The sequence below is a fragment of the Paenibacillus sp. S150 genome (assembly GCF_019352175.1).
Taxonomy (GTDB): Bacteria; Bacillota; Bacilli; order Paenibacillales; family Paenibacillaceae; genus Paenibacillus_AQ.
Genome location: NZ_JACBYI010000030.1, coordinates 1 through 57671, shown reverse-complemented (window position 1 = coordinate 57671; position 57671 = coordinate 1). Strand labels below are relative to the sequence as shown.

At 45.7% G+C, this 57671-nt stretch carries 45 protein-coding genes, 1 tRNA gene, 1 other RNA gene, 2 pseudogenes and 1 riboswitch (1 of these 50 running past the window's edge); of the genes and pseudogenes, 42 read left to right on the top strand and 7 right to left on the bottom strand.

The window, feature by feature from the left end:
• From hisIE to HYD27_RS22510, 15 genes and pseudogenes are all read left to right on the top strand, one after another.
• Window positions 1–300: the end of a bifunctional phosphoribosyl-AMP cyclohydrolase/phosphoribosyl-ATP diphosphatase HisIE gene (gene hisIE / locus HYD27_RS22580; protein WP_219218858.1), read on the top strand. It extends 426 nt beyond the left edge of the window; 300 of the gene's 726 nt are visible here — the last part of the coding sequence; its start codon lies beyond the left edge, outside the window; it ends in the stop codon at window positions 298–300.
• A gap of 15 nt (window positions 301–315) precedes the next feature.
• Entirely contained in the window at window positions 316–1143 is an 828-nt protein-coding gene (gene hisJ, locus HYD27_RS22575; protein ID WP_219218857.1) for a histidinol-phosphatase HisJ, read from the top strand.
• A gap of 23 nt (window positions 1144–1166) precedes the next feature.
• Window positions 1167–2117 (top strand): ribose-phosphate diphosphokinase, encoded by a 951-nt coding sequence (locus tag HYD27_RS22570; RefSeq protein WP_219218855.1) that lies wholly within the window; start codon window positions 1167–1169, stop codon window positions 2115–2117.
• Between the two features lie 270 nt (window positions 2118–2387).
• Window positions 2388–4121: a tetratricopeptide repeat protein gene (locus tag HYD27_RS22565; RefSeq protein WP_219218853.1), complete on the top strand. Its 1734-nt coding sequence runs from the start codon at window positions 2388–2390 to the stop codon at window positions 4119–4121.
• Window positions 4122–4140: 19 nt separating this feature from the next.
• Window positions 4141–5094 (top strand): thioredoxin-disulfide reductase, encoded by a 954-nt coding sequence (gene trxB, locus HYD27_RS22560; protein ID WP_219218852.1) that lies wholly within the window; start codon window positions 4141–4143, stop codon window positions 5092–5094.
• 75 nt (window positions 5095–5169) lie between these two features.
• Window positions 5170–5276, top strand: a riboswitch (TPP riboswitch).
• A 215-nt stretch (window positions 5277–5491) separates the two neighbouring features.
• Window positions 5492–7183: a phosphomethylpyrimidine synthase ThiC gene (gene thiC / locus HYD27_RS22555; RefSeq protein WP_219218851.1), complete on the top strand. Its 1692-nt coding sequence runs from the start codon at window positions 5492–5494 to the stop codon at window positions 7181–7183.
• Between the two features lie 289 nt (window positions 7184–7472).
• On the top strand, window positions 7473–8423 hold the full coding sequence (locus HYD27_RS22550) for an ROK family glucokinase (protein ID WP_219218850.1): 951 nt from the start codon (window positions 7473–7475) through the stop codon (window positions 8421–8423).
• 46 nt (window positions 8424–8469) lie between these two features.
• Entirely contained in the window at window positions 8470–9369 is a 900-nt protein-coding gene (gene rapZ / locus HYD27_RS22545; protein WP_219218849.1) for an RNase adapter RapZ, read from the top strand.
• Window positions 9370–9425: 56 nt separating this feature from the next.
• A complete protein-coding gene (locus tag HYD27_RS22540; RefSeq protein ID WP_219218893.1) occupies window positions 9426–10361 on the top strand; it encodes a gluconeogenesis factor YvcK family protein in 936 nt (311 codons plus the stop codon).
• A gap of 43 nt (window positions 10362–10404) precedes the next feature.
• On the top strand, window positions 10405–11334 hold the full coding sequence (whiA, locus tag HYD27_RS22535; RefSeq protein WP_219218848.1) for a DNA-binding protein WhiA: 930 nt from the start codon (window positions 10405–10407) through the stop codon (window positions 11332–11334).
• A gap of 97 nt (window positions 11335–11431) precedes the next feature.
• The gene (locus HYD27_RS22530; RefSeq protein WP_019914358.1) at window positions 11432–11701 is read left to right on the top strand and encodes an HPr family phosphocarrier protein; all 270 of its coding nucleotides are present in this window, start codon (window positions 11432–11434) and stop codon (window positions 11699–11701) included.
• Between the two features lie 158 nt (window positions 11702–11859).
• Window positions 11860–12078, top strand: a pseudogene (locus tag HYD27_RS22525) (GNAT family N-acetyltransferase); the annotation flags it as partial.
• Between the two features lie 107 nt (window positions 12079–12185).
• Window positions 12186–12941, top strand: a complete 756-nt coding sequence (locus HYD27_RS22520; RefSeq protein ID WP_219218846.1) for an SIMPL domain-containing protein — start codon at window positions 12186–12188, stop codon at window positions 12939–12941.
• A 293-nt stretch (window positions 12942–13234) separates the two neighbouring features.
• Window positions 13235–14329 carry a PdaC/SigV domain-containing protein gene (locus HYD27_RS22515; RefSeq protein ID WP_219218843.1) on the top strand — a complete coding sequence of 365 codons (1095 nt, stop codon included), beginning with the start codon at window positions 13235–13237 and terminating at the stop codon, window positions 14327–14329.
• Between the two features lie 132 nt (window positions 14330–14461).
• Window positions 14462–15100 carry a GDSL-type esterase/lipase family protein gene (locus tag HYD27_RS22510; RefSeq protein ID WP_219218842.1) on the top strand — a complete coding sequence of 213 codons (639 nt, stop codon included), beginning with the start codon at window positions 14462–14464 and terminating at the stop codon, window positions 15098–15100.
• An 84-nt stretch (window positions 15101–15184) separates the two neighbouring features.
• Here HYD27_RS22510 and clpP read toward each other — a convergent pair whose 3' ends face one another.
• Window positions 15185–15781 carry an ATP-dependent Clp endopeptidase proteolytic subunit ClpP gene (clpP, locus tag HYD27_RS22505; RefSeq protein ID WP_038584671.1) on the bottom strand — a complete coding sequence of 199 codons (597 nt, stop codon included), beginning with the start codon at window positions 15779–15781 and terminating at the stop codon, window positions 15185–15187.
• Window positions 15782–15975: 194 nt separating this feature from the next.
• Window positions 15976–16050, bottom strand: a tRNA-Arg gene (locus tag HYD27_RS22500).
• 393 nt (window positions 16051–16443) lie between these two features.
• Here HYD27_RS22500 and HYD27_RS22495 point away from each other — a divergent pair.
• The 14 genes from HYD27_RS22495 to radC all read left to right on the top strand — a co-directional run bounded on the left by HYD27_RS22495 (window position 16444) and on the right by radC (window position 34140).
• Window positions 16444–17496 (top strand): sugar-binding transcriptional regulator, encoded by a 1053-nt coding sequence (locus HYD27_RS22495; RefSeq protein ID WP_219218840.1) that lies wholly within the window; start codon window positions 16444–16446, stop codon window positions 17494–17496.
• Between the two features lie 116 nt (window positions 17497–17612).
• Window positions 17613–18623, top strand: coding sequence for a type I glyceraldehyde-3-phosphate dehydrogenase (gene gap, locus HYD27_RS22490; RefSeq protein ID WP_219218838.1), 1011 nt, complete (start codon window positions 17613–17615; stop codon window positions 18621–18623).
• A 112-nt stretch (window positions 18624–18735) separates the two neighbouring features.
• The gene (locus tag HYD27_RS22485) at window positions 18736–19917 is read left to right on the top strand and encodes a phosphoglycerate kinase (protein WP_219218837.1); all 1182 of its coding nucleotides are present in this window, start codon (window positions 18736–18738) and stop codon (window positions 19915–19917) included.
• 33 nt (window positions 19918–19950) lie between these two features.
• Window positions 19951–20706, top strand: a complete 756-nt coding sequence (gene tpiA / locus HYD27_RS22480; RefSeq protein WP_219218835.1) for a triose-phosphate isomerase — start codon at window positions 19951–19953, stop codon at window positions 20704–20706.
• Between the two features lie 2 nt (window positions 20707–20708).
• A complete protein-coding gene (gene gpmI, locus HYD27_RS22475; RefSeq protein ID WP_219218833.1) occupies window positions 20709–22253 on the top strand; it encodes a 2,3-bisphosphoglycerate-independent phosphoglycerate mutase in 1545 nt (514 codons plus the stop codon).
• Window positions 22254–22300: 47 nt separating this feature from the next.
• Window positions 22301–23587, top strand: a complete 1287-nt coding sequence (gene eno / locus HYD27_RS22470) for a phosphopyruvate hydratase (protein WP_020425583.1) — start codon at window positions 22301–22303, stop codon at window positions 23585–23587.
• A gap of 250 nt (window positions 23588–23837) precedes the next feature.
• Window positions 23838–24071, top strand: a complete 234-nt coding sequence (secG, locus tag HYD27_RS22465) for a preprotein translocase subunit SecG (RefSeq protein WP_219218831.1) — start codon at window positions 23838–23840, stop codon at window positions 24069–24071.
• A gap of 623 nt (window positions 24072–24694) precedes the next feature.
• Window positions 24695–27529, top strand: coding sequence for a ribonuclease R (rnr, locus tag HYD27_RS22460; protein WP_228745260.1), 2835 nt, complete (start codon window positions 24695–24697; stop codon window positions 27527–27529).
• A gap of 222 nt (window positions 27530–27751) precedes the next feature.
• A complete protein-coding gene (gene smpB, locus HYD27_RS22455; RefSeq protein ID WP_219218827.1) occupies window positions 27752–28231 on the top strand; it encodes an SsrA-binding protein SmpB in 480 nt (159 codons plus the stop codon).
• A 193-nt stretch (window positions 28232–28424) separates the two neighbouring features.
• Window positions 28425–28789: a transfer-messenger RNA gene (gene ssrA, locus HYD27_RS22450) on the top strand.
• Between the two features lie 414 nt (window positions 28790–29203).
• Complete coding sequence (locus HYD27_RS22445; protein ID WP_309242112.1) at window positions 29204–30952, top strand: trypsin-like peptidase domain-containing protein; 1749 nt, start codon at window positions 29204–29206, stop codon at window positions 30950–30952.
• 397 nt (window positions 30953–31349) lie between these two features.
• A complete protein-coding gene (locus tag HYD27_RS22440; RefSeq protein WP_219218826.1) occupies window positions 31350–32090 on the top strand; it encodes a DUF5986 family protein in 741 nt (246 codons plus the stop codon).
• Window positions 32091–32118: 28 nt separating this feature from the next.
• Window positions 32119–33279, top strand: a complete 1161-nt coding sequence (locus HYD27_RS22435; protein WP_219218824.1) for a helix-turn-helix domain-containing protein — start codon at window positions 32119–32121, stop codon at window positions 33277–33279.
• Window positions 33280–33522: 243 nt separating this feature from the next.
• Window positions 33523–34140, top strand: a complete 618-nt coding sequence (gene radC, locus HYD27_RS22430) for a RadC family protein (protein WP_219218822.1) — start codon at window positions 33523–33525, stop codon at window positions 34138–34140.
• Here the strand turns inward: radC and HYD27_RS22425 are convergent.
• Complete coding sequence (locus tag HYD27_RS22425; protein ID WP_219218819.1) at window positions 34137–34478, bottom strand: helix-turn-helix domain-containing protein; 342 nt, start codon at window positions 34476–34478, stop codon at window positions 34137–34139. The two genes, radC and HYD27_RS22425, sit on opposite strands and share 4 nt — an antisense overlap.
• A gap of 279 nt (window positions 34479–34757) precedes the next feature.
• Here HYD27_RS22425 and HYD27_RS22420 point away from each other — a divergent pair, with 279 nt between their 5' ends.
• The 9 genes from HYD27_RS22420 (at window position 34758) to HYD27_RS22380 (ending at window position 46896) form a co-directional block, all read left to right on the top strand.
• Window positions 34758–36032: a stalk domain-containing protein gene (locus tag HYD27_RS22420; RefSeq protein WP_219218817.1), complete on the top strand. Its 1275-nt coding sequence runs from the start codon at window positions 34758–34760 to the stop codon at window positions 36030–36032.
• Window positions 36033–36172: 140 nt separating this feature from the next.
• Window positions 36173–37615: a hypothetical protein gene (locus tag HYD27_RS22415; protein ID WP_219218814.1), complete on the top strand. Its 1443-nt coding sequence runs from the start codon at window positions 36173–36175 to the stop codon at window positions 37613–37615.
• Window positions 37616–37775: 160 nt separating this feature from the next.
• Window positions 37776–38348, top strand: a complete 573-nt coding sequence (locus tag HYD27_RS22410; RefSeq protein WP_219218812.1) for a hypothetical protein — start codon at window positions 37776–37778, stop codon at window positions 38346–38348.
• Entirely contained in the window at window positions 38335–39900 is a 1566-nt protein-coding gene (locus tag HYD27_RS22405) for a DNA primase family protein (protein ID WP_219218810.1), read from the top strand. The genes HYD27_RS22410 and HYD27_RS22405 overlap by 14 nt, the downstream gene beginning before the upstream one ends.
• Window positions 39901–40080: 180 nt before the next feature.
• On the top strand, window positions 40081–40275 hold the full coding sequence (locus HYD27_RS22400; protein WP_076113224.1) for a helix-turn-helix domain-containing protein: 195 nt from the start codon (window positions 40081–40083) through the stop codon (window positions 40273–40275).
• An 85-nt stretch (window positions 40276–40360) separates the two neighbouring features.
• Window positions 40361–41473: a site-specific integrase gene (locus HYD27_RS22395; RefSeq protein ID WP_219218808.1), complete on the top strand. Its 1113-nt coding sequence runs from the start codon at window positions 40361–40363 to the stop codon at window positions 41471–41473.
• Window positions 41474–41663: 190 nt separating this feature from the next.
• Entirely contained in the window at window positions 41664–42272 is a 609-nt protein-coding gene (locus tag HYD27_RS22390) for a recombinase family protein (protein ID WP_219218806.1), read from the top strand.
• Between the two features lie 620 nt (window positions 42273–42892).
• The gene (locus tag HYD27_RS22385; protein ID WP_219218804.1) at window positions 42893–45991 is read left to right on the top strand and encodes a sacsin N-terminal ATP-binding-like domain-containing protein; all 3099 of its coding nucleotides are present in this window, start codon (window positions 42893–42895) and stop codon (window positions 45989–45991) included.
• A complete protein-coding gene (locus HYD27_RS22380; protein WP_220101727.1) occupies window positions 45988–46896 on the top strand; it encodes an RNA-binding domain-containing protein in 909 nt (302 codons plus the stop codon). The genes HYD27_RS22385 and HYD27_RS22380 overlap by 4 nt, the downstream gene beginning before the upstream one ends.
• Before the next feature lie 449 nt (window positions 46897–47345).
• Here HYD27_RS22380 and HYD27_RS22375 read toward each other — a convergent pair whose 3' ends face one another.
• Together HYD27_RS22375 and HYD27_RS22370 are read right to left on the bottom strand one after the other, a co-directional pair.
• Window positions 47346–48440, bottom strand: a complete 1095-nt coding sequence (locus HYD27_RS22375) for a Fic family protein (protein WP_219218802.1) — start codon at window positions 48438–48440, stop codon at window positions 47346–47348.
• Window positions 48441–48761: 321 nt separating this feature from the next.
• The gene (locus HYD27_RS22370) at window positions 48762–51224 is read right to left on the bottom strand and encodes a TOTE conflict system archaeo-eukaryotic primase domain-containing protein (RefSeq protein ID WP_219218799.1); all 2463 of its coding nucleotides are present in this window, start codon (window positions 51222–51224) and stop codon (window positions 48762–48764) included.
• Window positions 51225–51315: 91 nt separating this feature from the next.
• Between HYD27_RS22370 and HYD27_RS22365 the strand changes: the two genes are divergently transcribed.
• A complete protein-coding gene (locus HYD27_RS22365; protein ID WP_219218797.1) occupies window positions 51316–51861 on the top strand; it encodes a DUF6155 family protein in 546 nt (181 codons plus the stop codon).
• 86 nt (window positions 51862–51947) lie between these two features.
• On the opposite strand, the gene HYD27_RS22360 is transcribed toward HYD27_RS22365, so the two are convergent.
• The gene (locus HYD27_RS22360) at window positions 51948–52346 is read right to left on the bottom strand and encodes a type II toxin-antitoxin system death-on-curing family toxin (protein WP_219218795.1); all 399 of its coding nucleotides are present in this window, start codon (window positions 52344–52346) and stop codon (window positions 51948–51950) included.
• Entirely contained in the window at window positions 52343–52588 is a 246-nt protein-coding gene (locus HYD27_RS22355; RefSeq protein ID WP_228745258.1) for an AbrB/MazE/SpoVT family DNA-binding domain-containing protein, read from the bottom strand. Before HYD27_RS22355 ends, HYD27_RS22360 begins: the two co-directional genes overlap by 4 nt.
• A 411-nt stretch (window positions 52589–52999) precedes the next feature.
• Between HYD27_RS22355 and HYD27_RS22350 the strand changes: the two genes are divergently transcribed.
• The 3 genes and pseudogenes from HYD27_RS22350 to HYD27_RS22340 form a co-directional block, all read left to right on the top strand.
• Window positions 53000–53929, top strand: coding sequence for an alpha/beta hydrolase (locus HYD27_RS22350; protein ID WP_219218791.1), 930 nt, complete (start codon window positions 53000–53002; stop codon window positions 53927–53929).
• Window positions 53930–54458: 529 nt separating this feature from the next.
• Window positions 54459–56564, top strand: a complete 2106-nt coding sequence (locus HYD27_RS22345) for a pectate lyase family protein (RefSeq protein WP_219218789.1) — start codon at window positions 54459–54461, stop codon at window positions 56562–56564.
• A 904-nt stretch (window positions 56565–57468) separates the two neighbouring features.
• A pseudogene (locus HYD27_RS22340) lies at window positions 57469–57671 on the top strand (group II intron reverse transcriptase/maturase); the annotation flags it as partial.

The window sequence follows — 57671 nt, the reverse complement described above, 5'->3', positions numbered from 1 at the left end:
GATCGTTTTGCTGTTCTGGGTGAGCTGGAGCGCGTTATTGCCGAGCGGGAGGCCGGGCGTCCGGAAGGCGCGTACACGACCTACCTGTTCGACAAGGGTGTCGACAAAATTCTCAAGAAGGTCGGGGAAGAGGCCTCTGAAACAATTATTGCCGCCAAAAATAAAGATAATGCCGAGCTGCGCCTTGAAGTCAGCGATCTGATCTATCACCTGCTGGTGCTGCTGCAGGAGCGCAAGCTTCCGCTGGATGAGATTATGGATGAGCTTAGCGTCCGCCATGAACGGCCGCGCCGCGATTAGAAGGGAGCCTTCAGCATGCATATTGATTACCATACCCACCATGAACGCTGTGGTCATGCGGTAGGAACCTTGGAAGAATATGTGCAGCGCGGAATTGAGCTGGGGCTTCAGCAGCTTGGATTGTCTGATCACCTGCCGCTTATCCATGTCGATCCGGATAGCTATTATCCGGAGATGGCCATGCCGCTGTCCGAGCTGCCCCGCTATGTGGAGGAATGCTTGAACCTGAAGGAGCGATACCGCGGAAGGATTGGGCTCCGGGTGGGTCTGGAGGCCGATTATATCGAAGGCTATGAGGAGCAGATCCGCGAGCTTTTGTCACCGTATCCGTGGGACTATCTGATCGGTTCGGTGCATTTTCTCGGGGAATGGGACATTACGGACTTTCGCCAGACTCACGGCTGGGAAGGCCGGGATGTGATGGAGGTCTACCGCCGGTATTATGATGCGGTGCGGAAGTCGGCGTTATCGGGATTATATGATATTATAGGACATATGGATGTGATCAAACGGTTTGGCTACGGTCCGCAGACACCGGAGGGCAAGGCCGAGGTGCGGGGAATGGAGCTGGATGCCCTGAAGGCAATAGCAGGCAGCGGCATAGCGATGGAACTCAATGCCTCCGGGCTTACTAAGCCCTGCGCGGAGATGTTTCCCTCGGAGCATGTGCTGCAGCAGGCGCTGGAGCTGGACATTCCGCTCACCCTGGGCTCGGACGCCCACGATCCAGTGAAGCTGGGAGACGGCTTGCAGGAAGCGCGCAGCTTGCTGTGGCGTACCGGCTTCCGCCAGCTGGCGGTGTTTGAGGGGCGTGTCCGCACATCCGTTCCGTTTGAACTATAAATTTTGATCCCCAGGAGGGTACTATGCATCATCATCAATTGCGGATTTTTTCCGGTTCGTCGAATCCGAAGCTGGCCGCAGATATTGCGGAGCGTCTGGGTGCCCCTCTGGGCCAGATTAAGCTGACCCGCTTCAAGAGCGGCGAGATTTATGTGCATTATGAAGAGAGCATCCGGAACTGTGACGTATTTTTGGTGCAATCCCTCGCGCATCCCATTAACGAACTGTTCGTAGAGCTGCTGGTCATGATTGATGCCGCCAAGCGCGCATCGGCCAGAACGGTTAATATTATTGTGCCTTATTACGGCTACGCCCGGCAGGAGCGTAAATCCGCACCGCGCGAGCCGATTTCGGCCAAGATGGTCGCCGATGTGCTTACGACAGCAGGTGCTACCCGTGTGATTACAATTGATCTGCACGCGGCGGCAATTCAAGGCTTTTTCAACATCCCGGTAGATCACCTGACGGCACTTGATCTGATCAGCGGATATCTGAAGGTGAAGGGCTTGACGGATCTGGTGGTTGTATCTCCCGACGCGGGACGTGCCTCCATGGCCGAGAAGCTGGCCAGCCGTCTGGATTCGCCGTTTGCCATTATGATTAAGGAACGTCCGGCCCACAACGAGTCGGTGATTACGCATGTTATTGGTGACGTGGGAGGACGGACACCCATCATTATTGAGGACCTGATTGATACGGGCACAACAATTGTGAATGTGGTGGAAGGCTTGAAGGAGCGGGGAGCCAAGAACAGCATCGTTTGCGCCACGCACGGGCTTTTCTCAGGGGATGCTCTGGGCCGCATGGATCACCCCAATATAGATGAAATTGTCGTTACCGATTCTATCGCGCTGCCGGACGATCATTCCAGCCGGTTCACTGTGCTCTCCGTAGCACCTATGCTGGCTGAAGCCACACGCATCATTATCGAAGGCGGTTCTATTGATAAGCTGTTCAGAGACGCGGGAATTTAATTCCTGTGTCTTTTCTTTTTTCAAAGGCAAGAAGAATAGGGCTGAACAATCGTGGGGGCTTGCACTTATGTCGTTTCAAGCTGTTCCTCAGGAAGAGTCACTTCCCGGCTTGAGAATCCCCCTGTCACATGTGGTATACTGTGTGGAGACAGCCCGGGACCATAAATGGAAACGGCGGCACTTAGGTGGGAGTCCGGGCAGGCGCTATGCTGCCGCTCTCCTATTTTTCGTGAGCATAAGGAAGCGTACAAAGGGAGGTGCCTTGCTTCCATGATTGAGAGAACTTCAGAGAAAGACGCCGAGAATGTCAACGTGATTCCCGTCACTCTGGATGCCAATTTTTTCTTTGAAAGAGCTGTACGGTCCTTGGACCGCTTTCAATATGATAAGGCATTGAAGAATTTTCGCAAAGCTGTTGAATATGAACCGGAAAATCCGGTGAATCATTGCAATATGGCGGGTATATTATCCGAGATGGGGAAATACGAAGCGTCCAACGGCATCTTGGCTCATGTTCTGGAAGAGATTGATCCTTCGATGACGGAATGCCACTTCTACATGGCTAATAACTACGCTAATATGGAAAGCTTTGAAGAGGCGGAACGCAGTCTTGTAACCTACCTGCAGGAGGATGAGGACGGTGAGTTCCTGGCAGAATCCGAGGAGCTGATGGAGCTGCTGCAATATGAGCTGAACCGTCCGGCTCCGCTGATTCGGATCCGCAGCCGGGAGGGTGTGGTTGAGCATGACCGGGCCCGGAGTCTGCTGGAGGCGGGGAAATTTCCGCAAGCGGTTAAGCTGCTTGAAGAAATTGTACGGAATATCCCGGACTTCCTGGCAGCTCATAACAATCTTGCTCTTGCCTATTTCTATATGGGCCGCTTCGCCAAAGCCAAGGAGTGTCTTAACGAAGCGCTGAGGCTGGATCCGGGCAACCTGCATGCATTGTGCAACATGGCTATTTTTTTGCAATATGCCGGCGATCAGGAGCAGCTTGCCGAATTGGTGCGCATGCTTGAAGCTACAGTGCCTTTTCACCAGGAGCACGTATTCAAAATGGCTACAACGATGGGGATTTTGGGCAAGCACAAGACGGCTTACGGCCATTTCCGCCGCCTGCTGAAGGATGAAGAGGTCGGCGGAGATGCAGGCCTGTACCATTACTGTGCGGCGGCGGCCAGCAACAGCGGGCTTCACACCGAGGCTGCACGCTGCTGGCAGCAGGCTGCAAGGCTGGACCCGGAATCGGCGGTGCCGAGATTTTTCCTGTCGCAGCTGCAGCTGGCGCAGGCAGAAGGCAGAGAGCTGCCTCTGGTGAGCTATAATTACCAGCTGCCTTTTCAGGAGCAGCTGAAGCAGTGGAAGGACAACACGGACAGCTTCACCCAGGAAGTGCGGAATAATCCGCTGCTGCGCGCTTCATTTTTCTGGGCGCTGCGCTACGGTGACTCCAGTACGAAGCTGCAAGTGACCGAGGCGCTCCGCTGGCTTGAGGACGATGAAATGTCCGAGGTGCTGCAGGGCAGTGTGGAGCAGGAGCCGCTGCAGGAGGCGGCGCTTCTCAGCCTGCAGCGGCTGATCGGCGGCATTCCGGAGGAGAGCGCAACCCAGAGGACGCTGCAGGAATCGGCGGTACCGGGCCATAAGGGGCCGCCGGAGTGGAAAGAGGACTGGCAGCGGATTATCGATCATACGGCAGCCGTGATGGACCGGAGATACGATGCGGCGCAGAAGAAGGCTGCCGAGCTTCTCTGGAAGCAGTTCATAGGCGGGCTCTATCCGGACGTTCCCTTGTTCCGGCATGCGGCGGGCTGGTGTGCGGCTCTTGAATATTTGACCGCCAAGCTGCATGGGCATCCGGTTACTTACCGTGAGGCTGCCCAGCGTTACGAGGTCTCCGTCTCCATGGTAAGCCGGTATGCGCGGCGCATTCATCAAGTATGCGGACTTCCGCAGGACGCGGCGGCAGCTGAAATTTTGCCGCCTTTTACGGAAAATATCTGACCTTAAGGAGGACTTACTAATGTACAAAACTATTGTAATTGGAACAGGCCCGGCAGGACTGACTGCTGCAATCTATTTGGCGCGTGCCAATCTCAGCCCCCTCGTCATTGAAGGCTTGCAGCCGGGAGGACAATTGACCACAACTACAGAGGTAGAGAACTTTCCTGGTTTTCCTGAAGGCATCCTGGGTCCGGATTTGATGGATAACATGCGCAAGCAGGCAGAGCGCTTCGGGGCTGAATTTAAGAATGGCTGGGTGGATGCTGTGGATTTCTCGCAGCGCCCCTTCAAAGTAACCGTGGATGGTCTTGGGGTGCTGGAAGCGGAGTCGGTCATTATATCGACCGGTGCCTCGGCCAGATACCTGGGCATACCGGGGGAGCAGGAGAATGTCGGACGCGGAGTCAGTACCTGCGCAACCTGCGACGGCTTCTTCTTCCGCGGCAAAAAGATTGTGGTGGTCGGCGGCGGCGACTCCGCGATGGAGGAAGCCAGCTTCCTGACGCGGTTTGCTTCCAGCGTAACCCTGGTCCACCGCCGCCCGGAGCTGCGTGCTTCGAAGATTATGCAGGACCGGGCGCGGGAGAACAGCAAGGTGGTCTGGGCATTGGACCGCACGCCGCTTGAAGTCACCGTCGGGGATGCCGGGGTGAAGGGGCTTACGGTCCGCAACAATGAAACGGGCCTTGAGGAGCTTGTGGAGGCAGACGGTGTGTTTGTCGCCATCGGCCACACGCCGAACACGGCGTTTCTGGGGGGCCAGATTACTACGGATGCCAATGGCTATATTGTGGTAAATCCGGGAACAACGGAAACCAACATTCCGGGCGTGTTCGCCTGTGGCGATGTGCAGGATACACGTTACCGCCAGGCGATTTCGGCTGCAGGAACGGGCTGCATGGCCGCCATGGACGCCGAGAAATTTCTGGAAGGCTCTATGGTTCATGACTGGAGCGAAACACTGGATAAGTAACAGCCGGGGCAAGCCGGCAAAATTTGCGGGTTGACAAAAAATACCTATCCAAGTAAATTGTATTTAATTAGATAAGATACCCACTAGGGGAGCCTGAATAGGCTGAGACGGGAAAATTGAATTTCCGGACCCTTGAACCTGATCTGGATCATACCAGCGTAGGAAAGTGGAGCCGGACCTTTTTGGGTACAGCCTTCTTTGGCTGTTCATTGATAAAGCCGCTCCAGGTGGAGCGGCTTTTTGAATTATAAGGATTTATATGCCCTGCGCTATATATGATCCTTCTAATTCTCGCTGAAACGGTGCCGTCCTTATGCAAGGACGGCCCGGCCGTTTCGGCCTGCTGCATGATATCTTATCTGCAAATTGCTCTTAGAGCAAAGAGGAGGAGATAAGAATGACAGAATCAGTGAAGAAGGAAGAGGTCGATCTTTCAGGATTCCCCGCAAGCCGCAAGGTGTATGTAGAGGGCTCGCGCCCGGATGTTCGGGTTCCAATGCGTGAGATCAGCCTCAGCAAGACCGGGGGCGTTGCCGGGGATGAGGAGAATGCACCGGTGCGTGTCTACGATACAAGCGGCATTTACACCGATGCCGCACAAGAGACGGACGTTCGAACAGGACTGCCGCCGCACCGCCTGTGCTGGATTGCGGAGCGCGGAGATTCGGAGGAATACACCGGAAGAGCCGTGCAGCCCGGGGATAACGGAATGGTCGGGGATGGATGGGCAGAAGCCTTTTCGGGCTTGCAGCGGCATCCCTTAAGAGCGCGCGAGGGCCGCAATGTTACACAGCTGCATTATGCGCGGCAAGGAATCATTACACCGGAAATGGAGTATATCGCGATCCGCGAGAACGCCAAGCCTGAATTTGTAAGGGATGAGGTGGCCGCCGGACGGGCTATTATCCCGGCCAATATTAATCACCCGGAGAGCGAGCCAATGATTATTGGCCGTAATTTCCTGGTCAAAATTAACGCGAACATCGGAAATTCCGCAGTGTCTTCTTCTATTGAAGAGGAAGTGGAGAAGATGAGATGGGCGACCCGCTGGGGGGCGGATACGATAATGGATCTCTCCACCGGCAAAAAAATTCATGCCACCCGCGAATGGATTATCCGCAATTCCCCGGTGCCGATCGGCACGGTGCCTATCTATCAGGCGCTGGAGAAGGTGGGCGGCATAGCCGAGCATCTGACCTGGGAGCTGTACCGCGACACGCTGATTGAGCAGGCGGAGCAGGGCGTGGATTACTTTACCATTCATGCCGGGGTGTTGAAGCGCTATATCCCGCTAACTGCAGGAAGAATGACGGGAATCGTCTCAAGGGGTGGCTCTATTATGGCCGCATGGTGCCTTGCCCATCAGCAGGAGAACTTTTTATATACGCATTTTGAAGACATCTGCGAGATTATGAAGACTTATGATGTGGCTTTCTCGCTGGGAGACGGACTTCGCCCGGGCTCCATTGCCGATGCCAATGACGAGGCTCAATTCGCTGAACTGGAGACGCTTGGGGAGCTGGCAGCCCTGGCCTGGAAGCATGACGTTCAAGTGATGGTGGAGGGTCCGGGACATGTGCCGATGCACAAGATCAAGGAAAACATGGACAGGCAGCTGGAAATTTGCCGGGAAGCCCCTTTTTATACACTGGGTCCGCTGACTACGGATATTGCCCCCGGTTATGACCATATTACTTCCGCGATTGGCGCGGCGATGATCGGCTGGTTCGGGACAGCGATGCTGTGTTACGTTACGCCCAAGGAGCACTTGGGTCTGCCTAACAAGAATGACGTGCGTGAAGGAGTGATCACCTACAAAATCGCCGCGCATGCCGCAGACCTGGCCAAAGGTCATCCGGGTGCGCAGGACAGGGACAACGCGCTGTCCAAGGCGCGGTTCGAGTTCCGCTGGCGTGACCAGTTTCATCTCTCCCTGGACCCGGAACGGGCGCTGGAATATCATGATGAGACCCTTCCTGCGGAAGGCGCCAAGCAAGCGCATTTCTGCTCTATGTGCGGCCCCAAATTCTGCAGCATGCGGATCTCGCACGATATCCGTAATTCCTACAGGCTGAGCAGAACACTGTAAATATAGTGTGAATTTCAATAGGCTGCTTCCTTTGCTGAAAAGGCGGGGAAGCAGCTTTTTTTCGTATCCGGGAATTTTAACTATATCCGTTACCTGTATCCTTATATCCTCCCGATACTTCTCGCAGAAACGGTACCGTCCTTTAAAAGGACAGCAAAGCCGTTTCTGCTTGATATGAAAAATCCCCATATGGCCGGGTGTGCCGCCTCTCCTTGACCGGAGGGATACCTTCTATTATAGTGGGTACGTAGGATTAACTATTTTAGCATAGAAAAAGGTGGCTTGTTACATGTCTGAAAGTATCTACGTTGGCGTGGATTTAGGTGGAACCACGATTAAGGTTGGAATCTGCAATGCCGAGGGGAACCTGCTGCACACCTATGAGGGACCTACGGGGACAGCAGATGGCGTCGATGCTGTCATCGATAATATCGAAAAGTATGTGCGTCAGATTGTGGAGGACTCCCCGTACTCTTGGGATCAGCTTGCCGGTGTAGGAGCGGGCCTGGCCGGGTTTACGAACATTCGTGAAGGAATCATCATCCTTGCGCCTAACATAGGTTTTAGAGATGTGCCGATCCGTTCCATTCTGGAAGGTCGTTTGAACAAGCCTGTCAAAATAGACAATGATGCCAACGTGGCTGCACTGGGAGAAGCCTGGAGCGGCGCGGGCCGTGGTGTGGAGAACTGTGTGTGCTACACGCTGGGCACCGGGGTCGGCGGCGGCATCATTATTAATGGCAAGGTGTACCAAGGCTTTGCCGGACTGGCCGGTGAGCTTGGACACATTTCCGTAGTGCCTGATCTGGAAGCTATTCAATGCGGCTGCGGCAATATGGGTTGTCTGGAAACCGTTTCCTCTGCCACGGGTATTATCCGCATGGCCAATGATGCTGTAAGCCGCGGCGACCGCACCTCGCTGTCCATGGTGGAGAAAATTGCCGCCAAAGAGGTATTTGATGCGGCCAAGGCCGGTGACGAAGCGGCTCTGCGTATCGTGAACCGTGCTGCGTTCTATTTGGGCAAATCCATGGCTGCTGTAGCAGCGGTGCTGAATCCCCAGGTGTTCATCGTTGGCGGTGGTGTATCCAAAGCCGGAGACATTCTGTTTGACGAGGTTCGCCGCGTGTTCGCCAAGCTGACTCCGGAGCCGCTTCAGACCGGTGTGACGATCGTGCCTGCCGAGCTTGGAAATGATGCGGGTATTATTGGTGCCGCGGGTCTTTTGCTGCGTTCTTAAGCGGCGGGAATTATTCATATACTATTTATAGGGAGGGGGCGCTTCGATGACCGAACTGGAACAATCACCGCCCGGTGGTGCCACCCTGATTATTATTACGGGCATGTCCGGTGCGGGCAAGACGATTGCTGTGCAGAGCCTGGAAGATCTTGGATTCTTCTGTGTGGATAATTTGCCGCCGGTGCTGATTCCCAAATTTGCCGAGCTGATTGAGCAGTCCAAAGGCAAAATCGCCAAAGTGGCGCTCGTTATCGATTTGCGCGGCAGGGAGTTTTTCACTGCTTTGTCGGAATCGCTATCCTATATCAAAGACGAGTCGACGATCGCTTTCGAAATTCTATTCCTGGACGCGACGGATTCTGTACTTGTACAGCGTTACAAGGAGAGCCGCCGGCATCATCCGCTGGCCCCCAAAGGCATGCCGCTTGATGGCATCCGTCTGGAGCGCAAGATGCTGGAGGAGCTGAAGAACTCAGCCACCTTGTGTTTGGATACCAGCAGCATGAAGCCGGTTCAGCTGAAGGAGAAGATTGTATCCCGCTTTTCCCATTTGGGCAAAAGCACACTTTCTGTCAATATTACTTCGTTTGGCTTCAAATACGGGATTCCGATCGACGCAGATCTTGTGTTTGATGTCCGTTTTTTGCCTAACCCGCATTATGTGGATCATCTGCGGCCAAAGACGGGCCAGGACACCGAGGTCTACGATTATGTAATGAAATGGCCGGAAACACAGACGTTTCTGACCAAGCTGCTGGATATGCTTCATTTTCTGATTCCGCAATACCGGAAGGAAGGCAAATCCCAGATTATTATCGGCATTGGCTGCACAGGCGGCAAGCACCGCTCCGTGGCGATAGCTGAGTATCTGGGCAAGATGCTGGGGGTTAGCGAGACGGAATTGGTAGCGGTCAGCCACCGGGATTCCGAGCGTGATCGGCATTAAGAGAGAAGGGGTCAATAGTGGCTGAAGAACAGGGACAGCGTCCTCGTATCGTCGTCATGGGCGGGGGTACGGGGTTGTCTGTTATGCTTCGCGGTTTGAAGGAAAAGCCGCTTGATATTACAGCTATAGTCACTGTAGCGGATGACGGGGGAAGCTCCGGCATTCTGCGCAGCGAACTGCAAATGCCGCCCCCCGGCGATATCCGCAATGTACTGACAGCGATGGCTGATGTAGAACCGCTCATGGCCCAGATCATGAGATACCGCTTCAGCAGCGGCGAGGGCCTGGCCGGTCACAGCCTCGGCAATCTGATCCTGGCGGCGCTTACGGATATTTCCGGTGATTTCGTCACTGCGGTCCAGGACCTCAGCCGGCTGTTTGCCGTACGCGGACGGGTGCTGCCTGCGGCCGGTGAGGCCGTGGTGCTGCATGCCGAAATGGCAGATGGAGCTATTATTACCGGGGAGTCCAAGATCCCCGAAGCGGGCGGTGTCATCAAACGTGTCTTTCTGGAGCCTGCGGATGTTGAACCGTTGCCCGAGGCGCTTGAGGCCATCCGCAATGCCGATGCCATCCTGTGCGGCCCGGGCAGTCTGTATACCAGTATCCTTCCCAATCTGCTCGTGCCCAAGCTGGCAGAGGCTGTAGTGGCTTCGGATGCGATCAAAATCTTTGTCTGCAATGTGATGACCCAGCCGGGTGAAACTGACAACTACACAGTCAGTGACCACCTGCAGGCGGTCTATGATCACATCGGATTGCATTTATTCGATTACGTAATCGTGAACGATGGCGAAATTCCCGAGCAGGTCCAGATCAAGTATGCGGAGAAGGGAGCCCGTCCGGTACAGCTTGACCGCGATGCAGTGGACGGCAACGGGTATAAGGTCATTGCCGACAAGCTGGTATTATTCAAGACCTATCTGAGGCATGATACAGATAAGCTCAGCCAGCATATTTACCAGCTGGTACAGGATTGGATTTCCAGATAAGTGTGTTTTTTATTCTGATTAGATCATGAAAGAGGTGAGCCCCTTGTCTTTTGCGGCCCTTACCAAAAAAGAGCTGACGATGGTGGAGAGCCAGCCTTGCTGCGAGAAAGCGGAGATGTCCGCGCTGATCCGGATGAACGGGTCGGTGCAGCTTTCAAGCAAAAAGGTAGTTCTCGACATTTCGACGGAGAACGCCGCGATTGCAAGGCGGGTATATTCTTTGCTTAAGAAATATTACCAGGTCCATATCGAGCTGCTCGTGCGTAAAAAAATGCGTTTGAAGAAGAATAACGTTTATATTGTGCGGATTCCTAACCGCGTCCAGGAGATTCTCAAGGATCTGCGGATTGTCTCCGAAGGCTTCATCTTCACCGATGGAATCGACCGGGAGATCGTCGGCAAGAACTGCTGCAAACGCGCATATCTGCGCGGGGCATTTATGGCTGGGGGATCGGTCAACAATCCGGAAGGATCTTCCTATCATCTGGAGATTGCTTCAATGTATGAGGAGCACTGTAAGGCGCTGGTGGATCTGGCTGGTGAATTTCACCTGAATGCCCGCTGCATTGAGCGCAAAAAGGGCTTCATTCTTTACATTAAGGAAGGCGAGAAAATTATCGAGTTCCTCAGTCTGATCGGTGCGCATCAAGCGCTGTTTAAGTTCGAGGATGTGCGGATTATGCGCGATATGCGCAATTCCGTGAACCGGATCGTCAACTGCGAAACGGCCAACCTCAACAAGACCATTAGTGCGGCAGTGCGGCAGATTGAGAACATCAAGCTGCTGCAGCGTGAGGTAGGCTTGGAAAGCCTGCCGGATAAGCTGCGCGAGGTCGCCGAGATCAGATTGGCCCACCCGGATATTAACCTTAAGGAAGTCGGCGAAATGCTGAAGGGTACTGTCAGTAAATCGGGGGTAAACCACCGCTTGCGCAAGATTGACGAGCTGGCGGACAAGGTCCGGGGCGGATGATTATTTTTTTTCTAGTGTGGTTGAGGTTATAATGATATAATATTATAAAATTAATGTGAAATTTTTGGGCAGATCTCAAATAGGGGGTAAGCGTTTCATGACAAAGCACCCGGTAGTAGTACGGTTGAAGACGGGGCTTCATGCTCGGCCGGCAGCATTGTTCGTGCAGGAAGCTAACAAATTCTCGTCGGAGATTTTCGTGGAAAAAGACGATAAAAAAGTGAACGCTAAAAGCATCATGGGTATTATGAGCCTGGCGATCAGTTCCGGCACGGAGATTTATATCAGCGCGGATGGCGCCGATGCGGATCAAGCTGTAACCGCTTTGACAAGTCTTGTCAGCAAAGAAGAGCTTGAGAACCAGTAATTGTTGCAAGGCTTTACTTTTAAATGGTAGACCAAAAAGCCCCCCGGGGCTTTTTTTAATTCCAGAAGCACAAGTGTATACTTACATACTTAAGGAGAATGAATATGATGAACAGCCAGGTGTTTCTCAAGGAACCATCGGCAGAGCTTCAGGGGCAGTCCGAGCGCAGAAAGGGCTATGCCAGGGAGCTGCTGAAGCAGGCTCTGGTGAAGGCCCGAGGTCTGGGAATCGACCTTGCGCTGGTCGTCTGTGATGCGGTGAATACGGCTTCGGAACGCACGATTCGCGGCAACGGAGGGCGGCAGATTGAAGATTTCGTTGAACCGGACGGGAATGTAATCCGGAGGTTCTGGATTGAAACCGGAAGCGGACAGTAGCCTTAAGCTGTACAAAAAATCTTCATGGCGGTTATGCAACTTTTGCCAAGCCGTTCCGTCTAGAGAGTACCAACAACAATTATAATGAATGAAAGGGGATGGCAAGCGTGAAGACATGGGGTAAAAGGCTCGGAGCGGTGCTGCTGGCGGGAAGCTTGATGATAGGGGGGATGGCTTTGAGCGGAGTGTTTCAAGGTCCTGAAAAGGCTTTCGCCGAGGATGTGCAGAGAAATGTCGTTAATGTGATAGGCAAAGGGGAGCTCGCGATTAAGCCGGATGTCGTTTATTTGTCTATCGGGGTCAATACTACGGCCGCCACAGCGGAAGAAGCACAGAAGACCAACGGAGCGAAGATTACGAAGCTGACCACATTGCTGAAGACGACCTGGGGCATTGCCGATAAAGACGTTCAGAGCACACAATTCAGTGTACAACCGAACTACAGCTATACTGAAAAAGATGGACAGCAGGTTAAAGGCTATATTGCCCAGCATACCCTGCAGGTAACCTACCGTGATCTGAGCAAGGTAGGCGCATTGCTGGATGCTGCATCTGCTGCGGGTGCCAACAACATCGGCAACGCACGGTTTGCGATCGAAGATCCCTCGGCTTTTGAAGCACAGGTTATTGAGAAAGCGATGGCCAACGCCGATGCCAAAGCAGGAGCTATTGCCAAGGCAGCCAAGCGCAGCCTGGGACAGGTCATTACTGTGACGCAGAATGATGACGGCAATAATCCGGTAGTGTATTTGGAGAATGCGGCTATGTCCAAAGCCATGGCAGATTCAGCCGGCGGAACCTCTGTTGAACCAGGTGAAGTGAAGGTCTCCACGCAGCTTAGCGTAATGTATGAGCTGAAATAATCAATGCCCCCAAGAGGCGCTTCTTCTGCTGGTTACAGCGGAGGGCAGTGCCTCTTTTTTATTTTTTTTCAGGGAGAATTGTTGGGAAATCTCTCATTTTGTTTAAAGAAATGTAATAAGCAGCCTTGAAAGGGTCCGCGATCTTTAAGAAATTGTAAAGGTCTCTGTAACAACCGCTGTTCCTGAATTCTCTATAATGGAAAGAGTGTAATGAGGGCGGCGGACAGGCTGTTTCTCAAGTATTCCGAATGAACATCAAGACTATCACCGTACCAGCGGAAGGAGAAATAACTATGAATTGCATCTCGAAGGAACAGGCACGTAAATGGGGAGTGGGCTTCATGACAGCAGGCTTGCTGCTGAGCGGGGGGCTTCTGCCTGCAGGGACAAATCAGGCGGCCGCGGCACAGGCGAAAGCCGATAATTCTCCGGTGGTGCTGAAGGTCAACGGGAAAATCATGCAGCAGACGGGTATGGTTCAGAACGGAAAAGTATGGGTCCCGGTTACCTTCATGCGCGATGCGCTTGGAATGCCCTTAACCTACGATAACGCCAATAAAACCTATACCCTTGGTAAAGGAACCTCAAAGGTTCGGCTGATGGTCTCCGATTACGGGATTTCGATTTCGGTCAACAATTTTTTTCTGAATGAATATGAGGCAAAAAATATCAATAACCGGATGTTCGTTCCGTTTGACCTGATCAGCGATTACCTGGGGTACAAGGGAGACTGGAGCGCGGCTACCGGCAGACTGAATGTCATAAGCAAACCGCAGAATGCGATTGCCATTAAGACGGAGAGCATTGTGGGGGACCGTGCGGATGCTCCGGTCAAGCTGGAATATCCGCAGTTCAGCGGACTGGCGAACGCCGAGGCGGAGCAATTGATCAATGACACAATCAAGCAGACGTTCACGAAGTTTGCGGCTGAGGCTGAGAAGGAAATATCGAATAAACCGGCAGACGACCGGCCGTATGAGTTCGACGGAGGTTATGTGATCACATACAATCAGGATGGCATTCTCAGTCTAATCACCAACCAATACAGCTACACTGGCGGCGCTCATGGCATGACTTACCGCAATGCGTTCACATTCTCTCTGAAGGACGGCAAACGCCTGTTAATCGGAGATTTGCTGAAGGCCAACCCGAATTACAAAAAAGAGCTGAATGCCAAGCTGTCCAAGCTGATTAAGGCTGAAGGCGGGTACCTGGGCGGCTTTGGCGGTCTTAACACAGAAAAGAACTATTATGTGAAGGACGGGAAATTGGCAGTCTTCTTCCAGCTCTATGAATACACAGCTTATGCTTCCGGCTTCCCAACGTACGAATTCACCTTTAAGGAATTGCTGCCCGACGGCAGCAGCCCGTTTGCAGCGCTGAAGTAACTAACTTCTTCTGAAAAGAGGAAGGAACAGCCGGCTCCGCTAATGCCGTGTATGGACACCTTTCCGTTGCCTGGGGCCTCTTCCGTTCATAAGCTAAAGGAGAAACCAGCTTATACGCGGGGAGGGAAGGATATGAGCTATCAGTACACAGCCATCGGCGATTCCTTAACGACCGGGTTCGGAGCTCTGCCGGGCAACGGATTTGTGCCGGTCTACCGCAGATTGGCTGAGGGGCGTCTGCGTGTGCCGATCGGCGCAGCGAACCTTGGCATTAATGGACTGACTACGGCTGCGCTGGAGCAGCGGCTGAGCAGAGACGCCATGTTCCGCCAAGCGATAAAGGATGCGGAGATCATTACATTGTCCATCGGCGGGAATGATCTGATCAAGGCGGCCAAAGCCGCTTCGCTTCGTCCGGGTGACCTGTCTCCTGCCCTGGAACGGGCGCTCAGTGAGTGTAAAAGAAACTTCGGTAATATTATGGGCTCGCTCCGCCAGCTGAAGAACGGCAGCCGTCAAGCCTACATTATCCGGATTGTTGGACTGTATAATCCCTATCCCCAGTTAACGGAAGCGTCAGACTGGGTACGTCAGTTCAATGGCTACGCTGCGGGCTACAGCAGCAGCGTATGCGGGTTTGCTTCCATCTATCAAGAATTTGCAGGCAATGAGCGTGGGCTGCTGTCACTGGACCATGTGCATCCAAGCGGGAGAGGCTACCGTGTAATCGCCGGAAAGCTGGATGCTTTGGGTTACGGGCGGCTTGGATGATACAAGGTTGCTTGCTGTACACACAACAAAAAGAGGCTGTTATAGACCATTGGTCTATAGCAGCCTCTTTCTGTAAAGCTTGTATTATACGCCTGCCGGAAGCGTCTTCTCGATAACCTTATCGACAATGCCATATTCAGCTGCATCGGCAGCGCTCATGAAGTAGTCGCGGTCCGTATCCTTCTCAATGCGCTCCAGCGGCTGGCCGGTGCGTTCGGAGAGAATGCGGTTCAGCTTGTCGCGCAGCTTCAGGATGCGGCGGGCGCGGATTTCAATATCCGTGGCCTGTCCTTGAGCACCGCCCAGCGGCTGGTGAATCATGATTTCACTGTTCGGCAGCGCAAAGCGTTTGCCTTTGGCGCCGGCGTTCAGCAGGAATGCTCCCATGGAAGCGGCCATGCCCACGCAGATGGTGGAAACATCCGGTTTAATGTACTGCATTGTATCAAATATAGCCATACCCGCTGTGATGGAACCGCCAGGGCTGTTCACATACAGGTGAATATCCTTCTCCGGATCCTCGGCAGCCAGGAACAGCATTTGGGCAATGATGGAATTGGCAACCACGTCATTAACCTCCGTTCCGAGGAAAATGATGCGGTCCTTCAGCAGGCGGGAATAGATGTCATAAGCGCGCTCACCGCGGTTGCTCTGTTCTACTACCATAGGAATATAACTCACGTGGAAAACCTCCTTGAATTGGTTCTTCGAATGTGTTCATTTTTTACTGTTACCGTATTAACCACATGATAAACAAATTCAAACAAAAAGTCAAAGAAAGTCAAACTTAGTTTATAAAAAAAGAGCCGGCAAGTGGCTCTTTGGTTAAATACTATAAATAACGGCTGCTAAATTATGTTCAAAAGTGAAAATAATGGCGCGCCCGCCAAGAATCGAACTTGGATCTCAGGCTTCGGAGGCCTACGTCATATCCATTGGACCACGGGCGCAACAGAAATTATTATATACTATTTATAGCTCAATTGCAATCTAATACTCATACTGTTTTCTTGATTTCTTTGCCCTGTTCTCATTTAGGGAATTCTAGCTGAAACGGACACTTGAAAGCTATTAGCAATGTTTAGGATGTACAAGCTTTTTTAATGGACGAAGGCGCCTTTACCGCTTGCCGGATTTTTAGGAGCGGATTGCGGGACTTTCAGCACTTTCCATGACGCAGCAGATGTATAAGATGAAAAGAGGTTGAGAATTATACTCTCGGAAGACTTGCACTTCGCGTAATATTTGGGTAGAATATGGGTGGGACTTAAAAAGTTAACCCGGGACGTTTTGAGACCATGAACAAGGGAATAAGAGGAAGACGAAGTTGCAGGAGTGAAAGCATGCGCAATTTATTAGAAATCCAAAAGCAGCTTCTGCCTGATCTCATGGAAACCCTTAAGAGACGTTACACGATTCTACATCAGATCATGCTGTCCGACATTATTGGGCGCAGAACGCTGGCCGCTTCGCTGGATATGACCGAGCGGGTGCTGCGCGCCGAGACGGATCTTCTGAAATCGCAAGGGCTCATTGAGATCGAGAGCGTAGGCATGCGCGTAAGCGATGCCGGGCGCAGACTGCTTGACCTGCTGGAGCCGATCGCCAAGAGCCTGTTCGGCCTGGATGAACTGGAAGAGAAAATTCGTACAACGTATGGTCTGAACAAAGTTATTGTTGTGCCCGGTGATTGCGAGACCTCGCCGTTCACGAAGCGTGAGCTGGGGCGCGCAGGCGCCAAAGCTTTGCTTGGTGTACTGCGTTCCGATGATACCATTGCCGTTACCGGCGGTTCAACGCTTGCTGAAATGGCTGATCAGCTCACACCGCCGTTGTCCCCTTCCTATAAGAACGCTTGGGTTGTTCCGGCGCGCGGAGGGCTGGGGGAGAGCATGGAGATTCAGGCCAACACTATTGCATCAAAGATGGCCAAACGGATCGGAGCCAATTACCGCCTGCTGCATGTACCTGATTTACTCAGTGAAGATGCTTACCAGTCGCTTGCGCTTGACGCAAACATTGGCGAGATCGTACAGATCATCCGCAGATCGCGCGTTATTGTGCACGGCATTGGCGATGCCATTGAAATGACCCGCCGCCGCAAGCTGGATGAGGCGACAGTCTCGGAAATCCAGGGAGAAGGAGCGGTTGCCGAATCGTTCGGCTATTATTTTAATGAAGAGGGCCAGGTTGTTCATACCATGCTGACGATGGGACTCCGCCTGGAGGATATTATCCGCACCGAAGTGGTTATCGGTATTGCCGGAGGCAGACGCAAGGCCAAAGCCATCCATGCCATGCTGCGGTTCGGGCAAGAGGATATACTTGTTACCGATGAGGCGGCGGCTGTCGAAATCGGCAAAGAAATCGACAATCAGCTCCAGACAGTCCTATAGATTCCACAATATAGGGAGCAAGCAAAGTTATTATGCATTATACTTAACATTGTTGTCTTGACAAGCTTAACGGCCTGTCTTGAATAAATAAAACGAAATCTAGGAGGAACTATTCAATGAGTGTAAAAGTTGGTATTAACGGTTTTGGACGTATTGGACGCCTTGCATTCCGCCGTATTCAAAATGTAGAAGGTATCGAAGTGGTAGCCATCAACGACTTGACTGACGCTAAGATGCTTGCTCATTTGCTTAAATATGATACAACCCAAGGTAAATTCCAAGGGGACGTTGAAGTACATGACGGCTTCTTCAAAGTGAACGGCAAAGAAGTTAAGGTTCTGGCGAACCGCAATCCGGAAGAACTGCCTTGGGGCGACCTCGGCGTTGACATCGTTCTGGAATGCACAGGCTTCTTCACAACTAAAGAAGCGGCTGAGAAGCACCTGAAAGGCGGAGCCAAAAAAGTAGTAATCTCCGCTCCGGCTACCGGCGACATGAAAACTGTTGTTTACAACGTTAACCATGACATCCTGGATGGTACTGAAACAGTAATTTCCGGCGCCTCTTGCACAACCAACTGTCTGGCTCCAATGGCAAAAGTTCTGAACGACAAGTTCGGAATCGTTGAAGGCCTGATGACTACAATCCACGCTTACACCGGCGACCAGAACACACTTGATGCTCCACACGCTAAAGGCGACTTCAGACGCGCCCGCGCTGCTGCCGAGAACATCATCCCTAACACTACCGGTGCTGCCAAGGCTATCGGCCTGGTAATTCCGGAACTGAAAGGCAAGCTCGACGGCGCGGCTCAACGTGTGCCTGTAGCTACCGGTTCCCTGACTGAGCTGGTTACTGTTCTTGAGAAGAACGTTACTGTTGAAGAACTGAACGCAGCTATGAAGGCTGCCTCCGATCCGGAAACTTACGGCTACACTGAAGATGAAATCGTATCTTCCGACATCAAGGGAATGACTTTCGGTTCCCTGTTCGATGCTACGCAGACCAAAGTACTGACTGTCGGCGACAAACAACTGGTTAAAACCGTTGCTTGGTACGACAATGAAATGTCCTACACTGCACAGCTTGTCCGCACTTTGGAACACTTCGCTAAGCTTGCTCAATAATATCGATTTCACATAAGCAGCATCTATAGAGCGGAAACAGAAGTTCCTTGTTTCCGCTCTTTCTAAATGGATTCGTGAATGACCAATTTTGGGTGTGGAGGAAATGTTAATCATGAACAAAAAAAGTGTCCGTGATGTAGAAGTAAAAGGCAAACGCGTATTTGTGCGTGTGGATTTCAACGTGCCAGTGGAAGACGGCAAGATCACCGATGATACCCGTATCCGCGAAACCCTTCCAACAATTAAATACCTGATTGAGAACGGTGCAAAGGTCATTCTGGCCAGTCACATGGGCCGTCCTAAAGGCCAATTCGTCGATTCCATGCGTTTAACAACAGCTGCTGTGCGTCTGTCCGAGCTGCTCGGCAAACCGGTAGCCAAAGCTGACGAAGCTGTCGGCGAAGCGGTAAAAGCACAAATTGCTGAACTGAACGACGGCGATGTGCTTGTGCTTGAGAATGTCCGTTTCTATCCGGGCGAAGAAAAGAACGATCCTGAGCTGGCTAAGCAGTTCGCCGAACTGGCTGACCTGTTCGTCAATGACGCGTTCGGCGCGGCTCACCGTGCACATGCTTCGACAGAGGGCATCGCCCATTTCCTGCCGGCGGTATCCGGTCTTCTGATGGAGAAGGAATTGTCCGTACTGGGCAAAGCTTTGTCGAACCCTGAGCGTCCTTTCACTGCCATCATCGGCGGTTCCAAGGTTAAGGACAAAATCGATGTTATCGATAACCTGCTGACTCTGGCTGACAATGTTCTGATCGGCGGCGGCCTTTCCTACACCTTCACCAAAGCTCAAGGCTTCGAAATCGGCGAATCCCTTGTAGACAACGACAAAATCGATGCTGCTCTTGGATTTATCGAGAAGGCCAAGGCACTCGGCAAAAACTTCCTGCTTCCGGTAGACGTTGTGATTGCCGACAAGTTCGGCGCAGATGCCAACACCAAGATTGTTGACGTGAACGAAATTCCTGCCGGCTGGCAAGGGCTTGATATCGGTCCTAAAACCCGTGAGCTTTATGCTGATATCATTAAAAACTCCAAGCTGGTAGTTTGGAACGGACCTATGGGCGTGTTCGAAATCGACATCTTTGCCGAAGGTACCAAGGCTGTAGCCCAGGCTTGTGCAACAACCGAAGGCTATACTGTAATCGGCGGCGGAGATTCCGCAGCTGCAGCAGAGAAATTCCACCTGGCTGACCAAATGGACCACATCTCCACCGGCGGCGGCGCATCACTCGAGTTCATGGAAGGCAAGGCTCTTCCTGGCGTAGAAGCACTGAACGACAAGTAAGACGTAGAAGGTAGAAGGAGGCAATCCATTACTATGAGCAGAACACCTATTATCGCGGGGAACTGGAAGATGTTCAAGACGGTTCCCGAAGCGGAAGGCTTTATCGCTGAAGTCAAAGGCCAGGCTGAAGTGGAAGGCGTAGAAACAGTAATCTGCGCACCGTTCACCAACCTGCCTGCACTGGTTGCAGCGGCAAAAGGCACCAGCATCAAGATTGGCGCACAGAACCTGCACTTTGAAGATAACGGAGCCTACACAGGCGAGATCAGCGGCGTAATGCTGAAGGACCTTGGCGTAGATTATGTGATCATCGGCCACTCCGAACGCCGTGCATATTTTGGCGAAACGGACGAAATCGTGAACAAGAAGATGCATGCGGCATTCCGCCACGGCATCACTCCAATTGTCTGTGTAGGCGAAAAACTTGAAGAGCGCGAAGCCGGCCAGACCAAGGACGTATGCAAAGTTCAAACCGAAGGCGCATTTGCCGGCCTTAGCGCTGAACAGGCTGCAAGTGTTGTTATCGCCTATGAGCCTATCTGGGCTATCGGCACAGGCAAGTCCTCTACTTCCCAGGATGCCAATGAAGTGATCGCCTACATCCGCAGCCTTGTAAAAGATCTGTACGATGAAGCGACCGCCGAAGCTGTGCGAATTCAATACGGCGGCAGCGTGAAGCCTGAGAATGTAACGGAGTACATGAGTCAAAGCGACATCGACGGCGCTCTTGTCGGCGGTGCCAGCCTGCAGCCTGCTTCCTTCGTTTCATTGGTTGAGGGGGCGAAGTAAGGATGTCAGCACCAAAACCCGTTGCTTTGATCATCATGGATGGTTTCGGTCTGCGCAATACGGCTGAAGGCAATGCTGTTGCCCAAGCCAACAAGCCGAACTATGACCGTTACCTGAAACAATATCCGAACACCACGCTTACCGCCTGCGGCGAAGCTGTGGGACTGCCGGAAGGCCAGATGGGCAACTCCGAAGTGGGTCACCTTAACATCGGCGCCGGCAGGATCGTATATCAGGACCTGACCCGTATCGACAAATCGATCCGTGACGGGGAATTCTTTGAGAACGAAACGCTGGTTGCTGCTGTAAGAAATGCAAAGTCAACCGGCAAAAAGCTTCACCTGTATGCGCTGGTATCCGACGGGGGGGTACATAGCCATATCAACCACCTGTTTGCTATGCTTGATCTCGCCAAGAAGGAAGATATGCACGAAGTGTATATCCATGCTTTCATGGATGGCCGCGATGTACCTCCTGACAGCGGACAGAAGTTCGTTCAGGAGCTGATCGCCAAGATTGAGGAAGTAGGCGTGGGCAAGATTGCTACGGTATCCGGACGCTATTTCGCGATGGACCGCGACAAACGGTGGGAACGTGTAGAGAAGGCTTACCGCGCTATGGTTTATGGCGAAGGCCCGCAGTATACCGATGCGCTGCTGGCGATCACAGGCTCTTACCAGAATTCTGTGTACGATGAGTTTGTTGAGCCTAGCGTCATTGTGGACAGCGAAGGCAAGCCGACAGCGACAGTAGAGAGCGGCGATTCCGTCGTATTCCTCAACTTCCGCCCGGACCGTGCCATTCAGCTGTCCCAGGTATTCACGAACTCGGATTTCCGCGGCTTCGACCGGGGGCCGCTGTTCCCGGAAAACCTGCATTTCGTATGCTTGACTACCTTCAGCGAGACGGTGCAAGGCTACGTGGCGTATTCGCCGAAGAACCTGGACAATACGCTGGGTGAAGTGCTTGTACAGCAGAACAAGAAGCAGCTTCGCATCGCGGAAACTGAAAAGTACCCGCACGTAACCTTCTTCTTCAGCGGCGGCCGCGATGAAGAGCTTCCCGGTGAAACCCGTATCCTGATCAACTCCCCAAAAGTGGCAACCTATGATCTTAAGCCTGAGATGAGCGCATACGAAGTGGCGGCGGCCTGCGTAGCGGAAATCGAAGCAGACAGACAGGATGCCATTATCCTGAACTTCGCGAACCCTGACATGGTAGGACACTCCGGCATGCTGGAGCCAACCATTAAGGCTGTAGAAGTTACGGATGAGTGTGTGGGCAAGGTTGTGGATGCAGTCGTAGCCAAAGGCGGCGTTGCGATCATCATTGCCGACCATGGCAATGCGGACATGGTGTTCGACGAGAACGGACGTCCGTTCACGGCGCATACCACCAACCCGGTTCCTTTCATTGTAACGACTGAGAATGTTGTACTGCGCGAAGCCGGTATTCTCGCAGATGTGGCACCGACCATTCTGGATCTGATGGGACTTCCGCAGCCTGCGGAAATGACCGGACAATCCATGATTGCCAGCCGCAAATAGGCAATACCCGCAAGACTATAACCCATGTTAAAAGGAGATTAACTTACATGACTATTATTTCTGATGTATATGCACGCGAAGTCCTTGATTCCCGCGGTAACCCAACGGTAGAGGTTGATGTTTATCTGGAATCCGGCGCAAAAGGCCGCGCTATCGTTCCTTCCGGCGCTTCCACCGGCGCTCATGAAGCTGTAGAGCTTCGTGACGAAGACAAGAACCGCTACCTGGGCAAAGGCGTTCTGAAAGCTGTTGAGAACGTAAATGAAATTATCGCTCCGGAAGTTATCGGTATGGACGCTCTTGACCAACTGGGCATCGACAAGCTGATGATTACTCTGGATGGCACGCACAACAAAGGCAAGCTTGGCGCTAATGCGATCCTGGCTGTGTCCATGGCTGTAGCCCGCGCTGCGGCAGCTGCACTGGATGTGCCTTTGTATGTATATCTGGGCGGATTCAACGCTAAGCAGCTTCCAGTTCCAATGATGAACATCGTCAACGGCGGCGCACATGCCGACAACAACGTTGACGTACAGGAGTTCATGGTTCTGCCGGTTGGCGCACCTAGCTTCAAAGAAGCTCTGCGTACAGGCGCTGAAATCTTCCATGCCCTGAAATCCGTACTTAAAGGCAAAGGCCTGAACACAGCAGTCGGCGATGAAGGCGGCTTCGCTCCTAACTTCACGTCCAACGAAGATGCGTTGTCCTCCATCATGGAAGCTATCGAAAAGGCCGGCTACAAACCGGGCGTTGACGTATTCCTGGGCATGGACGTTGCGAGCACCGAGTTCTTCAAAGACGGCAAATACCATCTGGAAGGCGAAGGCAAATCCTTCACTCCAGCTGAATTCGTTGACCTGCTTACTTCTTGGGCGGACAAATACCCAATCATCACCATCGAAGACGGCTGCTCCGAGGATGACTGGGAAGGCTGGAAGCTGCTTACCGAAAAATTGGGCAACAGAATCCAGCTCGTTGGCGACGATCTGTTCGTAACCAACACTGAGCGCCTGAACAAAGGGATCGAAGAAGGTATCGGTAACTCCATCCTGATCAAAGTTAACCAAATCGGTACTTTGACTGAAACCTTCGACGCCATCGAAATGGCAAAACGCGCAGGCTACACTGCAGTTATCTCCCACCGTTCCGGTGAATCCGAAGACAGCACAATCGCTGATATCGCCGTGGCTACCAATGCCGGCCAGATCAAAACAGGTGCCCCTTCCCGTACAGACCGTATCGCTAAATACAACCAATTGCTTCGCATCGAAGACGAACTGGGTGAATTGGCTCAATACAACGGCCTGAAATCCTTCTACAACCTCAAAAGATAAATTCTTTTGAGCTAAGCTTTCCTGGAGAGTCTGCCTTAATCGGCAGGCTCTTTTTTTTGCAGGAGCGCCGAAACCGCCGTGATTCTGTTACTTGGAGGCCATAGAAGAAGAAAATGCGCTATTTATTAAGGGAATACGACTGGAAGGTTGTATTCGTACTGGTGCTATGATAAAATTAAAATGCTGTTTATGAAACGTAAAACCCAAATTAGCATAGATAGTGATGCTTGGACGTAGGAGGTGGAAGTGAATGGATATCTTTTTAAAAGTAGTGCTCCTGATTTTTTCCGTAGGTCTGATTGCGGTCGTTCTTCTGCAAAAAGGAAAAAGCGCAGGTCTTTCCGGTGCCATCTCCGGCGGTGCTGAGCATCTCTTTGGTAAAACAAAAGCACGCGGTATGGAGCTCGTACTGCAGCGTGTAACGGTTGGACTGGCAGCCGGATTCTTCATTATGTCGATCGTGGTGGCCATTGTAATTGACTAATTGCTTGCAGCAAGCCTTTGCCTGTTCTGAATGGAATGGGGCAGGGGCTTTTTTTAAAGATAAGAAGTTTATATGTTTCACGCTTTAATTATCCTTCTCTTTCCCGCTGAAACGGATACCGTCCCTTAATGGCTGGCGAAACCGTTTCTACTTGGTGTTTAATAGGTTTCCGGGGTCCCCGCAAAGTACCTGGGTAAGCTTCGAAGCCCAGGCCTCACTTTGTGGGGTTATTTTTAAATCTAAGAATTTATATGCTTGGCATACTAAATGATCCTTCTGTTTCCCGCTGAAACACCCGGCCCTTATAAGGACGGCGTAGCCGTTTCTGCTTGAAATATATTTATATGTTTCACGCTATCCATTATCCTTCTATTTTTGGAGAAACGGATACCGCCTCTTTCAGAGGACGGCGAAGCTGTTTCTTCTTACTGTTAGAAGTAAATTTTGTGCTGCGTTAATCTTCGGTTGATCATTACAGGGATGCCGGGGATTGATTTCGTGTATACTAGGGTATGAGTATATAAAGGTAAAATTTACTGGAATACACACAGGCTAGTAGCAGGACAAGATATACATATATGCCAGCAGCATAACAAATGCTGCGGAGGGCCGAGGTGACGAAGTTGATAACACAGGAACAACTACTGGATTTCATGCGGGAGACCGCTTATAAGCCGCTCACTTATGACGAATTGGTGAGCCATTTCGCGATAGAGGACAGCGAATCGTTCACAGCCTTCGAGGAGCTGCTGCTCGCATTGGAGCAGGACGGAAGAATGATATTGACCCGCAATGCCCGCTACGGCGTGCCGGAGCGGATGGATATGGTGCGTGGACGTGTGCAGGCGCATGCCAAAGGATTTGCCTTTCTGATCCCCGATGACCGCGATCATCCCGATATCTATATCAATGCCAATGATCTGAAGGGTGCGATGAACGGCGATATCGTGCTGGTGCGCATTACCTCAAGAAGCCCGTCCGGAGGACGCATGGAAGGCGAGGTTGTGCGGATCGTCAAAAGAGGCGTGCTGCAGACTGTCGGCGTGTTTCAGAGTCTGGAGACGTATGGTTTTGTGCTGCCGGATGACAAGCGGATTAACCGGGATATCTTTATTCCGAAGCAGTCCTTCAAAGGTGCGGTCGACGGCGAGAAGGTCGTGGTCCGCATTGTGAATTACCCGGAAGGCCGGGCAGCGGCTGAAGGCGAAATCATTGAGATTCTTGGACATAAGGACGACCCGGGTGTGGACATTTTGTCGGTGATCCGCAAGCATCAGCTGCCGGAGGCTTTTCCCGCTGAAGTGATGAGCGAAGCGGAGCAGGCTCCGGATTCCATTACGGAGGAAGAGATCATCCAGCAGGGGCGCCGCGATCTGCGCGGGCTGAACATTGTCACAATTGACGGTGCAGATGCCAAGGACCTGGATGATGCGGTCAACGTGTCACGGCTGGAGAACGGCCATTATAAGCTGGGGGTGCACATCGCTGACGTTGGCTACTATGTGCGTGAAGGGTCCGAGCTGGATAAAGAAGCCTATGACCGCGGCTGCAGCGTATATCTGGTGGACCGGGTGATTCCGATGCTGCCGCACCGCCTGTCGAACGGCATATGCAGCTTGAACCCCAAGGTGGACCGGCTCACGATGTCCTGCGAGATGGAATTCGACGAGCAAATGAAGGTCGTGAAGCATGATGTGTTTACGAGCGTAATCCGCACCAAAGAGAGAATGACCTACTCCGATGTCCGCAAAATCGTTGAAGACGAAGATCCCGGGCTGCTGGAGCGCTACGCTCCGCTGATCGACGATTTCCGCCTGATGAAAGAGCTGGCGATGAAGCTGCGAGATGCGCGGATGCGGCGCGGGGCGGTGGATTTTGACTTCGAAGAGAGCAAGATTATTGTAGATGAGAACGGCAAGGCCATAGATATCGTGAAACGCGAGCGTTCCGTGGCCGAGCAGATTATCGAGGAGTTCATGCTGGCGGCGAATGAGACGGTGGCGGAGCATTTCCACTGGCTGAAGGTGCCTTTCCTGTACCGGATTCACGAAGATCCGGACCCGGAGAAGCTGCAGAATTTCATGGCCTTCGCGGCAAACTTTGGCTATCATGTCAAAGGCCGGGGCAACTCGGTGCATCCGCGTGCCCTGCAGGATCTGCTGGAGCAGATTCAAGGGACGAAGGAACAGACCGTCATCAGCACGATGATGCTCCGCTCCATGAAGCAGGCGAAGTATGATGCGGAGAGCACCGGCCACTTCGGGCTTGCAGCGGAATTCTATTCCCACTTCACCTCACCGATCCGCCGTTATCCCGACCTTGTCATTCACCGCGTTATGCGGGAGGTCATTGAGAATGGCGGGGCGCTGACGGAGAAGCGTCATGAATATCTTGCCAGCCGGATGCCGGAGATTGCCCAGCAGTCCTCGGAACGCGAGCGTGTGGCGGTAGAAGCGGAACGCGACACGGAGCAGCTGAAGAAGGCTGAGTTCATGCAGGACAAGGTAGGCGAGGAATTCGATGCCATGGTCAGCAGTGTCACCAGCTTCGGGATGTTCATCGAGCTGGAAAATACCGTTGAAGGCTTAATCCGCCTCAGCGCGCTGAGCGATGATTACTACCACTTCGACGAAGCCCACATGGCGCTCATCGGCGAGCGCACCTCGAAGGTGTTCCGCATTGGCGACGAGGTGAAGATCCGCGTCGCAAAGGTCAACATGGACGACCATACGATCGATTTCGAGCTGGTCGACATGAAGCCGCGTGCGGCGGGCGAGCACCGCAGCTTTGGCGGCCGCGGCGGCAAGGGCGGCCGTGCGGGCAGCGGCGGCTTCGCCAAGCCGCCCGGTGGCAGAGCCGGCGGCAAGGCCCGCGCCGGCGGTAAAGGCAAGCCCGGCAGCGCAGCAGCGGGCCGGGGCAAGGCCAAGCCCGGCGCGGTGGCACGCGCCGGGGAAGCGCCGCGCGCAGCGGAGGAGGCCGGCGGCGGTGCGCCGGCTGGCGGCCCTGGCAAGCGCGGGGGCGGCGGCCCGGCAGAGGCAGCGCGCCGGGCCTTCGCGGCCGTGAACCGCGGCGGGGCTGGTGCGCCGCGTGAGCGGGACCGCAGCGGCGGGCGTGGCCGCGGCGGAGAGGCCGGAGGCGGTGCCGGGGGGCGCGGCATCAGCTTCGGCTTCGGCTCCGGCAAGGGCGGCTACGGCGGCCCCGGCGGCGGAGCGGAGCAGGGCAGCGAGCTGCGCGGCGTAGACGCCAGCACGCGGTTCACCAGCCGTGAGGATCTCGGCAGCGGCGCAGCAGCCGAAGGCCGCAGTGACGGCGAAGGCAAGAGCGGCCGCCGCAAGAAGAACAACAAAGGCGGCGTCTTCATCGGCCCTTCCGTGACGCCAGGCAACGTAGAGACCTCTGAGAAGGTATCCGCCAAGCGCAGCGGCCGCCGCAAGAAGAAGAAAAAAACGCAAGAGTAAGCCAAAAGCGATAAGTGGCGCTGCTTCCTGTGTGAGGGAGCAGCGCTTTTTTCTCGGTTGGCATAGGGCAAGTACCGTCTGAGCTTCTTTATGAGAACGGTTTTGCCGATGTTCACCTCAGAGGATCATCCTTCCTTGCGCTGGCATGACCGCTTTTGATACAATATAGATCTGACGTTTGCCTCCGTTCAAACGGGAAATTCGAAGCAAGGAGTGACTTTCATGGGTAAAAAAGCAGACGGGAAAGTGCTCGCCCAGAACAAGAAAGCTTCCCATGATTATTTTATCGAGGACACTTATGAGGCTGGCTTGGTGCTGACCGGTACGGAAATCAAGTCGCTGCGTAATGGTCGCGCTAACATTGGCGATGCTTTTGCCACTATTCGGAACGGCGAAATTCATGTGCACAATATGCACATCAGCCCTTTTGAACAGGGGAACCGCAACAACCCGACAGACCCGACACGCACACGCAAGCTGCTCATGCATAAGGTGCAGATCAGCAAGCTGCTCGGTCTATCCAAGCAGGAAGGCTACTCGATTGTGCCGCTCAAGGTGTATGTGCGCAATGGCTATGCGAAGCTGCTTATCGGCCTCGGTAAAGGGAAGAAGCAATACGACAAACGCGATACCGCCGCCAAAAAAGACGCTCAACGCGACATTGCGCGTGCGCTGCGAGAGAAACAAAAAATCGCCAGATAAGCCGGTGGCCCGGCGCTTCCTGCCGTTCCAGATATATCCTTCAATTCCTTTAACCCGCGTGTTAAAGTGTTGATAAATGTGCTATACTGTGTAAGTAAGATTTTTGCTTCGTGGCAGTCCTCTTAGACAGAGGCTGTAGATGGGATCTCTCTTGCCGGAAGATCCGCTTGATCCGAAGCGCCCTTTTTAATGAGGGGCCGTTCTTGGATTCGACGGGGGTAGTTCGAGCATGAGCAGCGAGTAGTGGGGACGCGTCCGCTTCATCAACGCTAAAGCCTATTAAACGGCAAACAACAAAACAACTACGCTTTCGCAGCTTAATAACCTGTGTGCGTGCTTCTACCCTGCATCGCCCATGTGACAGGGATAGGGGCTAACAAGTAGTGGGATACGCTGTCTCATCTCCGCCTGCGGTGAGCTGAAGAAGACAATCAGGCTGACCCAACGTATAGCCGGTTACGGGGCGATACTCGGGTGACATCAAAACTGTAACTACACTCGTAGAAGCTTATGTGCCGTTATCTTCGGACAGGGGTTCGACTCCCCTCGGCTCCATCTAAAAAACCCGCTTAAATAGCGGGTTTTTTGCTGTTTATCAGCTAATTTGTAGACAGGACGTAGACACGCAATTATTAGGCTGTCAATTTTGGTCATTCTCATAGACCAAATGTCTACAAAATAGCTTTAAATCTATTGGATTTGTAATGGTTTTTTGTGATCAAAGAGGAAAGTGTTTTAGTTGTTTTTATTGTTTATCACATAGTATAATCAGTCTAGACAAGCAAGCGGTAATTGACTTTTTGGCGGTGAAATCGCTGCCTAAGACTTTAACGTATTGGGTATTCCGCGCATATTTTCCGGTTTAGGTTGTCCTGATCGGATTTTCGCGTCTAGTAGTAGATTTAGAACGGTAGAATAATATCTTGCTTGTCTATTTAAAAAAATAAGGAGTAGGTTGCTATATCTGGACATGTGAATGTTGAACTGAAGAGTTCACCTACTGATATAAGACTGAAATTTAGAAAATTAAACACTTTTGATGATATTGCGCATCTATTGGAAATTCCAGTCCAGTTTCTTTGGAAAATTTTAGTTAGAGATAAGCTCGTGAATTATAGGACGTTTAAACTTCGTAAGAAAAATGGTGATGAGAGAACTATTTATTCACCCCTTTCAAATTTAGCAATTCTACAGAAAAAACTTTCCTACATACTATCCTTAAACTTTACCCATCATGATAGGTCTCATGGATTTATTGAGAATCGTAGTATCGTCACTAATGCTTCAGAGCATTTACGTAAAAAATATGTTTTGAATCTGGATCTTGAGAACTTTTTTGAGAGTATTTCATTCCGTAGAATACGGCATATGTTTATATCCTATTATAAGTTCAATGATAAAGTAGCTAGTACCCTAGCTAATATTTGTTCTCATCCAGATGGATTTTTGCCTCAAGGAGCACCGACATCACCAGTGGTGTCTAATATTATTGCAAAGACATTAGATAAAGAATTGAAGAGAGTTGCCATCGGAGCAAAGTGGACTCAATATACTCGTTATGCTGATGATATTACTTTTTCAACAAGTAAAGAACAATTCCCGAAGGAAATTGCTACAATAAACGAATCTGGAATTATCACCTTGAATGAAAATATAATAAAGATTATTGAGAAGAATGGATTTAAAGTTAATGATAAAAAAACAAGGCTTCAAAATCACAAACAAAGTCAATCCGTTACAGGAATAACTGTTAATGAAAAACTAAATATTGATAGAAGATATATAAGGAGAATTCGATCAATCTTAAGTTGTATTGAGAAAAATATCAATAATCTTGATGAAGCCCACAAGATTTTTGAAATGAAATATCCTTTTCGGCAAAGAAAGAGAGGAAGTAATCCTGATATGTTTCTAATCTTGAGAGGTATGATCTCTCATGTTGGAAATGTCAAAGGAAAGCAAGATTCGGTTTACTGGAAGCTTGCGAATAGATTTAATAAAGTTACGCCTCATGAGCCGATAAAATTGCAATTATCTAGAAGAGAATTCCATGAGGATAACACATATGTAATTGACTCGGATTATACTGCAAAATATTATAATCACAATGAGAATATTTTTGATGAGGCGTTGTATGGCCAGGGAACAGGTTTTATTTTAAGAACCATAGGTCTCGTTACTAATGCTCACGTTATCGAGGGTATTATAGAAGGGCTTGAGCAAAAATTTATTTTCTCAAAAAAATACTATATAGAAGCATACAAATCTACACTGTATAGTTTTCCAGAAAATGCAAAAGTGCTTTGTTATGATATTGAAAAAGACATCGCGATCTTAAGCGTTGAAGGTTTAGAGATCCATGAAAAAGGATATATGTATAACGAATCTATAAAAGAGGAGCAACAAATTGAACTAGTAGGCTTCCCTGGCTACAGAAAAGGCCAAGACATAAAAATTCAAAAGGGATTTGTACAAGGAGTCAGAATGCATCTGAGTAAGGATGGAACCAAAAGATACAAGCGCCGTGAGATTTCTGCTACAATTTATGGCGGGAACAGCGGGGGCCCAATAGTAAATACGGACAATGAAGTGATTGGGCTTGCTGTTAAGGGAGCAACGATGAATGGTGTGTCACCGAATGAGATTGTACCTATTTCAGAAGTTATTGAATTAGCAAAAAAACATGGAATAATAAATGAACATGTTTCCATTAGCTTTTGAGATTTACTGACCTTTATAAAGGAGATATTTCTTACTTTGTTTGAAATGACTATTAGCCTGATCACTTAAAGGGATTGAGGTATATTGGGAATTGCTTTTTATATAATATTCTTTCCTCCTTGGAGATTGGCGTGTAAGAAGAGTCGGGCATTTAATGCCCGGCTCTATCTTTTATTATTTAATAAAATTTATGTATACTTAAATTCTGACTATTAATTGTGGATAAGAAAATTATAAATTAAATGATATTCATGTCGTTTCGTTATGTTGGGAAGACTGATGAGTTAAGCTGTGACAATAAATGATTATTTATTAATGAAAAAAGATAATTCGATTGACAAAATCAAAGAATATGGTAAATTTAATGTATAAATAATTGGAAAAGTGGTGATTATATATGCATTATGTTATTCCGATGGATGATAGCGATAAAACACTTATTATAGATGCCGTAGTACAAGCTAATAAAAGGGATATTCATGATTTTAAGTTGGAGAATGACTTTAAAACCTTTGTCAGTAAACATTTTTTGAAATGGGATTTCATTAATAAAAATGTGACTCGTACTCTTAATCCTAAATACCAATGCATTGGAATTGAGCGAGGTAGCTTATGGGAGTTTGTATTGATTTTCAACCAAGCTACTGGCTGTGCTTATGCGTTGATGAATGAAAAACGTTTTTATCAACTACGTGAGCGAAAGGTGCGGGATAAAGTTCATTACATAGATGCACTTGCATCCGTAAATACTGATGTAGTGTCTAGGGAGTCAGAGCAGCTCAATTTATTTGAGGTTGATAACAGTGACTGGGAAGAAGCAGTGAATGCGGTGCTGAAAAAAATGGCATTCCCTATAATTGGTGAGCTTAAACGCTTTGTATTAGTTACGTTCAAAACTGAAAAGGGAGAAATGAAATCAGTAAACTCTTATATCCCAACACCTGATTTGAGAATTGCACATGAAGAAAATTGGAATGACTTTATTGCACCTGATTATAGTACAGTGTTTTCTCATGAAGCAGAAGCAGAAGCGAATCAAGATGAAGAGATTGTATTGGGACTTAAAAAGGGCATAATCCCTCTTCCAAACGATAATATAGTGCAACTGAGACAAGACAGTGTAGAGAAGAAGGTATAAGATAAACTTCTCTCGGGAGGGTTATAATATGTTAGATCCACGAGAATTTAATGGGGAAAGGCTCAAAGCGGCACGAATATATAGAGGGAAGACAATAGCGGAACTTGCAGATGATATAGGTGTTACTAAACAATCTGTATCCTTATACGAGAATGGAAAGACAAAACCAAGTTTAGAAACTTTATTTAAACTTATTAGCGCCCTTGGATTCCCAAGGGAGTATTTTTATGAAGAGGATAAGAAAGAAATAAAAACAGGAGCGACATTTTTTAGAGCATTACTGACGACTAATAAGAAAGATAGATTATCCCAAGAGCAAAAAACAAAAGTATTATCTCAAATATATCATGTATTAAATCAGTATGTAGATTTCCCTAATTTGAATATTCCATTACTGCCTTTACAAGCTTCCGATATTGAAAAGGTAGCTCAAGAAGTAAGGAATTATTGGAGTTTAGGTATGGAACCAATAAATAATATGGTCCATTTGTTAGAGAAGAATGGGTTTATAGTAAGTGCATTTCAGACGGATGGTAATACTATTGATGCTTTTAGCCAAAGACAAGAGACTAATAATGATGATTTTATTTTTGTTGTATTGGGAAGTAATAAGAATTCGGCAGCCAGAAGGCAATTTGATGCTGCTCACGAATTAGGCCATATTATTTTGCATGATTGGTTTCTAGATCTAGAATTATTGACTCGTGAAGAGTTCCGGCAATTGGAGAACGAAGCTAATCAATTTGCTGCAGCCTTTTTACTACCCAAAGATGCCTTTATTCGAGACTTAATTTATCCAAACAAATTAGAGTTTTATGTTGAACTAAAAAAGAAATGGAAAGTCTCCATTTCTGCAATGATTGTAAGAGCATATCAACTAAAGGTCATAAATTATAATCAATATCAGTATCTAATGAGGCAAATTTCAAAGAATGGGTGGAGAACTAAAGAGCCATTAGATAATATACTTCAGGTTGCTAAGCCTACGGTACTTAGAAGAGCAATAGAGCTTTTACTCAGTAATGGTGTCTTATCAGGAGATATGTTAATGCAGCAGTTATCAAATAACAATATTAGCTTGCATAAATCGGAAGTGGAAATGTTATTAGGGTTAGATGAGGGTACATTAAATGATTCGAAATCTTTGCCAGGGGTAGTTTTGTCTATAAAAAACAGACCTAACCAATGAAATTCAACTTTTTAATAAGCTTACGAGTAATTAAATAATCATTCGTTTTAGGTTAATCGATATTAGAGTAATCTCAAAAGGAATATATATATATTATTATAATGATACCTAGTCGATAGGTAGTCATTAATGAAGGCCATACACATTTAGGTGTATGGCCTTCATTTTTCTCTGCAATAAGCAAACCATAGAAAGGTTTGGAGGATGCAGGCAACTTAAACTAAGCTAACGGAGGTTTTACTGATGCTAACACAACGAAATACTGAGCTGAAGTCACTACTAACCGATTCTTTGCGTGAAAAACAAGGAAGTTATTTAATTGAAGAGTTAATGAATCGGTTTCCTTCCGTCTCAGACCTTATAGAGGTTACTGAGCAGGAGTTAATCTCAATCAGTGGTATTGGGCCACACAAGGCCCAACAGATTGTAGCAATACTAAAGTTGGCAAGGACACTTATCGTGCCGGATATAGAGTTTCCGGCTATTCGCAAACCTGAGGATGCGTTTCATTTACTTGAGCCGGAGCATCGATATAACACCAAAGAACATTTTATATGTCTGTACCTCAATACTAAGAATCGTGTGATCCACAAGGAGACGATCTCTATAGGCTCTCTTAACGCTTCTATTGTCCATCCGCGTGAAGTATTCAAGGTTGGAATCAAACGCTCTTGTGCCTCAATTATCTGCTCTCATTCTCACCCCAGCGGTGATCCTACCCCTTCGAATGAAGACCTAATTATTACCCATCGTCTTATAGAGGCTGGTGAAATTATTGGTATTGATGTATTGGATCATCTAATCATTGCTGGAAGAAAGTATGTGAGTTTAAAGGAACAAGGTTTAATGGTTCGTGCTTAGGTATCTTTAAAGATTAAAAGACGCTTAACAATGTCATATACGGAATTCTGTTCGTCTTCGGTACGGGTTCTTAGCTCAAACATAAGTTTGTTTAATGTATCTGAGTTCTTGTGTGGGGAGCGGTCAGTTTCTAAGCGGAATAACTCTAGTACATTAACCTCAAGTGCCTGTGCAATTTTATCCAGCATATCTATTGTGGGGCTTCTTATGCCGCGTTCTATCTGTCCAACATATGATGTGTTTACTCCTGCTATCAAAGCAAGTTTCTCCTGACTAATTCCACGTTCTTGTCGTAAGACTCTTATTTGAGAACCAACAGCCTCAGAAATTCTACTCAACTTCACTCACCTCTATGCTCAAGATAGAGGTTAGGAGAAAACACAACAAACGGTTATAGTAACTAATGAATTAAGTTACTATAGTAATTGACGTTGGTTGTTAGTACTTATATAATTGCTTTGAGTTTCCAGCGAAATACACATGGGGGTGTCAATCAAAAGAAGAAATCCAATAAAGATGGTACTAAAAGTAGGACCCAGTAATAAATGAAGCTACAATTGAAGCATGCGGATTAAATAACACATTAGGTATGTATAAAAATTTTGGGGAGTGAAGAGATGAAAAAAATAATATCTGTTCTTGTAATTTTATTATTGTGTCTACCGTATTCTAGTGCGTTTGCCGAGCAAGAAGATGTAGTATATTCCTATACTCTTAAATACAATGGAAAGGATTATAAACTCAAAAATGATGTTTTAAAAGATAGTTACTATGGCCGTTTGTTTTTCCCTCTCTTAGAGATACTTCAAATAGTTGATCCTGAAACTAAACAGACTATGAAAATGGAACAGGAGCCTAATCCCGCTGCTCCAAATAATTCCTACATAGATGCATCTTACTATATAAGTTTTAAGGAGCAGATCTTTAAATTTGTGGGACGTGATTCTTCGATAGAAGTATATGATAAGACAGGAACGGTTCGTCAAAGTAAAGAGATACAAATACAGACGACAAAAATAGAAGATGCTGAGAACCCGATGCTCTATGTTCCTAAAGAATTTTTTGAACAAGCATTAGGTACCAACACCTATGTAAGTATTGAATCATCTAATAGTGAGAAGCTTAAATTGGTGATTCAGTCTAGTGACTATAAGGCCGATATTCAGGAGAATAACATGGTTATCATTATGAAAGTGAATGACCCCTGGATGTATGTTAATGAAGATGTAAAGAGGATAGATAATGTAGCATATTCGACACCAGTTGTTAAGAATGGGGCTACTTTACTGCCTATCTCCAATATTATCAAAGAGTTAGGCGGTAATGTTGCCTGGGACGGAGCAGACCAAAGAGTTACTATTACCCTTAACGATCATGAGGTTAAGCTATGGTTGAATAAAGCTACTGCAATCGTAGATGGAGAGGAAAAGAGTATATCTGTTTCTCCAACAATAATAGCCGGAAGAACTATGGTTCCATTGCGTTTTGTTAGTGATAATCTGGGAGTTAAACTTGTATGGGATAAAGAGAATCAAATAATAGCCCTGTATAATGGAGATTTTCAGTTTATACCCGTTTTCTATGATGGATACTTTAAAACTGACAGTGAAAATAGTGAAGTAAAGGCTGAAGAGAATAAATCATCACAAGTTAAGAGCACGAATCCTATTGATAAGAATGGAAATAAAATTCAGTTAGGCGATAGAGTTATTTGTGGTTTTTTCTATGGTGAGGTTCAACAAGTGAACGGTGGAAGAATACTAGTGTATTGGGATGGTAAAGATAATCTATGGGTACAAGACAAAGATGTTGATTATGTGGCAATGCTAGCAGGGATAAACTATAAGGACTCTAGCTGGATAGATGCTAGTAGATTAACTATAGAAAAATAGATAATGTTGCAAATGAGGGTGGCGGCGATGCCACTTTTTTTTATTTGTATTTGGGCTTAGGATGGACATCTGTCATAAAAGGGGCTGTAATAAGGGGATTCTAAGCATAAAATAAAGAGAAAAAGATATGGGTGATATACATGAGTGAAGAAATTGATATTTTAGATATGCTATGTGCTAATGAAGGTATAAGTATTACCAATAAAGAAATAGCTAACTTTAATCAGCTAATACAAGGGGTTCACTTAGGGCCAATATTTGAAGAACTATGCATAGATGAAGAGTGGGACAAATTATTTGTTAAAGAATCTTTGATTAAGTATGCATTGCATCAGATCAAGCAGGAGTCGATGAAACTTAATTATGAAGAAAAAATACGTGTAGAGGATTATTCGGCAGATGAAATAGATGGAATAAAATTAAGTTCAATACTAGAAGAGACTCATTTTTCAGACCCTAGTGATTACTATAAAACATTTGGAGATAAAATTTTAAGTTCATTTTCTCTAAAAAAGAGATTGGATGTTAAAGAGTTAACAACTTCAATGTTCGGAGAGAATATGCCTTATAAGTACGATGATGATGATTACACTGGAAAATCAGGCATTGAATTTAATGAAGCATGGCATTCACATTCATTAAAGTCTGGTTCCTTCTTTCCTCTATATAAGACTTGCGAGGTGTTAAAGGCAAAAAAAGCTTTAGCTAAAGCACATAACAATCTTTCACCAAAAAAAATGAAAAGGTTTATAGCTGGGCTATTAGAGCATTACAATAAATACCTTCGAATGCTTCAGATGTTTCCAGATGATTACGATGCAACTGAAGATTTACTTAGACTGGAGGAATTTAGTGATCTGTTTTTTTTATTAAAAGCAATTGTTTTGCTGAAAAAGGATGATTGGTTCTTGAATAAAAATAAAAATAGAAGAACAGAAATACTTAAGGTAATTAGCAGCTTTGTAATAATAGAGGATATTAGAATTAAATTACACATATTAGAGAACTTTATAGAAGAAGGAGCTGCAGCAAATTATACTTCGACGGAGGCATTAGGATATTTACCATTATTCAGGTTACTATTTGTGCAGCTGCCGTTATTGAAGCAAAAGCTAGTACAGATTATTGATAATAAAGAGGTGCCACTTGCTAATTCGCTAAGAGGAAGACAAATTAAAATTAAGTTAAAACGTTATGCTTTTTTAAAACAGGCTCATTGTTACCGTATGGATTATTCCAATTATTTTTTGTCAGAAGAGGATATTTCTATTGTACAAAGTTATATTCAGGATACAGAGAATAATGATTATGATCAAATTTTTTATGATCTGTATAAAGAAGCGAAAGAAATTAGAAATGTCGCTGATGAAGTTAGAAAATGTATTGAATTGGAAATGGATGATTCTCTAAAACAATTAAAAACCATACGAAATTTGAAAGAAAATATTAACTGGAGAGTACAAGTGGAGCTAGTCTTAAGAGAACAAGTTCAAAAAAATGTATTACCACATATAAAGTTTACTGATACAGCCAAATCACAAGATTTTATTGTTTATGATTATTTGGAAGAAAGCAGACAGTGAGTAAAAAAATTATCTTAAAAAGTTGTCACTCATATACGAGTGACAACTTTCTTTATTTTCAAGGGTTTGAACTGGTACAGAAGAAAAAATGGATACTACCTACTAAAAAGCATATGAGAGGATAAGCGTGTAGCAAACAACACCTTTAAGGAGTGGGGAAATGAGCAGCCAAAATTCAATGCTTGTAGATGAGGAACAAGATATTTTCGAAAATATGTTGAAAGGCCAAGATATTCAATTGATGAGTACAGATGAGAAGGAGACTATGGCCTGCTTAGACAAAAGGAAGATTAGACATCGGGCATTTATTATATGTCACTCCAATATTCAGGAATCAACGTGCTTCTTCAAGATTGGGGACAAGATTATGAATAGTTCCACAAAGAATGATGATAGTTTTATTAGAGTTTTTATTGATCGAAGAAATAAAGATAATATCAAACTACTTATCAATGATAATGGTGATCTTGTAAAGTGTTCACAAAAAAACATATCGAAAGGAAAGAAGGAGAGAGTGGTACTCTTTCTTGAAGATGAATATTTCGCTCAACTTATCATAGTTGATGAATCTATACCGACTAAAGTGAATTATATGATCTCTAAAAATTCTATGGGGATGGATGCGCTAAGGGGAATTGCACAAAGTATTGTGGGACTCATGATGCCAGATTTTAATATTCTAGGGCTGTTAAATGAGGAGTTAAATCACGGAGAAGATCATGACGAAAAATAAAAAGAAGCGATATATTGATGAAATCAGCTTCCTGGGAGGAAGCATATCAGATAATTATAACAATGAAAATAATATTGATTTGGATTATGAAGTAAATAATATGATGCCGTTTGATTACGGAACGGCTTCTGAAAGCTTCTTTGATGGCGATGAGACCCCTTGGTCTGAAGAACTACCTGATGAGTCGTTATTCGAAAACAAGCCCTCAGTGAGTACAGATATCAAGGGAAGTAAGAATGACAAGGAGTCAAAAGGTACAGAGTATGAATTGTACAAAAAGATACTTAAAATGTACGTATTAGTAAGTTGTCAAGGAAAGCTTTCGTTGTATAACACTGAACATGGATTTTTTACTGAATTATCTAATATTGATCTAAGAGTAATTGTTAGAAGGAATTGGGAGGAAGAAGTACTAAGACAACTAAATCGATACAAGGTTGATGAAATTATTGATAAACTTGTTTGTTCCAGCGAGCTTCAGATAGATGTAGATGCGTTTGATCGGTATGAATATCTGATTAATTTTCAAAACTGTGTTTTAGATATTCGTAATATGCATACTTATAGCCACGATCCTAAGTACCTCTTCAGTTCATATATACAGGCTGACTATCAAGAGTACTCAGAATATCAGCCGCTTGAGGAGAAGAGTTCTTTTTTACAATTGATCTATAATATCACTGAAGAGGACGAAGATAAGATACTGCTAGTTCAAGAGGTATTTGGCTACTGTTTATCCAACTATTCTAATGCGAAAAAGTGGTTTTGTTTCCTTGGGGTTCCTCATTCAGGTAAAAGCACTCTTCTAGAGCTACTGAAAATTTTAGTTGGTCCTTCATATACTTGCGCTGTTCCATTACACCGATTAAACGAAAGATTTCTGATTGCAGAACTATATCAGAAGAAGCTCAATATTAGTGGAGAATTGCATAACGGGGACATTAAGCAATTCGATATTCTGAAGGCGGCAACCGGGGGAGATACCCTAGTTGCTGAAAAAAAGGGGAAAGATCCATTTTACTTTCACAATAAAGCGAAGATGGTTTTTGCGGGAAATCAGATGCCTTCTATTGCTAAGCTTGATAGTACAAGTGCTTTTACAGATAGAATTGTATTTTTATTATTTAATCGTACAGTACCAGAAGAGGAGAGGGATTTAAGATTAATAGAGAAACTTTCTGAGGAGCGTGATTTTATTGTGAGATGGGCTATGGATGGTTTAAGAAGATTAGTGGGAAACAGATTTGTTTTTACTGAACCAGCGGATTCAGCCCTGTTTAAAAAACAGTATCTTAATTCCTTAAATAATGTGCAGGAGTTCGTTCAAGATAACTGTGAATTGAGAGCTGGCTTGCGAGTACTAAAGCGAGACCTTTATAGCCAATACTTAATCTACTGTAATGAGAATTGTATGAAGGTTTTGACGAAGGAAGAATTTTTTACTGAGATAGCTAAGTTTCCAGTGGAAATACACAAGTTTAGATACCGTGGCTCCAATCCTCTTTTTGGCTACCATGGTATTACTTTAAAGACCCATTTATTTGAGGAATGAGTAAAGAAGTTGAAAGATTGATCTACATTATCTACAGGCTGTCATTTACGCTGATTTACTAGGAGAAAGCACAGTGATAAGCGTAGATTGCGTAAGCTACCCCTCATCTACAGTTGATCTACAGTTAAATAAATTTAATCGTTTATATATTATATCTATAACTTGGAGGTAGGAAGAGTAATGGAACCCATTAAAAAGCCAGTCTTGTATACAGTATCACAGTTAGCAGAATTTATACCGTTAGGTAGAAATTCGTTATATAAACTAGTGAATCGCAGTGACTTTCCCAAAATAGTAATTGGTAAAAAAATTCTTATTCCTGCTGAAGCGCTATCCAAGTTTCTTGAGATTAATTGCAATAATGAATTTAAATGAATTGGAGGTAAAGGGCATTCTGAACGAAATGGCTAGAAGGAGTTAAGGCTCCTTCTAGTATTTAAGCTTGGAAAGGGTGAAGGACATGGCGGGTAGTATTCAAAAGATTAAAAATAAGTACAGGATTACAAAAGAACTGGGAAAGGATAACAATGGGAAGAGACTTAGAGAGTATTCTTACGCATCTACAGAAGCAGAAGCAAAAAAGCTTTTAGCCGAGTTTGAATACAATCAGCAGCGGAACTCACTTGTTCAGCCAAGTAGCATTACCGTATTAGACTTTCTAGAGCACTGGATGGAAAACTACGTGAAATATAACTGTGAAGAGACGACTGCATATGGATACAGAAATATAATTTATAAGCATGTAGCTCCTTACCTTGGTAAAATTCAATTGCAGAAATTACAGCCAACTCATATACAGCAATACTATAAATATTTGATGGATGAAAAGGGCTTATCGCCTAATACTGTTCATAAACATCATGCAAACCTGCGTAAAGCGTTGGACTATGGTTTGAAACAACAGTTTCTTTATAGAAATGTAGCAGATGCCGTTTCATTACCTCGAAAGAGAACCTTTGAGGGGAAATCCTATACAAAGGAACAATTGAACGAATTGCTAAAGAAATTACAGGATAGCAAAATAGAGTTGCCAATAAGTCTTTCAGTATTTTTAGGTCTTAGGAGAGAAGAAGTTGTAGGTCTAAAATGGAAATGGATAGATCTTCAAAATCGAAAACTACAAATCCAAGAGGTTAGAACGAGCGCTGGGAAAAATGTCATAATCAAAACGCCAAAAACGGACAAAAGTAGGAGGACGCTTTTCTTAGGAGATGAATTATATGAACTATTGCTCAGAACTCAAGTTCGGCAAAGTGAACTCAAGAAAGCATTAGGCAAAGAATATGAGGATAGCGGTTATGTTGTAACTCGTGATGATGGAAAACCTTATAGAGTAAATTCACTTACTGAGCAATTCAAAGATTTTCTTGAGAAGAATGATCTTCCTCGGATAAGACTGCATGATCTACGTCATTCTTTTGCAAGTGTACTATATGATGAAGGAGTTGACTTGCTGGCTATCTCTCAAGCACTAGGGCATAGTGACATTGGTACAACCAGTCGAATATATACCCATCGATTTGATAAAACCCATAAGAGTACATTAAACGCGATGAGTAATGCGTTACGATAGTATTCAGAGGGAGAGGTTAGGGTAGGAGCAGGCTTTCATAGCTGCTTCTTTTTACTGTGTCATAAAGCATGCTTTTTGGCACTCTCAGTAAAGGCTAAAAATAGTGTGTCAAAACATTACGAATTAACTTTAGGCATGTGCCACCTTTACTGTGGGGTGTTTTGACACGGCATTATGAGGGGGATCATATATGAAAATGGGATATGGACGAGTATCAGCAAAAGATCAAAATATAGAAAGGCAACTCGTGAAATTTAGAGAACTGGATATTGAGGAGCGTTATGTTTTTGTGGATAAATTAAGCGGCAAGGATTTTAACAGACCGCGCTATCAGGCTTTGCGACTAATGATCCGTGAAGGCGATTTAATATATATTGATGCGTTGGATAGGTTGGGGCGTGACTATGATGGAATTATAGCCGAATGGAAATATATTACCCGTGAGTTGAAAGCGGATATTGTTTGCCTGGATAATGAGACATTGTTTGATTCTCGTAAGTTTAGAACAATGGGTGATTTCGGAAAGGTGATGGAAGATCAGTTTCTAAGCTTACTATCTTATGTGGCCGAGCAGGAGAGAAAGAAGAACAGACAACGGCAAGCTGAAGGCATTGAAGTTGCTAGGGCTGATGGTGTAAGATTTGGCCGACCAAGGGTGGAAATAGATGAAGCGTTCATTGGGATATATAAGCAATGGAGGTCTGGTTTGATTACGGCAAGGATGGCTATGAAGCAATTGGATATGAAGCACCGAACGTTTTATCGGCGTGTAAAAGAATACGAGCAAGAAAAATTGTAAGTCAAGTAGTAGATTCCGGTGAAAGGGTAACGGGGGAAATCAGACAAAGAGGAGAAGCGGGAATGTCCTTCGGTCTAGTGGAAGTTAGTAATAGCTGCTAAGGCATTCTCCGTGATTTGCTTAAACTTTGTGATATAGCTAACAGGTATCAGTTGATTGAGCCAATGTTAGTGGGAGATGAATGTGCAAGCAAAACGAGGCTGCTAAATTTAGCAGCCTCTATTCAGCATATAGGTGTTTTTACATAGTAATTTATTAGTTATATTTGCAGAATGCTTCAGCACAGTGAACAGGTAATCATAGGAAGGGGGAGAAAAGGAAAGTGAACTGCATCAGTACTTCTCCAATTGCTTAAAAAGCAGGATTAATTAAGTGGAAGTTATCGGAGGGGGAAGCGTTGCCGGACTATTCGAGTGTTCCAGAGGAATGTATCATGAAGAAGATTGCAAACAAATCTTATTGCCATTAGAAAAAGGGAATTGTAAACAAATGTCGAAAAATAACTTATAACGTAAATCGAATGGAAACGGATGGTCAATTTATAATTAATACATATTAATGAAGTTTGTTAGAATTATTTTTAATGGGTATAGGTTGCTGGGAAACAAAGGGGGATAAAGATGGAGTTTTCACAAAAAATACAAAGGCTGCGAAATAAGGCTCAAGAAACACAAGCTGCTAATAAAATTATCGATATGTTAACTCAGTTGAAATTGAAGAATGATGATACAACTTCTTACAGATGGACTTGGGAACTTATTCAAAATGCTAAAGATGTTGTTAACTCTAGCGGATTGGTTGATATTATTATCAACTTTGATGAAGGCAGTAAAACTGTTGAATTTAAACATAACGGCAAACTATTCTCAACGGAAAATATTGTTTTTCTTATTGAACAAGTTTCCACAAAAGACCGCACAATAATCGAAGCGAAAAACAAGAAGACTACAGGGAAATTTGGAACAGGGTTCTTAACTACGCATTTGCTTTCAGAAAAGGTGAGGGTATCTGGATATTTGCAGGACATTGGAGAACCGCCGTGTTCTTTTAGTGTTGACTTAGACCGATCTGGTAAGGATAAACAGGCAATAATAAATGCGATACGAGAGAGTTGCTCTCAGTTAGATAAAAATACTACTTCTACTGATGGTGAAACAATAGATGAAAATGAATTCAATACTTGTTTTAAATATGTATTGGATGAGTCTGGAGTCTTAACCGCAAAGAAGGGCCTGAATAATCTACTTATTTCCGCACCATACGTATTTGCTTTTGTTCCCGAGATAAGTTCTTTAACAGTCACAAGCGATCAATATATTCGGAAAATAAGTCGTGGAGAAACAGTTACTAATAATTTAGAAAATGCATATGAAATAGAGGTTGTTGTTGAAACGAAAAAAAATGGGAGAGATAACTGCAAAAATCAGCATATTTGTGTTGTTGGAACTGAAGATTTGTCACTAGCAGTTGAGATACAAAAAAAAGAAGGAATTAATTCTATTGTTAAATATCATGAAGAATTGCCCCGGATTTTTTGCGACTTTCCTCTATTAGGAACAAATGATTTTTCATTTCCTGTAGTTGTAAACAGTCCACTGTTTAATCCAACAGAACCACGAAATGGAATCCACCTAACTGATAAAGAACATGAACAAATAACAGAAAATAAGCAAACATTGCTGGAAGCCTGCCAACTTTATATTAAGATGCTGGACTATTTTTCGGAAAAAAGTTATGGAGGAGTTTATAACATTGTTAAAATCTCTGAACAGTCTGAAAAGGAGTGGCTAACTAAAGAATGGTTTGAGGAAAAAATTGTTAACCCACTTAAATCTCACATTAAAAAAATTCCGCTTATTTACACACATAATACTGAGAAGAAGCCTCTCTTCGATGAATGGGGCGATACCTGCGTACTTATTCCAAAAGATTTAGATGAAAACGTTAGAAAAAAAGTATGGGTACTATCAAGCAAATTCATTCCTAATATGATTACAAAACGAGAAGAATTAGAGTTTTGGTACAACTCTTTATGGGATGATTGTCGCAATTATGGCATATTAGATTTAATCGAAAGAGTAGAAAAGTTCGAAAACATAGATGAATTATCAAAAAATGTTATCGGTGATGTAAATGATTGGCTAAATGAATTATTGGTATTATTCTATGTTAAAGAAGAGACCTTCGCTAACACTCTTGGCAGAAATCCACGTATTTTGCCAAATCAGCATGGTGAATTATGTGCTATAGATTCAATTTTGCTGGATTGCGGTGTTGATGAAACCTATAAAAAAATATCTGCTACTATAGATTTTGATTTTAAAAGTAAATTATTAGATAGAAAAATTAAACATGAATTTCTGCCTAACCTAAAAAAGTGCACGTTAGAAGATGTATTTTCAGAGATGGAAAAGAAGTTGCAGAGACCACATCCCAAAGAAGAGGAGTTTTATAAAGATATTATTTGCCTACAAGCTGAACATAACCAAGAACAAGATGACTTTTTAAGGCTTGTTAAGAATCTGTATTGTGATGATTCATGGGGAAAAAGTAAAGTTACAAGACATTCAAACGTGCTCCTTAGATCAGCATTGAAATGCTGGAGAGAAAAAATAACTAGGGACGTAAGCTCGTGTGAATGCTTGGACGTATTCACTTCTCAGTTTAGTTTTGATAATAAAAATGAGGCGATTATTTGGCTTTCAAATTTTGTGCAAATTTTGGTGAAATATCAGCAGGATCATTTATTAGATCGTTTCTATATATTACCTAATCAGTATGGTGTCTTCAAAAAAAGCGCAGAACTCTCACTGGATTCTGGTGAAATTGAAGAAATCCTCAAGGACGCATGCAAGTATGCAGGATATGACGTGCGTGAAACATTATTATTAAAAGACATTTATTTCAATTTGCCTGAAAATAGAACAATTTACCTCGAGAGCATTTCCGAGAAGACCACAAAGTATGTGAAGGAGAATAAGAACAGCTTAGGCCAATATGATGCTGATGAAAAAGAAGTCTTTAATAAAACCTACCTTTGGCTGAGAGAAAACTCGACTAATGAAACGGTCTTAAGGTGCTTTAAAGATTTATTAAGCAATTTACATTGGTTTTATAATGACAATGATATTGCTGACAATATGTCTAAAGTGGAAGAATACAATGATGTGTTAAAGAGATATGGCGTTTCTGGAGTGGAGGAATTAGAAAAGATATTGTCTCTCTCCGATATCGAAAGTAGCCCAAGTAAAACGGTGGAGTTATCAAAGGAACTTCTTGCACAATGGGGTATTTCAACTGAAGAAGATTTAAAACGTGCTCTAGCAAATAATATTCTTAACGCAGAATTTCTTCATGATTCTAAAGTTAGCTTAGAGATGTTTAGCTATGTAAAAGAGATTCTTGAGAGATCCAAGAGAAAGATTATCGATTTCTTAAGTGAGCACTCCGATTATGATGTTTCGGATTTGGTAGAAATTAGTGATACGATTTTTGTAATTAAAAAATATAACACTGAAATTTATTTGATTACTCGCCCGTCCGATTATGGTCAAATAATCTTATATTATGATTCCGAGTTAGATGTTCTTGATTATGAAAAAGATTGTGAATTGTGGGTGGAAGATGGGAAAAGCGATCCGCAAAAAATAACATTTGGGAAAATATTGAAGTTAACTGGAGTTAACAAAATTCCATTAAGGAGCATAAGAGAGAAGTGATCGACATAGATGAAGTGTTACAATTACTACAATCCCCAGGATCAAAAAATCTTATCTGTAGGAAGTTAGAATTTAGACCGCAAAATTTGGCTATGCTTATCGCTGCTCTGTCAAACATACCAGATGAGTACGGTTATATTGTAATTGGAGCAAGTAAAAGTAATGATAAATATTCTATAAATGGAGTAAGTGCAGGGTTTAAGATAGATGAACCCATTAAACGGGCACTTAGCTTATTATCTGAACAACCGTTAATAGATTTTGGGAGTCTTAATATTGATGGTAAAAACATTTATGTAATTAAAGTGAAAAAGAATACAAGCTCCATTTTCTTCAAATCTACGCAGAATATAGAATCGCAGCCTGAGCTATTTATTCGTGATCTCTACTTGGCCTGCATCAAACTCCAAGCACGAAAACTTTATGTGAGTGCTACAGAAGATGAGCGCAATGACTTTATTGCAGATTTACTAGAAACAAACGGCTATCGCCTAAAGGATCAAACTCGGCGCGGAAGTTCTGCAGCAGGAAAATCATCTGGCGAGGTTGATATATTTATTGAAAAAAATGGTATGCCGTTTACTATTATAGAAGCGCTTAATTTAGAAAGTTTGAATACTAAGTATCTTAATACTCATCTTGACAAAATATATTCTTATGATACAACAGGGAATGTTTTCAATGTATGCCTGTCATATGTTAAGGTTAAGGATTTTGGTTCCTTTTGGGATAAGTATTGCGTCCATGTGAAAAATCATGAATATCCAGTAATGCTTATTTCGTCAGATATGAATGCTGATAAAGATTATCCATGCTCTGAAATAAGGTTTATGACGACAATTCATAATCGTTCGGGAAAAACTACATGTCTATACCATATATGTGTAAAAATTCAGGAAAATTAGTTTGATATGTAGATTTGGAGTCAGGTATGAACGCCAAATCTTTATAACAACAGAGAAGAGATAAATAAGCCATTGTTTTTACAGTTGTCAGATTTTGTGCCCAACAAAAATACCGTATTATATTCCAAGGTAGCACGAAACTGGGAAAAGACAATACACTGTAATTACAATTGTGTTTTACCGAAAACTCCTGTCCTAAAACTGTAGACGAGTTGTAGACAAGAGCAATAAAATAAGGAAATCATCAATAAACCTGATTAATATTAAATAACAAATTAAGCAACGCGAGGTCGCATGAAATAAGCTTATTTGGTACTTACTAATTCAACTATATACAAGATAAAAACTTAAGGACAACAGTTCGACTCCCCTCGGCTCCATATGGGGTAAAGTAGAAGACACCTTTAGGGGTGTCTTCTTAAAGTATATATCAGTTATTCTGGATTTAATTAACGCAACTTATCAAGTAGGTTATAGTAGTAATAGGTCTTAGACCTTTGTTTGCCATCAGAAAAAATAATCCTGTTTGTTTCCAAAATAGTTAGATATCTTCGACAAGTTGCTTCAGAAAGCTCAGCCAGGGAAGCGATGGCCTGCACCATAAAAATTGGTTTCTGATAAATGGCATCAATTAATTTCTTGACACCACTACTGTTAATCAAAGACTGAGCTAATTCTAGATCATGCTCGTATAACTCATTCACATTATTTATTAAACGTATATGCTTATCGGACTGCAGTATCATAGCCTCGAGAAAAAACTTAATCCATTGATTCCAATCACCTTTGTACCTTGTGTCATTAAGGAACCGATAGTATTTATGTTTATCTTTTTCCAAGGTCTCACTTAAAAAAAAGTTAGGATAATTAATGACCCCTTTACTATACAAATATAAAGGAATTAATATACGGCCAATTCTACCATTTCCATCAAGGAAAGGATGGATCGTTTCAAACTGTGCATGTATAACGGCAACCCGAATAAGCTCATTGAGGCTATCCTGTGGGTTGTTGATATAAATTTCAAGGTTATTCATAAAGGTATCGACTAGCTGCGGCTGCGGCGGGACATATGTTGCTGTCTCTAAAGAGCATCCTTCTGGTCCTATGAAATTCTGAATTCTTCTATATTCACCAGGAGTACGATTACTTCCACGAACCTCATTCGACATCAGTGTAATATGCATTGCTTTAAAAAGCCTTGTTGAAATCGGAAGAGAGGTGAGTTTATCCATTCCATCCCGTAATGCGTGATAATAATTAAGTACTTCCTGAATATCTTTATTATTTTTTCTGCTTAGAGCTTCAACTTCGAGAACTTCATCTAAAGTTACTTGCGTACCTTCAATTTTAGTTGATTGAACTGCCTCATTTAACATCACGGGATTTAACAATAAATGAGATGGAAGTTTAGTGTTTTGAAGAAGAACTTGATATTGGGCAACTTTTGTATTAGCTTTAATTAATTCGTTAATAAAAAACAGCTGATTAATTCGTTCGCCATTTAAGGGTAGGGTTTCCGGGGTAAATGGTACTTTTCCCATCGTTATTCCTCACTTTCGATAGTGATAAACTATATTATTTTCATTTTAACCGATATGTGATTATAAATACATGGGTTTTTAAATTTTGAAAACAAAATATGCATTTTTTTGATGTAAGGAAATCAGTAAGAGGAACATAAAAAATAGGGAAGGAATACATTAAATACATCATATTTTAATCATGAATTAGATATTACGGCTTTTGAAGTAAATGGGGCAAAGGAGATTTAGCGCTTTACAGAAAAGTTATCTGTTGAATTTGAAGAAGCCTACCAGCAAGACATTAAGACCCTTTTTGGGAAGGGGTACAATACGCCCGGCTTATTTTTCATAACTTTTCTGCAACTCCGCCCCCTTGTATCCCATCTTCCGATATCCTTTCACTCTTTTCTTGAACATCGCTATTAACATTGGAACCTGAAGGTCAATATAATCATATATCTTCACTTCTTCTTTATTTGCATGACTTCGGTGCAGGCGGCCTGCATATTGCTGCAAGGTGCCTGACCAGGAGATGGGGTGGACCAGAAACAAGGTGTCCAGTCTGGCGTCATCGAAGCCTTCACCGATCAGCTTGCCGGTAGCAATAACTACACGCTCCTGATCTTCTGGAATAGAAGCAATTTGGGCGCGTAGAGCCTCTCTTTGCTTTTTCCCCATTCCGCCTCTAAGCACAATTACATTTTTGGCAAAGGCATGTAATCTCTCTGCAAAATATTCAGCATGAGCGATTCGTTCAACCAGCAGCAGTGGAGAGCGACCTTCATCCAAGCAGGTTAGCAAATCGTCAAAAATAAGTGTATTACGCTCCTCATTGTCTACAAGCTGCTGGTAGATGTCCTGAATTCCGGAAGTTTGTTCCCCTGACTTGATCTGAAAGTGAGTATAACGGGGGACCACCCTTAATGAAAATCCTCTGGAGCTGCTTAGGCTTTTGGCATCCACCTTCAATAACACAGGTCCAAGCTGGAACCGTACAATGGCTTCCTGTCCGTCTTGCCGTTTAGGTGTGGCCGTTAAGCCAAACACATACTTTGCTTTGACTTCCCGCAGAACCTGTTCGAAGCTGTAGGCGGATACGTGGTGGCACTCATCCACAATGACCTGGCCGTATTCACTTACGAAGGGCTTAACATTCCCCTTATAGTTGAGGCTCTGAATGACAGCAATGTCGATGATGCCGGTTCGTTTGTTTTTGCCGCCGCCGATCAATCCAATTGCCTGCTTTGGGACTTCGAGAAAGGTTTGCAAACGTTCCTGCCATTGTTCCATAAGCTCCCGGCGGTGCACCAAGATAAGGGTGTTTGTCTTTCTTGAAGCGATAATGCTGGCTGCTATGACAGTTTTACCGAATGCGGTTGCCGCCGAGAGAACGCCTATGTCCCGGCTTAGAATAGCTCTGGCTGCTGTATCCTGAAGAGTACTCAGCGTACCGGTGAACTCTGCCTCGATAGAAGTTCCAGACGAACGTTGGTCCTGAAGCGATACCTTAACTTGATTATGCTCGAAAAAAGATAGCAAATCCTGCAAGCATCCCCTTGGCAGAACTACATAGTTCTCCAGATCCTCGGCACACGAGATCACCCGGGGTTTACCATAGGTGGAGAGCCGCATCGCTTGTGCTTTATGAAAATCAGGGTTGGAGAAGGAAGCTATTTTGATCAGAGCATGAATTGCGCTTGAAGGAAGTCCGGACTTGAGAATATACAGACGATCCGATTGCAGAATCTGTATTTCAGCAGGTAAAGATTCCATAAGGACCTCTTCTATCTGAGTCGGGTTCTCTTGTAACAAGATTAATCCATCTGCGTCATGGTCTGATCCCGTAGTAATTTTGTAATTGCTGAAAAGTCCACGCTCCCCGTGCTTGTATATAAATTGCTTTACTTGGTCTTCGCCCATCTTGCCAAGTTTGGATAATATACCCCATTGGTCAGCATAAGGCTCAAAGCAATCGTCAACAAAGACGCTGTTTCCCTGTTTACGCGGCCCGCCTTGAAGAGGAAGGGCAATGAGGTTGCCGAATCCGCCTTTGGGCAGCGTGTCCTGATTGGGAAACAGGCGGTCATAGGAATCCATGCCGATCTGATATCTGTAGTTCATGGTAAGACTCAGCAGGGTCATTCCGAATCTTCTGGCTGTAGCCGCCTCAATGTTTTGACTGAAGAAAATCCAGATATGCCCCCCATTGCCGGAACGCGAGCGCTCTAAGAGTGCGGGGATTTCATGGCTTGCACATAGCTCCATCACGGCAGTAACATCTTGCTTCCAATCATGTTTGTCAAAATCCATGGCCAAAAACCAGCAGGTCTCATCCGGCAGGATGGGATAGATACCAATCGTCCGGTCTTGCCGTGCATCTAAATGGGCTGACAGCACTTCGTTTGTAAGAGGCATGAAGCTCTGGTGCTTGCAAACCGAACACTTTATTCGGGGTTTCTCACAGACGGAAGTCCACTCATTGGCACAAGCGGGCGAATATCCGGACTTGCCTTGCTTGTTGCTCCAGCGAATCGGATAAACATCGTCTCTGCCGCGGAAATAACTTTTATATAGGGCGAGCTTGTCCTCTACGGTGGAGTACTGGTGAACAATGGATTCTGGAACGGTTGTCCCCTTGCTTTCTTTTTTCTGGGAGGTGGGATTGGAAGTTATTTGTTCATTAGTAATTACTATATTGTCATCATCCCAAAGCCCTAGTAGACTTCTCAACCGGGTGACTTCCAGCTTAAGTTCCTCAATATGCGCCAGAGCCGCATTATATTTGTCCTCGATATTGTCCATTGATTGGTCCTCACGTTTTATTTATATTATACCTTGTAAGCTGCTGAGTAATAATACTGGGAATTATAACCCGATTAAGGAGATCATAGTAATGCTGAAATTAAGTAACTCAACCATTAAAAAGCATTTGAACAATCTTACGAGGGAAGAGCTTGAGGCTGAAATCTTGAATTTGGCCAAGAAACATCCAATTATTCATGAGTATTATTATTCGGTGTTATTTCCCGAGCAAGAGGAGGTCTTAGACAAGTACAAGAAAATTATTGAGAAGGAATTCGGCCACCACAAGGGAGAGATTCTGCGATACCCGATTATGAAGCAAGCAATAAAGGACTTTAGTAATATTTCAAACAACAAGGAGCATATTGCAGAAATAATGGTTTTTACAGTGGAATGCGGGGTGGATTTTACGCTTTCATACGGAGATATAGATGAAAGATTCTATCGTACTATTACAAGCATATATGAACAAGCCCTAAAGTATATTGTGGACAATCAATTGGAAGACAAGTTTGTAGATCGATGCAACGAATTGATGCAGAGCAGTCAGGAAATTGGCTGGGGTTTTGGAGATGGGATGATGGAGTTGTATAGCGATTATTTAGGACACGTGGATGAAGAAGAAGACCTTGAGTAGCGTATACGGACGAATTATTTAACCATAAGGATTGTGTTATAAAATTGAAAAAGCGACCTTAATCGGTCGCTTTTTGATTTATGCTCCTATTTTGGGACACAGTGGGCTTCAAGAATATGGGTTAACTCCTTAAGCTCAAATTTATGGTTAACCATATCTACCGTAAAATCTTCAGCTTTCTTCGTATCCATCTCAAAGCTCAAATCGTTGAGCTTTAAGAAAATTACAAGTGCTGTAAAAGCAGTGCGTTTATTAGCATTGTGAAACGGGTGATTTTGGCCCAGTGATTGAAACAATGCTGCGCCTTTCTCAAAAATAGTGGGGTAAGCCTCATCTCCAAAAGCGGAAAATTGCGGGCGAAAGACTGCTGAATCAAGTAACCCAGCGTCTTTTACCCCAATTTGCTCTCCAGGGCTATAGCGTTGAATCATTGCAAGATTAACAGCGATGACTTCTTGTACGGATAAATAGCGTGTTAGCTTCATCTATCTTTGAGTCCATGTAATGTCTGATCATATTTATGAATAACATCGGCCAAAGAATCCATAAAATCCTCGCTAATTCCATTAGGCAATGAGACTTTATTTGATTTTCTGATAATAATTTCACCCGTCACCGGGTTTACATCAATAAGGACAGTATCTCCTTGATCTAGTCCTATCTGTTTTAGGGCATCGGTCATTGTTATACCAAGGCTATTTCCAATTTTTGAAACTTTCCGTTCCATTTCGATCACCCTATTCATTGGAGTTCCTACTTATTAATATATATGACTGTTATAACAATTATACATTATTAGAATATAAATTCAATCCGGTTCCTCCGGTGACATGGCTGTCAATCAAATATTGAAGCATAGGTTTATTCTACCTGCATACGGATGATATGGGATTCCTGATTTGTTCTGCATAAAATCATGCCCGCCCCCCCGGAGCCCTGCCCCGCTGACAATTCCCGCGGCAATTCCCGACGGATCAAGAGACGGATTATCCCAACCCGATTTGATCCTAAGGTCGGATTTGCCGGGGGCAGATTTGCTTATACGGCTGCGTTGAACTCATTGTGATTCCGGTTTGTTTTTATAAATACAATCAGCTATTATAAAGTATCAGCAAGCTCTTATTACAGGAGGAATCGAATGAGCAAATACAGCATACATAGTGACTTTGAGCCATACGCCAAGAGAACGCTCCCTTTGAATTCTTGGTTATTGCCAATACTGAATAAGCTGATAGTGAGAAGTGTGAATAAGCTTGAGCCTGCCGGGGGGATGAAGGTATCGAAAGAAGTCATTTCCGGCTATAAAAATGGAAAGCTTGACCTGACCCTCTTTGAGCCTGCGGGTATTGGGACGAACGCCCCCTGCCTCATTTACCTACATGGAGGGGCCTTTGCCTTACAGGCAGCGCCTTCCCATATCCATTTAGTTCGCGAGTATGCTCTGAAGACACCCTGCAAATTAATCTTTGTGGATTATAGACTGGCACCTAAGTACCCTTTTCCTTATGGCGTTGAGGATTGTTATGCTGCATTTGAATGGGTCTGCGAGCATGCGGAAACGTTAGGCGTTGATACAAACAGAATAGCCGTAGGCGGAGATAGTGCGGGCGGCGCACTTGCTGCTGCAGTGACACTATTGGCCCGTGATCGGAAGGCACCGCGTATTTGTTTTCAGTTGCTGCTCTATCCGGTAACAGATGCAAGACAGGATACGGAATCCATTAAAGAGTTTGTAGATACACCGCTGTGGAACTCCAGGCTGAATGAGAAGATGTGGAAGCTGTATCTCAAGGATGGGGTAGGAGCCGGCAAGAGAGAATATGCTTCACCTATGGAAGCCGCTTCTTTTGAAAACCTGCCTGATGCCTTTGTTGAAATTACAGAGTTTGATTGCTTGCGGGATGAAGGAATCCATTACGCCGAAGCCCTGCGGAAAAGCGGGATTCCGGTTGAAATACATTACACAAAGGGAACGATCCATGGATACGATGTAGCCGAAAAAAGCGAAATTGTGCGGCAGAGTGTGGAGAGAAGAATTGAGGCCTTAAGAAGGGCATTTGATTTGTAAATCATGCCGTTATCTCAGAATTGCAATGCGGAAGACATCTTTAGGGATGTCTTCTATTTCCCGCTGAAACACGCCGTCCTTCTACAAGGACGGCGTAGCCGTTTCTGCTTGTTTTACGCGTATCCAGGCCAAGCCTGCCTCATAAAACCCGCGTTTGCCCCTTGTCCTGCTACCCGCCGTTCCTTAAGCCCTCCAGCTAAGATATGCCGCAGACCGGTAAAGTATCATTCCACTGTCTTATAATCATTAACTCAGAATACTGCAGGAAGCAATCCGATATGAGTAAATGATTGTTTCGGAACCGCTTTCACGATTGGTATGCTCAGGACGTTGGGATTCCAAAATATGTATCTTTTTAAGGGGGAATTTTTGAAGAAATTTGAGAATCCGGCAAACCCCGGCCCCATTGTCCTGACCCGCCGGAAAAAGAGACAAGATCTTAAAGAAGGAGGAGGATAAAAAAGCTTCATAATTATTTGCAAACGGTTTCAGTAGTAGCTGCAATAAATTAAAATCGGGAGGGAATTAAGTGAAGAAAAGAGCTGCGAAGGTATCCAGTATTGTTTTGATGTTTTCACTTGTACTATCTTTAATAGCTGCTGGCGGATGGGGGGATTCAGTAGTACATGCTGCGGGTCTTACGATAACCGGCAGTGGAGGCGGCAGTGAGACGGCATATGTGGAATGGTCGCCTGTGAGCAATGCGACGGGATATACGGTATATGTCAAAGCTGCAAGTGCAGCGGATTCCCAGTATCAACAAATCAATACTGAATTGATTCGTAAATACGCTTCCTATTGGAGAGCGGATGCTGTAGGGCTTGCCGCTGGCAGCTATGTAATAAAGGTTGAAGCTACGGTGTCGGGAGGGGCCGCAAATGCTGTCACAGGAACGCTGGCTGTAACGTCATATGACCGTTCCGGATTTGCTTTTTCGCCAAGCTCGCAATACGGTACAGGTTCAGGCGCTTATAATGATAATGGAACGCTCAAGAATGGTGCGCAAGTGCTGTACGTTACCTCGCAGAATGCCCAGACCGTAACGCTTCCTGTGAAAACCAGCAGCTCGGGCACTATACAGACGGGTGTGGGTCTTGGCGGGATTCTGACACTGAGACAAAAAGGCTATGATACAACGCCGCTTGCCATCCGGATTATCGGAAAAGTTACTGCCTCTGACCTGAGCGGACAGCTTAACAGCAGCGGATATCTTGAAGTCAAAGGTAAAAACAATTATTCGGAAATGAATATTACAATTGAAGGAATCGGCAAAGATGCTTATGCCTATGGTTGGGGAATGCTGCTTAGATATGTCGGCAATGTGGAAGTAAGAAACCTGGGTGTAATGCTGTTCCCTGACGATGGCATTTCAATGGATACGGGCAATGTGAATGTATGGGTGCATAATAATGATATTTTCTATGGAGCGGCGGGAAGCGATGCGGACCAAGCCAAAGGCGATGGTTCCACAGACCTTAAAAAAGGATCAACGTATATTACCATCTCGTACAACCACTACTGGGATTCCGGAAAAGCGGCTCTGGTCGGCTTAAGCGAGTCGGCAGAATTCTTTGTCACCTTCCACCATAACTGGTTCGATCATTCGGACTCCCGTCATCCGCGGATCCGGGTGGCCTCTGTTCATGTCTATAATAACTTCTTTGACGGAGTCTCCAAGTATGGTGTGGGCGTTACCACAGGAGCTTCGGCCTTTGTAGAATCCAATGTTTTCAGAAATACCAAAAATCCAATGCTGATTTCCTTGCAAGGCACAGATGCTCTGGGAGAGGGGACGTTCTCAGGCGAAGATGGCGGTGTAATTAAGGCTTACAACAATAGTATTGTTGGTGCTGCAAGTCTGATTTATGCCAACTCCAATGCTGGAACGGCTTCGGCCAATGCAACCTCCTTCGATGCCTATCTCGCTTCGTCGAGAAATGAAACCGTTCCAAGCTCATACAAAGCATTAAAAGGCGGAACCGCCTATAACAACTTCGACACGACCGTCAATACTGGAGTGAGCGCCTCCAATATTGATAACGTAAGCAATGTTGAACAGGTTGTTTCGGCAAAAGCCGGACGCCTGAACGGCGGAGACTTCACATGGACATTTAATGATTCGGTGGATGACGCATCGTATGCAGTGAATGCAGCGCTGATGTCTGCGATCCGGAGCTACACCTCCGGGCTTGAATCCGTAGGGGGCAATTCCAACCCGACGAGCCCGACTCCGGCGCCAACCGCAACTCCTGCACCAACAACGACTCCGGCGCCAACAGCAACGGCAACTCCGGTGCCGACAGCGGGAGCAACCGTTCATAACTTTACCACATCCGGGACAACCAGCAGTTTCTTCAATATCCAAGGGAATCTCTCAACAAGCAAGGGAACCGTGGTATATAACGGTCTGACCCTGACCCAATGCTTGAAAATCGAGAGTGCAACCAGCATTCAGTTCACGACTGCCCAGGCTGCAACCTTAACCCTGGTGTTCAACTCAGAGGGCACCAAAATCAAAGTGGATGGAACAAGCTACACCATAACGAATGGCATCGCCACGATCTCCCTTGCAGCGGGCGCCCATACCATTACGAAGGATAGCACTGCGAATTTGTATTATATACAGTTGAATTAGAGAGTTTTAAAAACCGGGCTGCTCTACACCTATCTGAGTTTTACGGACTGAGGTTCGAGGCATCCCGGCTTAAAATGGAGTATTGGAGAAGCAGAAAAGCGACCTACTTGGGTCGCTTTTCTTGTGCGCCTCACAGTCGCACCATCTAGGTGGTTCAAGTCCACCCGGTAACTTTACCCTTTAAAGTGCCGTAGCCGAAGTAGATATCCGGGCAACCGAAGGTTGCCCGGATAGGCAGGGTGTCTTCCGCGAGGAAGAATCTGAAGGGCCTGCAGGCAAAGTCCAGCCCGGAATGCAGTGAACCAGAGGTGGCGGCGATGTTGGGTGACCCGCCAAGAAAACGGGGAAACCTATACGAATTCATATATCTTACAGGAAAACAACTAAAGGGAAATGACCTGTAGGACTCATCGACGTGATTAGGGTCAGGATGGACAGAACAGAAGGTGCAGATGACTGAGGGAAGTCTCGTAGTCTCCTTGGCGCAAACGCGGACGAGGTAGGGGCGGTATAACCGAAAGGGAAAGCCAAGCCGAAGGGTTGCGAGATGGCGAGTAGTCTGGAAAAAAAAAAAGAAGGTGTTGTCGCATACCCTGCTCTCACTCCAAAAGAGGAGAGACAGAGGCAAAGGGAACGTGCTTCGTCAAAGCCTGTGAGTTCTCGCGAGTGGAGATCGTACACGTCTTAAACCAGCTGGGGTTTGACCGAGAGGGTGCGTCCCGCCGAGAGCGAAAGAACGCTTGGGGATGAGGCAAACTGGCGACCTGAGTACATTCAAGGCAATAGGAGCGATTGAATTTTTTTTTTCTAACACGCAGTTGCCGGGATGGAACAAGCAAGGAATCGATCTCTGTAGCGGAAACGAGACCCGCTTGGAGAGCAGCGTAAAGGTGGTGAAACACCAATGAAACCGAAAAGACGTTACTATTCCTTAATCGATAAGGTTTACCAAATGAATAATCTGCACGAAGCCTGGTTATCGGTGAAGAAGAATCAAGGAAGTGGCGGAGTGGATGGCGTCAGCATCGGAATGTACGAGAAGAATGTGAGCACGAACCTAAGGGAAATCCAAAGGTTATTGCAGCAAGGTCGTTACGCTCCTGATCC

Bases quoted from the DNA above. Each gene is read 5' to 3' on its own strand.
- hisJ (WP_219218857.1), top strand. From the start codon at position 316: ATGCATATTGATTACCATACCCACCATGAACGCTGTGGTCATGCGGTA.
- gap (WP_219218838.1), top strand. From the start codon at position 17,613: ATGAGTGTAAAAGTTGGTATTAACGGTTTTGGACGTATTGGACGCCTT.
- thiC (WP_219218851.1), top strand. From the start codon at position 5,492: ATGACAGAATCAGTGAAGAAGGAAGAGGTCGATCTTTCAGGATTCCCC.
- HYD27_RS22360 (WP_219218795.1), bottom strand. From the start codon at position 52,346: ATGAAGCTAACACGCTATTTATCCGTACAAGAAGTCATCGCTGTTAAT.
- HYD27_RS22495 (WP_219218840.1), top strand. From the start codon at position 16,444: ATGCGCAATTTATTAGAAATCCAAAAGCAGCTTCTGCCTGATCTCATG.
- eno (WP_020425583.1), top strand. From the start codon at position 22,301: ATGACTATTATTTCTGATGTATATGCACGCGAAGTCCTTGATTCCCGC.
- HYD27_RS22440 (WP_219218826.1), top strand. From the start codon at position 31,350: ATGCATTATGTTATTCCGATGGATGATAGCGATAAAACACTTATTATA.
- HYD27_RS22395 (WP_219218808.1), top strand. From the start codon at position 40,361: ATGGCGGGTAGTATTCAAAAGATTAAAAATAAGTACAGGATTACAAAA.
- HYD27_RS22355 (WP_228745258.1), bottom strand. From the start codon at position 52,588: ATGGAACGGAAAGTTTCAAAAATTGGAAATAGCCTTGGTATAACAATG.
- HYD27_RS22365 (WP_219218797.1), top strand. From the start codon at position 51,316: ATGCTGAAATTAAGTAACTCAACCATTAAAAAGCATTTGAACAATCTT.
- trxB (WP_219218852.1), top strand. From the start codon at position 4,141: ATGTACAAAACTATTGTAATTGGAACAGGCCCGGCAGGACTGACTGCT.
- HYD27_RS22375 (WP_219218802.1), bottom strand. From the start codon at position 48,440: ATGGGAAAAGTACCATTTACCCCGGAAACCCTACCCTTAAATGGCGAA.
- HYD27_RS22385 (WP_219218804.1), top strand. From the start codon at position 42,893: ATGGAGTTTTCACAAAAAATACAAAGGCTGCGAAATAAGGCTCAAGAA.
- HYD27_RS22350 (WP_219218791.1), top strand. From the start codon at position 53,000: ATGAGCAAATACAGCATACATAGTGACTTTGAGCCATACGCCAAGAGA.
- HYD27_RS22510 (WP_219218842.1), top strand. From the start codon at position 14,462: ATGAGCTATCAGTACACAGCCATCGGCGATTCCTTAACGACCGGGTTC.
- HYD27_RS22415 (WP_219218814.1), top strand. From the start codon at position 36,173: ATGAGTGAAGAAATTGATATTTTAGATATGCTATGTGCTAATGAAGGT.
- radC (WP_219218822.1), top strand. From the start codon at position 33,523: ATGCTAACACAACGAAATACTGAGCTGAAGTCACTACTAACCGATTCT.
- HYD27_RS22370 (WP_219218799.1), bottom strand. From the start codon at position 51,224: ATGGACAATATCGAGGACAAATATAATGCGGCTCTGGCGCATATTGAG.
- HYD27_RS22405 (WP_219218810.1), top strand. From the start codon at position 38,335: ATGACGAAAAATAAAAAGAAGCGATATATTGATGAAATCAGCTTCCTG.
- HYD27_RS22550 (WP_219218850.1), top strand. From the start codon at position 7,473: ATGTCTGAAAGTATCTACGTTGGCGTGGATTTAGGTGGAACCACGATT.
- gpmI (WP_219218833.1), top strand. From the start codon at position 20,709: ATGTCAGCACCAAAACCCGTTGCTTTGATCATCATGGATGGTTTCGGT.
- HYD27_RS22435 (WP_219218824.1), top strand. From the start codon at position 32,119: ATGTTAGATCCACGAGAATTTAATGGGGAAAGGCTCAAAGCGGCACGA.
- HYD27_RS22515 (WP_219218843.1), top strand. From the start codon at position 13,235: ATGAATTGCATCTCGAAGGAACAGGCACGTAAATGGGGAGTGGGCTTC.
- HYD27_RS22570 (WP_219218855.1), top strand. From the start codon at position 1,167: ATGCATCATCATCAATTGCGGATTTTTTCCGGTTCGTCGAATCCGAAG.
- HYD27_RS22390 (WP_219218806.1), top strand. From the start codon at position 41,664: ATGAAAATGGGATATGGACGAGTATCAGCAAAAGATCAAAATATAGAA.
- tpiA (WP_219218835.1), top strand. From the start codon at position 19,951: ATGAGCAGAACACCTATTATCGCGGGGAACTGGAAGATGTTCAAGACG.
- HYD27_RS22530 (WP_019914358.1), top strand. From the start codon at position 11,432: ATGACAAAGCACCCGGTAGTAGTACGGTTGAAGACGGGGCTTCATGCT.
- HYD27_RS22565 (WP_219218853.1), top strand. From the start codon at position 2,388: ATGATTGAGAGAACTTCAGAGAAAGACGCCGAGAATGTCAACGTGATT.
- HYD27_RS22420 (WP_219218817.1), top strand. From the start codon at position 34,758: ATGAAAAAAATAATATCTGTTCTTGTAATTTTATTATTGTGTCTACCG.
- secG (WP_219218831.1), top strand. From the start codon at position 23,838: ATGGATATCTTTTTAAAAGTAGTGCTCCTGATTTTTTCCGTAGGTCTG.
- smpB (WP_219218827.1), top strand. From the start codon at position 27,752: ATGGGTAAAAAAGCAGACGGGAAAGTGCTCGCCCAGAACAAGAAAGCT.
- HYD27_RS22410 (WP_219218812.1), top strand. From the start codon at position 37,776: ATGAGCAGCCAAAATTCAATGCTTGTAGATGAGGAACAAGATATTTTC.
- rapZ (WP_219218849.1), top strand. From the start codon at position 8,470: ATGACCGAACTGGAACAATCACCGCCCGGTGGTGCCACCCTGATTATT.
- HYD27_RS22540 (WP_219218893.1), top strand. From the start codon at position 9,426: ATGGGCGGGGGTACGGGGTTGTCTGTTATGCTTCGCGGTTTGAAGGAA.
- HYD27_RS22485 (WP_219218837.1), top strand. From the start codon at position 18,736: ATGAACAAAAAAAGTGTCCGTGATGTAGAAGTAAAAGGCAAACGCGTA.
- HYD27_RS22400 (WP_076113224.1), top strand. From the start codon at position 40,081: ATGGAACCCATTAAAAAGCCAGTCTTGTATACAGTATCACAGTTAGCA.